General features: G+C 61.6%; 50 protein-coding genes and 1 pseudogene (2 of these 51 cut by a window edge). 33 read left to right on the top strand and 18 right to left on the bottom strand.

Annotated features, from left to right (window positions below):
* The 4 genes from FHX14_RS01835 to FHX14_RS01815 all read left to right on the top strand — a co-directional run.
* Positions 1–2,749, top strand: the end of a protein-coding gene (locus tag FHX14_RS01835; protein ID WP_246713334.1) for a hemagglutinin repeat-containing protein. Its footprint begins 5,636 nt before the window's first position; 2,749 of the gene's 8,385 nt are visible here — the last part of the coding sequence; its start codon lies off the left edge, out of view; its stop codon occupies positions 2,747–2,749.
* Positions 2,733–2,996 carry a hypothetical protein gene (locus FHX14_RS01830; RefSeq protein WP_184375753.1) on the top strand — a complete coding sequence of 88 codons (264 nt, stop codon included), beginning with the start codon at positions 2,733–2,735 and terminating at the stop codon, positions 2,994–2,996. Before FHX14_RS01835 ends, FHX14_RS01830 begins: the two co-directional genes overlap by 17 nt.
* 134 nt (positions 2,997–3,130) lie before the next feature.
* Positions 3,131–3,421: a hypothetical protein gene (locus FHX14_RS01825; RefSeq protein WP_184375751.1), complete on the top strand. Its 291-nt coding sequence runs from the start codon at positions 3,131–3,133 to the stop codon at positions 3,419–3,421.
* A 231-nt stretch (positions 3,422–3,652) separates the two neighbouring features.
* On the top strand, positions 3,653–4,144 hold the full coding sequence (locus FHX14_RS01815; protein ID WP_184375749.1) for a hypothetical protein: 492 nt from the start codon (positions 3,653–3,655) through the stop codon (positions 4,142–4,144).
* Here FHX14_RS01815 and FHX14_RS01810 read toward each other — a convergent pair.
* Positions 4,116–4,700 carry a DUF1349 domain-containing protein gene (locus tag FHX14_RS01810; RefSeq protein ID WP_184375747.1) on the bottom strand — a complete coding sequence of 195 codons (585 nt, stop codon included), beginning with the start codon at positions 4,698–4,700 and terminating at the stop codon, positions 4,116–4,118. The two genes, FHX14_RS01815 and FHX14_RS01810, sit on opposite strands and share 29 nt — an antisense overlap.
* Before the next feature lie 217 nt (positions 4,701–4,917).
* Here FHX14_RS01810 and FHX14_RS01805 point away from each other — a divergent pair, with 217 nt between their 5' ends.
* From FHX14_RS01805 to aspA, 12 genes are all read left to right on the top strand, one after another.
* Positions 4,918–6,444 (top strand): ABC transporter substrate-binding protein, encoded by a 1,527-nt coding sequence (locus tag FHX14_RS01805; RefSeq protein ID WP_184375745.1) that lies wholly within the window; start codon positions 4,918–4,920, stop codon positions 6,442–6,444.
* 81 nt (positions 6,445–6,525) lie between these two features.
* Entirely contained in the window at positions 6,526–7,467 is a 942-nt protein-coding gene (locus FHX14_RS01800; protein ID WP_184375742.1) for an ABC transporter permease, read from the top strand.
* On the top strand, positions 7,467–8,336 hold the full coding sequence (locus FHX14_RS01795; RefSeq protein WP_184375739.1) for an ABC transporter permease: 870 nt from the start codon (positions 7,467–7,469) through the stop codon (positions 8,334–8,336). Before FHX14_RS01800 ends, FHX14_RS01795 begins: the two co-directional genes overlap by 1 nt.
* Before the next feature lie 39 nt (positions 8,337–8,375).
* The gene (locus tag FHX14_RS01790) at positions 8,376–8,888 is read left to right on the top strand and encodes a RidA family protein (protein WP_037074330.1); all 513 of its coding nucleotides are present in this window, start codon (positions 8,376–8,378) and stop codon (positions 8,886–8,888) included.
* 70 nt (positions 8,889–8,958) lie between these two features.
* Positions 8,959–10,155, top strand: coding sequence for an aminotransferase class V-fold PLP-dependent enzyme (locus FHX14_RS01785; protein WP_184375735.1), 1,197 nt, complete (start codon positions 8,959–8,961; stop codon positions 10,153–10,155).
* A gap of 21 nt (positions 10,156–10,176) precedes the next feature.
* Positions 10,177–12,012 carry an ABC transporter ATP-binding protein gene (locus tag FHX14_RS01780; RefSeq protein ID WP_184375732.1) on the top strand — a complete coding sequence of 612 codons (1,836 nt, stop codon included), beginning with the start codon at positions 10,177–10,179 and terminating at the stop codon, positions 12,010–12,012.
* Between the two features lie 84 nt (positions 12,013–12,096).
* Positions 12,097–12,918 (top strand): bifunctional allantoicase/(S)-ureidoglycine aminohydrolase, encoded by an 822-nt coding sequence (locus tag FHX14_RS01775; RefSeq protein WP_184375730.1) that lies wholly within the window; start codon positions 12,097–12,099, stop codon positions 12,916–12,918.
* Positions 12,919–13,003: 85 nt separating this feature from the next.
* Positions 13,004–13,723 (top strand): FadR/GntR family transcriptional regulator, encoded by a 720-nt coding sequence (locus FHX14_RS01770; RefSeq protein ID WP_184375726.1) that lies wholly within the window; start codon positions 13,004–13,006, stop codon positions 13,721–13,723.
* A gap of 52 nt (positions 13,724–13,775) precedes the next feature.
* Entirely contained in the window at positions 13,776–14,483 is a 708-nt protein-coding gene (locus FHX14_RS01765) for a FadR/GntR family transcriptional regulator (RefSeq protein ID WP_184375722.1), read from the top strand.
* Between the two features lie 227 nt (positions 14,484–14,710).
* Positions 14,711–16,183: an amino acid permease gene (locus FHX14_RS01760; protein WP_184375720.1), complete on the top strand. Its 1,473-nt coding sequence runs from the start codon at positions 14,711–14,713 to the stop codon at positions 16,181–16,183.
* Between the two features lie 71 nt (positions 16,184–16,254).
* On the top strand, positions 16,255–17,358 hold the full coding sequence (locus tag FHX14_RS01755; RefSeq protein WP_184375719.1) for an asparaginase: 1,104 nt from the start codon (positions 16,255–16,257) through the stop codon (positions 17,356–17,358).
* 100 nt (positions 17,359–17,458) lie between these two features.
* Positions 17,459–18,886, top strand: coding sequence for an aspartate ammonia-lyase (aspA, locus tag FHX14_RS01750; RefSeq protein WP_184375717.1), 1,428 nt, complete (start codon positions 17,459–17,461; stop codon positions 18,884–18,886).
* Positions 18,887–18,990: 104 nt separating this feature from the next.
* On the opposite strand, the gene FHX14_RS01745 is transcribed toward aspA, so the two are convergent.
* Complete coding sequence (locus tag FHX14_RS01745; protein WP_184375715.1) at positions 18,991–19,920, bottom strand: TauD/TfdA family dioxygenase; 930 nt, start codon at positions 19,918–19,920, stop codon at positions 18,991–18,993.
* 290 nt (positions 19,921–20,210) lie between these two features.
* Here FHX14_RS01745 and FHX14_RS01740 point away from each other — a divergent pair, with 290 nt between their 5' ends.
* The 3 genes and pseudogenes from FHX14_RS01740 (at position 20,211) to FHX14_RS01730 (ending at position 24,245) form a co-directional block, all read left to right on the top strand.
* Positions 20,211–20,618: a carboxymuconolactone decarboxylase family protein gene (locus FHX14_RS01740; protein WP_184375713.1), complete on the top strand. Its 408-nt coding sequence runs from the start codon at positions 20,211–20,213 to the stop codon at positions 20,616–20,618.
* A 283-nt stretch (positions 20,619–20,901) separates the two neighbouring features.
* Positions 20,902–21,723 (top strand): annotated as a pseudogene (locus tag FHX14_RS01735) (DUF1206 domain-containing protein).
* Positions 21,724–21,920: 197 nt separating this feature from the next.
* Positions 21,921–24,245: an EAL domain-containing protein gene (locus tag FHX14_RS01730; protein WP_184375711.1), complete on the top strand. Its 2,325-nt coding sequence runs from the start codon at positions 21,921–21,923 to the stop codon at positions 24,243–24,245.
* Positions 24,246–24,281: 36 nt separating this feature from the next.
* Here FHX14_RS01730 and FHX14_RS01725 read toward each other — a convergent pair whose 3' ends face one another.
* Positions 24,282–25,004 carry a response regulator transcription factor gene (locus tag FHX14_RS01725; protein WP_008536437.1) on the bottom strand — a complete coding sequence of 241 codons (723 nt, stop codon included), beginning with the start codon at positions 25,002–25,004 and terminating at the stop codon, positions 24,282–24,284.
* 13 nt (positions 25,005–25,017) lie between these two features.
* Positions 25,018–26,256 (bottom strand): sensor histidine kinase, encoded by a 1,239-nt coding sequence (locus FHX14_RS01720; RefSeq protein WP_184375709.1) that lies wholly within the window; start codon positions 26,254–26,256, stop codon positions 25,018–25,020.
* Between the two features lie 279 nt (positions 26,257–26,535).
* On the opposite strand from FHX14_RS01720, the gene FHX14_RS01715 reads away from it, so the two are divergent.
* The 9 genes from FHX14_RS01715 to FHX14_RS01675 all read left to right on the top strand — a co-directional run bounded on the left by FHX14_RS01715 (position 26,536) and on the right by FHX14_RS01675 (position 38,278).
* Positions 26,536–27,552: an ABC transporter substrate-binding protein gene (locus FHX14_RS01715; RefSeq protein WP_184375707.1), complete on the top strand. Its 1,017-nt coding sequence runs from the start codon at positions 26,536–26,538 to the stop codon at positions 27,550–27,552.
* Between the two features lie 72 nt (positions 27,553–27,624).
* On the top strand, positions 27,625–29,076 hold the full coding sequence (locus tag FHX14_RS01710) for a sugar ABC transporter ATP-binding protein (RefSeq protein WP_184375705.1): 1,452 nt from the start codon (positions 27,625–27,627) through the stop codon (positions 29,074–29,076).
* Positions 29,073–30,020 (top strand): ABC transporter permease, encoded by a 948-nt coding sequence (locus tag FHX14_RS01705; RefSeq protein ID WP_184375703.1) that lies wholly within the window; start codon positions 29,073–29,075, stop codon positions 30,018–30,020. The genes FHX14_RS01710 and FHX14_RS01705 overlap by 4 nt, the downstream gene beginning before the upstream one ends.
* Entirely contained in the window at positions 30,017–30,967 is a 951-nt protein-coding gene (locus FHX14_RS01700) for an ABC transporter permease (RefSeq protein WP_184375702.1), read from the top strand. Before FHX14_RS01705 ends, FHX14_RS01700 begins: the two co-directional genes overlap by 4 nt.
* A 14-nt stretch (positions 30,968–30,981) precedes the next feature.
* Positions 30,982–31,896: an SMP-30/gluconolactonase/LRE family protein gene (locus FHX14_RS01695; protein ID WP_184375700.1), complete on the top strand. Its 915-nt coding sequence runs from the start codon at positions 30,982–30,984 to the stop codon at positions 31,894–31,896.
* 135 nt (positions 31,897–32,031) lie between these two features.
* Complete coding sequence (locus FHX14_RS01690; RefSeq protein WP_184375698.1) at positions 32,032–33,216, top strand: MFS transporter; 1,185 nt, start codon at positions 32,032–32,034, stop codon at positions 33,214–33,216.
* Positions 33,217–33,419: 203 nt separating this feature from the next.
* On the top strand, positions 33,420–34,625 hold the full coding sequence (locus FHX14_RS01685; protein WP_184375696.1) for an MFS transporter: 1,206 nt from the start codon (positions 33,420–33,422) through the stop codon (positions 34,623–34,625).
* A 132-nt stretch (positions 34,626–34,757) separates the two neighbouring features.
* Positions 34,758–35,810, top strand: a complete 1,053-nt coding sequence (gene ligD, locus FHX14_RS01680) for a non-homologous end-joining DNA ligase (RefSeq protein ID WP_184375694.1) — start codon at positions 34,758–34,760, stop codon at positions 35,808–35,810.
* Between the two features lie 422 nt (positions 35,811–36,232).
* Positions 36,233–38,278: a flotillin family protein gene (locus tag FHX14_RS01675; protein ID WP_184375692.1), complete on the top strand. Its 2,046-nt coding sequence runs from the start codon at positions 36,233–36,235 to the stop codon at positions 38,276–38,278.
* A 42-nt stretch (positions 38,279–38,320) separates the two neighbouring features.
* On the opposite strand, the gene FHX14_RS01670 is transcribed toward FHX14_RS01675, so the two are convergent.
* From FHX14_RS01670 to FHX14_RS01660, 3 genes are all read right to left on the bottom strand, one after another.
* Positions 38,321–38,602: a hypothetical protein gene (locus FHX14_RS01670; RefSeq protein ID WP_184375690.1), complete on the bottom strand. Its 282-nt coding sequence runs from the start codon at positions 38,600–38,602 to the stop codon at positions 38,321–38,323.
* 173 nt (positions 38,603–38,775) lie between these two features.
* Positions 38,776–39,240 carry an NUDIX domain-containing protein gene (locus FHX14_RS01665; protein ID WP_184375688.1) on the bottom strand — a complete coding sequence of 155 codons (465 nt, stop codon included), beginning with the start codon at positions 39,238–39,240 and terminating at the stop codon, positions 38,776–38,778.
* A gap of 326 nt (positions 39,241–39,566) precedes the next feature.
* Complete coding sequence (locus FHX14_RS01660) at positions 39,567–39,965, bottom strand: RidA family protein (RefSeq protein WP_012555096.1); 399 nt, start codon at positions 39,963–39,965, stop codon at positions 39,567–39,569.
* 157 nt (positions 39,966–40,122) lie between these two features.
* Here FHX14_RS01660 and FHX14_RS01655 point away from each other — a divergent pair, with 157 nt between their 5' ends.
* Entirely contained in the window at positions 40,123–40,716 is a 594-nt protein-coding gene (locus FHX14_RS01655; RefSeq protein ID WP_184375686.1) for a TetR/AcrR family transcriptional regulator, read from the top strand.
* A gap of 36 nt (positions 40,717–40,752) precedes the next feature.
* Here FHX14_RS01655 and FHX14_RS01650 read toward each other — a convergent pair whose 3' ends face one another.
* The 8 genes from FHX14_RS01650 to ligD (FHX14_RS01615) form a co-directional block, all read right to left on the bottom strand.
* Positions 40,753–41,433: a redoxin domain-containing protein gene (locus FHX14_RS01650; protein ID WP_184375684.1), complete on the bottom strand. Its 681-nt coding sequence runs from the start codon at positions 41,431–41,433 to the stop codon at positions 40,753–40,755.
* Between the two features lie 123 nt (positions 41,434–41,556).
* A complete protein-coding gene (locus tag FHX14_RS01645; RefSeq protein WP_184375682.1) occupies positions 41,557–42,492 on the bottom strand; it encodes a carbohydrate ABC transporter permease in 936 nt (311 codons plus the stop codon).
* Positions 42,493–42,502: 10 nt separating this feature from the next.
* Complete coding sequence (locus FHX14_RS01640; RefSeq protein ID WP_184375680.1) at positions 42,503–43,435, bottom strand: sugar ABC transporter permease; 933 nt, start codon at positions 43,433–43,435, stop codon at positions 42,503–42,505.
* A 145-nt stretch (positions 43,436–43,580) separates the two neighbouring features.
* Entirely contained in the window at positions 43,581–44,885 is a 1,305-nt protein-coding gene (locus tag FHX14_RS01635) for an ABC transporter substrate-binding protein (RefSeq protein WP_184375678.1), read from the bottom strand.
* Positions 44,886–45,036: 151 nt separating this feature from the next.
* Positions 45,037–46,104, bottom strand: a complete 1,068-nt coding sequence (ugpC, locus tag FHX14_RS01630; RefSeq protein ID WP_184375676.1) for a sn-glycerol-3-phosphate ABC transporter ATP-binding protein UgpC — start codon at positions 46,102–46,104, stop codon at positions 45,037–45,039.
* 148 nt (positions 46,105–46,252) lie between these two features.
* Complete coding sequence (gene denD, locus FHX14_RS01625; RefSeq protein WP_184375674.1) at positions 46,253–47,245, bottom strand: D-erythronate dehydrogenase; 993 nt, start codon at positions 47,243–47,245, stop codon at positions 46,253–46,255.
* Positions 47,246–47,296: 51 nt separating this feature from the next.
* Positions 47,297–48,022, bottom strand: a complete 726-nt coding sequence (locus tag FHX14_RS01620; RefSeq protein WP_184376246.1) for an FCD domain-containing protein — start codon at positions 48,020–48,022, stop codon at positions 47,297–47,299.
* A gap of 195 nt (positions 48,023–48,217) precedes the next feature.
* Positions 48,218–50,863 carry a DNA ligase D gene (gene ligD, locus FHX14_RS01615; RefSeq protein WP_184375671.1) on the bottom strand — a complete coding sequence of 882 codons (2,646 nt, stop codon included), beginning with the start codon at positions 50,861–50,863 and terminating at the stop codon, positions 48,218–48,220.
* Positions 50,864–51,057: 194 nt separating this feature from the next.
* On the opposite strand from ligD (FHX14_RS01615), the gene FHX14_RS01610 reads away from it, so the two are divergent.
* The gene (locus tag FHX14_RS01610; protein ID WP_054184540.1) at positions 51,058–52,824 is read left to right on the top strand and encodes an SLC13 family permease; all 1,767 of its coding nucleotides are present in this window, start codon (positions 51,058–51,060) and stop codon (positions 52,822–52,824) included.
* Positions 52,825–52,888: 64 nt separating this feature from the next.
* Here FHX14_RS01610 and FHX14_RS01605 read toward each other — a convergent pair whose 3' ends face one another.
* Positions 52,889–53,128: a hypothetical protein gene (locus tag FHX14_RS01605; protein ID WP_003594756.1), complete on the bottom strand. Its 240-nt coding sequence runs from the start codon at positions 53,126–53,128 to the stop codon at positions 52,889–52,891.
* Positions 53,129–53,304: 176 nt separating this feature from the next.
* Here FHX14_RS01605 and FHX14_RS01600 point away from each other — a divergent pair, with 176 nt between their 5' ends.
* Positions 53,305–53,790 (top strand): DMT family transporter, encoded by a 486-nt coding sequence (locus FHX14_RS01600; protein ID WP_184375669.1) that lies wholly within the window; start codon positions 53,305–53,307, stop codon positions 53,788–53,790.
* Positions 53,787–54,227, top strand: coding sequence for a DMT family transporter (locus tag FHX14_RS01595; RefSeq protein ID WP_003594759.1), 441 nt, complete (start codon positions 53,787–53,789; stop codon positions 54,225–54,227). The genes FHX14_RS01600 and FHX14_RS01595 overlap by 4 nt, the downstream gene beginning before the upstream one ends.
* A gap of 41 nt (positions 54,228–54,268) precedes the next feature.
* On the opposite strand, the gene FHX14_RS01590 is transcribed toward FHX14_RS01595, so the two are convergent.
* Both FHX14_RS01590 and FHX14_RS01585 read right to left on the bottom strand, forming a co-directional pair.
* Positions 54,269–54,487 (bottom strand): hypothetical protein, encoded by a 219-nt coding sequence (locus tag FHX14_RS01590; protein WP_003594761.1) that lies wholly within the window; start codon positions 54,485–54,487, stop codon positions 54,269–54,271.
* Between the two features lie 395 nt (positions 54,488–54,882).
* The gene (locus FHX14_RS01585; protein ID WP_184375666.1) at positions 54,883–56,643 is read right to left on the bottom strand and encodes an MOSC and FAD-binding oxidoreductase domain-containing protein; all 1,761 of its coding nucleotides are present in this window, start codon (positions 56,641–56,643) and stop codon (positions 54,883–54,885) included.
* Between the two features lie 262 nt (positions 56,644–56,905).
* Between FHX14_RS01585 and FHX14_RS01580 the strand changes: the two genes are divergently transcribed.
* On the top strand, positions 56,906–57,130 hold the 5' portion of the coding sequence (locus tag FHX14_RS01580) for a TetR/AcrR family transcriptional regulator (RefSeq protein ID WP_184375664.1). 390 nt of this gene lie beyond the right edge of the window; only the first 225 of its 615 coding nucleotides appear in the window; it begins with the start codon at positions 56,906–56,908; its stop codon lies beyond the right edge, outside the window.

The raw sequence follows: 57,130 nt of genomic DNA, 5'->3' as shown, positions 1-57,130 counted from the left end.
GCTCAGCGTCTCCAGTCAGGTGAGCCAAGCCGCCAGTAGCATCATGAACTCGGCCGAGCGCCTTGCCGGCGATACCCGCGTCAACGCCGTCACCAACACCACCATTGCCGCTCTCGGTTTCTATCAGGGCTACAAGGGCCTGAAGGAAGCCTATAAGCAACTGACGGACACGTCGCCCACAGCGGAAGGCCTCAGCTTCTCAGTGTCGCTGTCGGCCGGCGTCAACCATCAGGAAAACAGTTCGTCCTCATTATCCTCGACGCCCGTCGTCACCGACATCCGCGCCGGCCGCTCGATCGCGCTGGAGGCTGAGAATGGCTCGATCACCAGCGAGGGCGCACAGATCGTAGCTCGCTACGACAAGTTCGGCCTGCCCACAATCTCCGACGATCCGCTTGCTGGTGACATCTTTCTGTCGGCGGAGAAGGGCAATATTACCCTCAATGCCGCGACCGGCACGTCGAATACATCCACCCAGAACTCGTCGTATAGTGTCGGCGTCGGCGTCGGCTGGAAGTGTGGCACAAAGGTTGGCTGCGGCACGCCCGGCGTCAACATCACAGGCTCCTACGGCAAGGGCAATGACGGCACGTCGGGGCTGACCAATTATAACAGCCATGTCAACGGCACCGGCGACGTCACCATTCTGACCAACGACCTCACTTTGAGGGGCGCTACCGTCACCGGAAACTCGGTGACCGCCGCCGTCCGCAACCTGACGGTCGAGAGCCTGGTGGACACGGCGACTGCCGAGGCCCGCCAGCTCAACCTCTCCGGCTCGATCGGCACGGACGGCTTCAGTGCCTCCGGCTCGACGCAGAAGGCGACGGGTGACGCCGCCATCGTCTCCGAGCAATCCGGCATCCATGCCGGCATTGGCGGTCTTGATTTGACCGTCGACAAGAAGACGGCGCTGGTGGGCGGCCTGCTTACCAGCCAGGCGCCGGCAGATCAGAACCATCTTGAAACCGGCACGCTTGAGGTCTCCGATGTCGACACCCATTCGCGCTGGAAGGCCGACACCTACGGCGCCTCGATCGGCTCCGGCGGCCTGAGTCTCGCAAAGGTCAAAGACGGGGAGAGCGAAACCGGCAAGGCTTATTCAGCCATCGGCGACAATATCGGCATCGCCATCACCGATCCTGAGCACCAGATGCAGGACATCGGCACGATCCGACGCGACACGGATGACACTAACACCTCGTTGCCCGGTCTGCCGGACCTGCAGAATATTCTGCGCGATCAGTATAAGACACAGGCCGATCTGCAGGAAGCGCAGAAAACTATGGCGGGGCTTGCCGGTGATATTGCCAGCGAACTCTACAAGCAAGCTGCTATGAACCAAGACCAGGCAGGGATGGACTACTGGAAGGAAGGCGGCGCAGGCCGTGCGCTGCTGCACGCCATCGGAGGCGGTATTCTCGGTGGCGTTAACGGTTGGGAGGGAGCGATCAAAGCTGCTCTGGGCGGTGCTGTCACGACCTTGATGGCGCCGGCTATCGCCGAACTCGTCAAGGGCATGCTTAAAGGCACAAAATACGAAGGAACGCCGGAAGGTGACGCGCTCGCCAAACTGATCGGCGCAACTCTTGCGGCTGGTGTAGGCGGAGCCGTCGGCGGCGCTGAAGGCGCTGGATACGGTGCTGCAAACTATCAGTATAATTATCTCAAGCACGCCGAAATCGAAATGGGAGATAAGCTGAGAGCGAAATGTGCTGCCGCGGATGCAGATGCTTGCCGCCAGCTGGATCGATTGCAGGAACTCGACGAATCACGCGATGCTCTTCTTGATGCTTGCGAAGGCAGTTCAACGGAAGCCTGCAAATACGCGCGTAGCGAAGTTCGACAAGCGGCTGCCGAAATGTTCGAAGGCATTGCTACGGCCGATGGTCCGATCAGCCTCATCGATCAATTTATGACAATGAGGACGCTGGCGCAGGCTGTTGCGTACTTTGATCCAAATGACCCAAATCAAGGTACAATAAGCGCCGAACAATGGACTATCCTTAAGTCGAAAGATGTCAGCGGTGTAGTCGGCGTATTACTTGCAGCTTTCAAGACGGGTGACATCCAGGCCATGAAGTTCGGCTACGCGGCTATGGCCGCGAGCAAAATGTCAAGTGCGTTTTTGATTGCGCTAGATGCCACGGGTGCTCTGAGTAACACTTCTCCGAAATCAGTTTTTTACGGTGAAACCACTGTATATAAAACGATCGTTACCTCCGATGGGACGACGGTTCTTGTGCCCGAGGGGTACAGCGCCTTTCGATCCAGCGTTGGTGCAGCATCGGCGGATGTTAGCGGCCTTCCAACGGGTTTTTCTCGTGTCCTTGATCCAGAAGGCAACGTTGTTTATGCGGCGCCAAACGGCGCAATCTACGATAACATGGCCGCGGCCCAAAGGGCTGCTATCGCTACAAACAACTCGAGCGGATCGTTTTGGTCTTCGACCGGCTCAAAGACCGCTGTAGAGAATGCATACGGCCATTGGGACAAGCATTTGTCCGAATTTCCCGAGTACCAGAATTCACTTCAGTACGTTCAAGGTGCCAGGGATTTTGTCGCAAATCCGCCGACGGAAACTCTTACTATAACACGCTCCAACGGCGATACGGTGTTGTATAACCCCACGACTAACACATTTGCCGTGAAGAGTTCGGACGGGACGCCGAGAACAATGTTTAGACCCGACCCTGCTGAGCACGGCTATCCGACCAACCTGGATTACTTCAATGCACAGAAAAAATAATTGCTGCCGGGTATGCGGCTACGAATTATCTGCCCCCCCATGGGGTGATGACGGCAATTCTCCTACGTGGGAAATATGCCCATGTTGCGGAACCGAATTCGGTTACGAGGACTGCACACCGGCAAGTGCACGCAATAAACGCCAGCAATGGATATCGGGTGGAATGAAATGGTTTAACCAAAAAGAAAAGCCTGAAAACTGGAGTTTTGAAGAGCAGGTCATGAATGTCTTGGATGAGTTTCTGTAGGTATTCTCACGGGATTATCTAGAAAAAATGTCAAGATATTTCACGGAGCGAAGGCATCTAGCTCCGCTGTCTCCATGTAAAGCGGGGCGATCGATCCATGGAGATATGCCCAATTTCAAATTGAGATATTAACAATGACGAAGGAAGGTTTCGATGTCGATTGGCTTGTCGATCACGGTTTCGCGGCCGATATTGTAAAAATGCTGATTGGCGAAAACGAATTCGCTGACTTAAATGCCTTTGAAGGCCTCGATAGGTATTCACATAGACTTCGGGGGATGGCGCTCCAACACCTTCAGTTCATTATAGATTATGGGAATCGAAAAGATCCGGTGGAAGTCGATGGGAAGATAATTTCTCCCTATCCAAAATATTTGTATGCGTGGAAACTGGCGGGGTGTCCCGGAATCTTTGCATCAACTTGAACGTCTAATTGCAATAAGACGCTCCTCATCTCCTTCTTAGATGCCTGTAGAAGCCGGAGCGCACCGCTCGTTTGGGACGGTGCGTTTTCTGTTTGCAGGAGGTGTCGCCCGTACACACCAAGATGCGGGCTTTCGCCCGCATCAGCGGCGAGCCTAGTATTCTTCGGCCAGCATGATTGTGAGAACCCGTTTGGTGACCTCAGGGTCGGTCGGATCTTCGGAGCCTTAACGATGCTTTCAAAAAGTAAGTTCTTCCGAACCTTTGTGCAAAAATTGGTATCGCTCGGTTACTTTACTAGTGATGATGTCGATTCACTTCTTGGTGAATTCGGCGGACTTCAGCGAGCAATTCGTCTCCGGCATTACATATCGGCAGGTGAGATTTTGGCATGGAGCATGGCCAAGAAGGATTCCGCACAAGAAATGTGCATATTTATCAAGGAAAACAACGAATTATTGGCTGAGCATGGAGATTTCATGTACTATTTCGTGCAAGGGATCGTCGACCAAATGATGGCGATGGGTAGTGATGTACGGCCGGTTATTGAGGCGTCGCCCGTACGACCAAGAGTTTCTAAAGAGAAGATTCTTGGGCCAGTGAACTTCTATAGATCGCGACGGGCAGCGCGGTGGGACGTGGTGCAAAGACGACCGCTAGCGGCCGCCCGGCATTTGACCGCATTCCCGAAGCCCCTTAACTCAAATCATGCAGATCCGTCGTAATCGCCGGCCCGATCGAAAACTCCGAAAACCGCACCACTAGACCACTGCGCTCCGGCGTGCAGGCCGTCGGCCCGACTTCGTATTGGTCGGCGATCGGGAAGGGCGCTAGCCGCAGCAGCGGCCAGCGGCTGCCGTCGCGGGAGGCCTGGATGCGCAGGGCGCCGTTTTTGACGGTGACGCGGATGTGGAAGTCCTCGAGTTGCTTGAAGGGCTGTGAGACCGACCAGTCGGATCGGCCGTCGGTGGCGACGGTGCTGAGGAAGGCTTCGCCGTCGGTGAATTCGACGCCGGTTTTGACCCAGCGGCTTTCGTCGAGGCGCACCATCAGGCCGGCCTGGTCGTAGAGGGTGCGGAATTCGCCCTGGATGCGGATCTGGGCGGTGAAACTCTCGGCCGTGGGAAAGGCGAGGAAGTGGCCGCTGTCGCGGATGAAGCCGTAATGGGTCTCGCGCCAGAAATCGGTTTTCTCGTCGGTCGTTATCGTGAGGCCGGTTGCGTCAGCTTGCCAGCTGGCTGGTTCGTTCAGCCATTTTCCGTCGTTGAAATCGATGTTCATTCCACCCTCCCTCTGCTGAAGCCCCGGCGCCGCTGATTCTCCACCCTGATATAATGCGCAACCCTGGGGCAGGCGGCCAGTGGGAGCGCGCTTCCCGACGTTCTGACCCTCGTCCCACGATATAATCCGCGGCTTCCGCTTGACACCATCGCTTCATCTCTTATTCTGTTACAAAAAGATGAATTACATAATTGTGGAACTAAACGGGAGCCTTCACATGAAAACACTTGTCGCATTCCTGCTCGGCACCGCGCTCGTCGCCCTGCCTTCGACCTTGCTCGCCCAGGAAAAGGGCGGCGTCATCAATGTCGCGACGATCGGCGAGGCGCCGACGCTTGATCCGATGTCGTCGACGGCCGATCTCGTCGGTATCGTCACGCAGCATATTTTCGAAACACTCTACACTTTCGACAAGAGCTGGAACGTCACGCCGCTTTTGGCTGAAAGCCTGCCGGAGATCAGCGCCGACGGCAAAACCTATACGATCAAGCTCAGGACCGGCATCAAGTTCCACGACAATAGCGACATGACTTCGGACGATGTCGTCGCCTCGCTCGGCCGCTGGATGAAGATCGCCTCGCGCGGCAAGCAGGTGGCAGGCTTCATCGACAAGATCACTGCCGCCGATCCTTCGACCGTGACCATCACGCTGAAGCAGCCCTATGCGCCGCTGACGTCGCTGCTTGCGTTCAACAATTCGGCGGCGATCATCATCCCTGCCGAAAAGCAGGATGAGCCGATGAAGGAGTTCATCGGCACCGGTCCCTATATGCTGAAGGAGCGCAAGGCCGACCAGTATATCCAGCTCGTCCGCTTCGACGGCTATAAGTCCCGCGAAGGCGACAGCAATGGGTATGGCGGCGCCCGCCATCAATATCTCGATGAAATCCGCTTCGTGCCGGTGCCGGACCCGAACACCCGCGTCGAGGCCGCCATCTCCGGCCAGTATGATTATATCGACTCGATCGCGGTCGAATCCTACGAGAAGCTGAAAGCCTCCACCGCCTCTCAGCCGGTCATGCTGAAGCCCTTCGGTTATCCGGTCTTCGTCTTCAATACCAAGGAAGGTGTTGCTGCGAATGTCGAGGTTCGCAAGGCGATCCGCCAGGCGCTCAGCATGGAAGACATGCTGGCCGCGGCTTTCGGCAGCAAGGATTTTTATACGCTCGACGGCGCCATCTATCCGAAGACCTTTTCCTGGTCGACGGATGCCGGCGTCGAGGGCGCCTATAACGTTGCCGATCCGGAAGGGGCTGCCGCTGCCGCCAAGAAGGCCGGCTACAACGGCGAGCCGATCCGCATCCTCACCAGCCGCCAGTACGAATTTCACTACAAGATGGCGCAGGTCGCCGCCGAATATCTGAAGCTTGCCGGCTTCACCGTCGATATGCAGGTGGTGGACTGGGCGACGCTGACGCAGCGCCGCACCGATCCGAAGCTCTGGGATATCTACATCACCCACAGCCCCTTCCTGCCGGAGCCGGCGCTGATCGGCTCGCTCTCGACCAGCTCGCCCGGCTGGTGGGATACGCCGGCCCGCAAGGCCGCCGTCGATGCCTTCACCTCCGAGGTCGACCCGACGAAACGCGTGGCACTCTGGGCCGATGTCCAGAAGGCTATCTATACAGACGCGCCCTTCATGAAGATCGGCGATTTCAACGCCGTCGCGGCAAAGTCGGTCAAGCTCGAAGGCGTCGATGCGGCCCCGTGGCCGTATTTCTGGAACGCTTCGATCAAGAAGTAAGCATCGCCGCCGGTGCCGGCCCTGCGGGGCTCGGCGCCGGTCTTTTCTGCTGCATCTGCAAGGGCTTGAAGGCCAGCATTCATGATCCGCTACATCCTCCAGCGCTTCTTTGGCATGATCGTCGTGATGTTTCTCGTCGTCACGATCGTCTTCGTCATCGTGCGCGTGACGCCGGGCGACCCGGCCGCCGTCATGCTCGGGCCGGATTCGACGCCGCAGGATGTTGCCGATCTCCGCGCCCGGCTCGGGCTCGATCAGTCACTCGGCCTGCAATATCTCTATTATATCGGCCAGCTGCTGAAGGGCGATCTCGGCCAGTCGATCTTCCTCAACATGCCGGTGACCTCGGCTCTGCTCGACCGCGCCGAGCCGACCTTCTTCCTGACGCTGTTTTCGCTGGCCATCGCCAGCATCATCGCCTTGCCGATCGGCATCTATGCCGCTTATCGGCGCGGCTCCTTCGTCGACCAGGCGGCAACGACGCTGGCGATGTTTGCCGCCAGCATCCCAAGCTTCTGGCTCGGCCTCATCCTGATGCAGTTCTTCGCCGTCCGGCTCAACCTCTTCCCGGTCTCGGGTTATGGCGGCCCCGGCTCGACCTTCGCGGACCGCATGTATCATCTGACGCTGCCGGCCTTTGCGCTCGGCATCGTCTCCTCGGCGCTGATCCTGCGCTTCACCCGCGCCTCAATGCTGGATGTGCTCGGCGACGATTATATCCGCACGGCGCGCGCCAAGGGGCTGGTCGAGCGCAAGGTCATCCTCAAGCACGCGCTGAAGAATGCGCTGATCCCGATCCTGACCGTGCTCGGCCTGACGGCGGCAGTGCTGATCTCAGGCGCCGTCGTCACCGAAACCGTCTTCGGCCTGCCGGGCGTCGGCAATCTCGTCGTCTCGGCGGTGCTGCGGCGCGATTATCCCGTCATCCAGGGGGCGCTGCTCGTCATCGCCGCCCTCTACGTGCTGATCAATTTTGCGATCGACATGCTCTATCTGCTGGTCGATCCGAGGGTGCGCTACTGATGGCCGATATCGCAATCAAATCAGCTGAGAGCGAAGGCAGCAAATTCGTCCGCCGCCTGCTGAGGCGCAAGACGGTGGCCTTCGGCCTGCTGATCCTGGCGGTCTTCGTGCTGCTGGCGGTCTTCGCGCCTGTCGTCGCGCCCTATTCGCCGTCCAAGCTTTCCATCGTCAACCGGCTGAAGCCGCCGAGCGGCACCTTCTTCTTCGGCACGGACGAGTTCGGCCGCGACGTCTTCTCGCGGACGATCTTTGCCGGCCGCCTGTCGCTGCTCGTTGGCGTTGCCGTCGTCAGCCTGTCGGCAGTGATCGGCGTGACGCTCGGCCTGCTTGCCGGCTTTTTCCAGAAGCTCGATACGCCGATTGCCCGGCTGATCGACGCAATGATGGCCTTCCCGGATATTCTGCTGGCGATCGCCCTCGTCGCCGCTCTCGGCCCGTCCTTGACCACTGTGATCATCGCGCTGTCGATCGTCTACGCGCCGCGCTTGGCGCGCATCGTGCGCGCCTCGACGCTGGTTATTCGCGAGTTGCCCTATGTCGAGGCGGCGAGGGCGCTCGGCATTTCCACCTTCCACATCATGACGCGGCATGTGTTGCGCAACCTGCTCTCGCCGATCCTGGTGCAGGCGACGTTCCTCTTTGCCAGCGCCATGCTTGCCGAAGCCGGCCTCTCTTTCCTCGGCCTCGGTGTCAGCCCGGAAATTCCGACCTGGGGAACGATGATTGCCGCCGGCCGCCAATATATCGGCCAGGCCGATTGGATGACGCTGTTTCCCGGTGTCGCCATCATCCTCTCGGTGCTGTCGCTGCAGATGGTCGGCGACGGCCTCAGGGACATGCTCGACCCAAGACTTCGCAAGGACCTTTAATCCGCCGACTTAAATCGGCCATTCCAAATCAAAATTCGCATGACAGGAGTTTGCGTGAATCAGTTTCCCAACGCCGCCGGCAAGGTCGAGAATTCGCCTTACCAACGGTTAGCCGCCCTCGGCATCAAGCTGCCCCCGCCGCCGCCGCCGATCGCCAATTTCGTGACGCATGTGGTGGAGGGCAATATGCTCTACCTCTCCGGCCAGGGGCCGCGCGAGGCCGACGGCTTCCTGCACGCCGGCAAGGTCGGCGCCAATGTCGGTGTCGAGGAGGCTTATCGGCATGCGCGGCTGACTGGCATCAATCTGCTCGCCGTCATGCATGATGCGCTCGGCGATCTCTCTCGCGTCAAGCGGGTGGTCAAGCTGCTTGGTATGGTCAATGCCGTGCCTGAGTTCGAGGATCATCCGAGTGTCATCAACGGCTGCTCGGATCTGCTGATCGCCGTCTTCGGCGCGGCCGGCGAACATGCCCGCTCGGCCGTCGGCTTCGGTTCGCTGCCTGGCAACATCACCGTCGAAATCGAGGCGATCGTCGCCTTGAATGGCTGACGAGAGCTTTCATATTTGGAGCAGCGCCCACCCATGGCCTGTTCCTCGACTGAGACTTCTGGAGACCTTCATGCCCAATGACATCAGACCTTCGCTCGGCCTTCGCCCCGTCATCAACGTATCCGGCACGATGACCAGCCTCGGCGCTTCGATCGTCGTGCCGGAGGCGATCGAGGCGATGGCGTCGATCCTGCCGCATTTCGTCGAGATCAACGACCTGCAGCGCAAGGCAAGCGCCGTCATCGCCCGGCTGACCGGCGGCGAGGCCGGCTTCGTCACCGCTTCCTGCTCGGCCGGCATTTCGCTGGCCGTCGCCGGCGCCATCACCGCCGACAATCTGCTGGCGATCGAGAAGCTGCCGGATGCCGTGTCCGAGAAGAACGAAGTGCTGGTGCAGATGGGCCATGTGGTGAGCTATGGCGCGCCCGTCGACCAGGCGATCCGGCTTGCTGGCGGCAAGGTCGTGCTTGTGGGACAGGCGACCTCGACGCATCGCTTTCACATGGAAAAGGCGATCACCGACAAGACCGCCGCGGCCGTCTATGTCGTCTCCCACCATGTCGTCGATTACGGCCTGCTGAACTTCAAGGAATTCGTCGAGATCGCCCATGCCAGGGGTGTGCCCGTCATCGTCGATGCGGCCTCGGAATACGACCTCAGGATTTTCCTGGAGCAGGGGGCCGATATCGCCCTTTACTCCGGCCACAAGTTCCTCGGCGGCCCGACCTCGGGCATCGTTGCCGGCCGGAAGGAGCTGGTGCGTCATGCCTTCCTGCAGAACATGGGCATCGGCCGCGGCATGAAGGTCGGCAAGGAGAGCATCTTCGGCGTCATGGCCGCACTCGAAGCCTGGGAAAAGCGCGATCATGCCGGCATCCGCGAACGCGAGACCGGCTCGCTCAACCTGTGGAAGCGCACACTCGACGGCCGTCCCGGCGTTACCGCGCTGATCGAGCCCGATCCGACCAACAATCCGCTCGACCGGCTGCGTCTTATCGTCGATGCCGAGCAGGCCCATATCACCGCCTGGGATCTGGCCGATGCGCTGGCGAGGGGCAACCCGCCAATCATCGTGCGCGACCACGAGGTGGAGCACCGCTATTTCTACCTCGACCCGTGCAACCTGCATCCGGGCCAGGACGTCATCGTCGCAAACCGCCTGGCCGAGGAACTCGACAAGGCGCGCGCCTCCAACGAGATCATCGCAACCCCGATCGAAAACCGCAGCCGGCACCGCTTCGACGGCGTGCTGCGCTGGCCGGATTAAGCCGCAAAGGAACCGACCGACATGGCCAGCGTCCAAGCACAATCGATCGCGACAGCCAGCACCGTTCTTTCCGTCGAGGGGCTGACGACGTCCTTTCTGGTCGACGGCGCCTGGAAACCGGTGGTGCGCGATGTCTCCTTCACCGTCGCACCTGGTGAAACCGTGGCGATCGTCGGTGAATCCGGCTCGGGCAAGAGCGTCACCTCGCTCTCGATCATGCGGCTGCTGCAGGCGGACATGAGCCGCATCGAAGGCCGCGTCATGCTCGGTGGGCGGGACCTCCTGGCCTTGCCGGAACCTGCGATGCGGCAGGTGCGCGGCAACGAGGTGGCGATGATCTTCCAGGAGCCGATGACCTCGCTCAATCCGCTCTTCACCATCGGCGATCAGATTTCCGAAGCGCTGCTCTGCCATTCCGCTATGAGCCGCGCCGACGCCCGGGCCGAGACGATCAGGCTGCTGGAAAAAGTCCGCATCCCCTCAGCCGCCTCGCGCTTCGACGAATATCCGCATCGTTTTTCCGGCGGCATGCGCCAGCGGGTGATGATCGCCATGGCGCTTGCCAGCCGGCCGAAGCTCCTGATCGCCGACGAGCCGACGACGGCGCTCGACGTGACGATCCAGGGCCAGATCCTCGATCTCATCAAGATGCTGCAGGAGGAGGAGGGGACTTCGGTTCTGTTCATCACCCATGACATGGGCGTCGTCGCCGAGATCGCCGATCGGACCGTGGTGATGTATCGCGGCGAACAGGTCGAAAGCGGCGCCACCGCCGATATTTTTCATCGTGGCAAGCATCCTTACACGAGGGCGCTGCTATCGGCCGTGCCGGTGCTCGGCTCGATGCAGGGCCGCCAGCGGCCGCTGCGCTTCCCGGTGGTCAACACGGCGACGGGGCAATCGGATAGTCCGGCCGAGGCCGCCGATACCGTTGCGCCCACGCCGGTCCTTGAGGTGAAGAACCTCACCAAGCGTTTCGACATCCACTCCGGCCTGTTCAATCGGTTGACCAGCCGGGTGCACGCGGTCGAAAACGTCTCCTTCGATCTTCATGCCGGCGAGACGCTGTCGCTGGTCGGCGAATCCGGCTGCGGCAAATCGACGACGGGCCGCGCCATCATGCGTCTCATCGAGCCGCAGGCCGGTTCCGTTCTCGTCGAGGGCAGGGAGGTGCTCGGCCTCGACAGGAAGGATCTGCGCGAGATGCGCAAATCCGTGCAGATGATCTTCCAGGATCCCTTCGCCAGCCTCAATCCGCGCATGACGGTGGGTGCGGCGATTGCCGAACCCTATCTCGAACACAGGATGGGCAGCGCGAGAGAGGCGAGGGAAGTCGTTGCCGATCTGCTGGTCAAGGTCGGTCTCTCCCCGGATATGGCGGCGCGTTATCCGCATGAATTTTCCGGCGGCCAGCGCCAGCGCATCTGCATCGCCCGGGCGCTGGCCCTGCAGCCGAAGGTCATCGTCGCCGATGAAAGCGTCTCGGCGCTCGACGTGTCGATCAAGGCGCAGGTTATCAACCTGATGCTCGACCTGCAGCAGAGCCTCAACCTCGCCTTCCTGTTCATCTCGCACGACATGGCGGTGGTCGAGCGCGTCAGCCACCGCGCGGCGGTGATGTATCTCGGCGAGATCGTCGAGATCGGCCCGCGCGCCGCCGTCTTCGAAAATCCGCAGCATGCCTATACCAAGAAGCTCATCGCCGCCGTGCCGGTGCCCGATCCCGACCGCCGTCATGAGAAGCGGATGGTGGCGAATGACGAGATCAAGAGCCCGATGCGATCAGTCGACTACCAGCCTCCGTCCACCCTCTATCGTGAAGTCGGGCCGGGCCATCTGGTGATGGCCGATCGGTAGGCTGGCTTCGCCCAATGGCAGTTGCCTAACGCGCCGACGGCGCATAAAGCAGATGTAGTGACACCTGCCTGGAAAGCCGCATCAATGGACAAGACAGAGTATTATTCGAAGCTTGGCGGCCTGCCGCCGCAGACCCAATTGCTTTCCGGCAAAGCCGTCTTCACCACGGCTTACGCGGTCATCCCCCGCGGCGTCATGAGCGATATCGTCACGAGCCTCCTTCCGCATTGGACGGGAACGCGGGCATGGGTTCTCTCCCGGCCGCTTTCGGGCTTCTCCGAAACCTTTTCGCAATATGTGATGGAGGTTCAGCCGGGCGGCGGAAGCGACCGGCCGGAGCCGGACAAGCGGGCCGAGGCGGTTCTGTTCGTCGTCGAAGGCGGCATGACGGTGGAACACGACGGCGTCAGCCACACGCTGCGCGCCGGCTCCTTCGCTTATCTTCCGGCGGGTTCGGTCTGGCGCCTGAAAAATGACGGTTCGGCCCCGGCGATATTCCACTGGATCCGCAAGGCGTTTCAGGAAGTCGAGGGGCTGGAGCCGCCGCCGGCGATCTTCACGCACGAGGATGAGCATCCCGCAGCAGCAATGCCCGACACGGACGGACGCTGGGGAACGACGCGGTTCATCGATCCTGCCGACGTCCGCTACGACATGCATGTCACTATTGTGACCTTGGAGCCGGGCGCCGTAATCCCCTTCATGGAAACCCATGTCATGGAGCATGGTCTCTATGTGCTTGAGGGAAAGGCGGTCTATCGCCTGAACGAGGATTGGGTCGAGGTCGAGGCCGGCGACTTCATGTGGCTGCGGGCCTTTTGCCCGCAGGCCTGTTATGCCGGCGGTCCCGGCCGCTTCCGCTACCTGCTCTACAAGGACGTCAACCGGCACATGAAGCTCTGGTAGGCAGCTTCGCATGCCGCGCCGCCCGGTTTCGGGCGTGCCTGTCCGGTTGCTTGACAGCTCTCTCGATTGCCCGCATCGTCCTTCGATGCGAGATATGGATTCATGGCTGTCGGAGAAGCAAGAGATACACCGGAGAAACGCTGCTGAAGCGGTCTTCGAAGATGTCCGCACGGCCATTGTCGATCGGAGGCTGGCTCTTGGCACCCGTCTTCCCTCGGAAGTGCAGCTCGCCGAACGGTATGGCATCAGCCGGGCGATCGTGCGCGAGGCACTTCGCTCGCTGCAGACGCTGGGGTTCACGCAAACGAGGACCGGCCGAGGCACCTTCGTCGTTTCGGAAAGCCCGGCGCGGCAGCTCGGCGGCGGCGCCTATTCCGCCCGCGATCTGATGGAGGCGCGCCCCTGTATCGAGATACCGGCTGCGGGTTGGGCGGCATTGCGGCGCTCGAACGAGCATCTGGCTTCGCTGGCATCCTTGTGCGACCGGATGGATGACGAGGAAGACGTCCAGACATGGGTGCGGATGGACGCGGAGTTTCATGGAGAAATCGCCGAAGCTTCGGGCAATGCGATCTTCAGGAAAGTCGTCGCCGACGTGCGCGGCGCCCTGTCGACGCAATCGGAACTGGTGGAACATGTTCGCGGACGGCGCAAAGCCTCCAACGCCGAGCACCGCCGGATTCTGGAAGCGGTCGCAGCAGGCAGCGAGGGGGATGCGCGCGCCGCCATGGCGGAGCACCTGCTGGAGGTTAAGCGGTCCATCATCGGCATTGCCGATGAAGAGAGAACGCGGCTGAAGGTATGATTTCACATTTGGCGCCCCGACATCCGGGTCGCTGCCGATTGAATGCAAAGCGATGAACGATCTAGAAAGCTGGCTTTCCGACTCCGCGATCCTCAGTCGAAAAAGCGCCTCAGAACTGGTGTTCGAGGAGTTGCGCAATCTCATTCTTTCCGGACGGTTTGCCACAGGTTCCAAGCTGCCGTCGGAAGCGAAGCTGGCGGCAAAATACGGCGTCAGCCGCCCGATCGTGCGGGAAGCGCTGCGCTCGCTGCAGATTTTGGGGCTGACGGAGACGCGGACCGGAAGCGGGACCTATGTGCTCACCGCCGCAAGCGACGGGAATATCCGTTACGGCGATTATTCGGCGCGTGATCTGATGGAGGCGCGGCCCTTCGTCGAGGTGTCCGCCGCCGGTTGGGCGGCGTTGCGCCGAAACGACGATGAACTGTCCCGGCTGCTTGGACTTTGCGACCGGATGGAGCAGGAGGGAGATACCGAGGCCTGGGTCCGGTTGGATTCGGATTTTCATGGGCTGATCGCTGAGGCATCGAAGAATACGGTCTTCCGCGACATCGTCGATGACGTTCGCGAGGCGATGGCGCAGCAATCCGGGCTGCTGACCGCGTTGGGACCGCGGCGTCAGGAATCGAACGAAGAGCATCGCGCGATCGTCGACGCCATCCGCCAGGGGTCGGAGGCCAAGGCCCAGGCGGCGATGGAGATTCATCTCAAGAAGGTCGAGGCGGCGGTCAGCCGCATCATCGGCGCCGAGCCGCGCTGAAGTCTGCCGCGCTTTCAAGCGAAAAGCGGAATCGACGTTATCCGGCCGCACTGTTTTCCACAGATCGTCGTTTATGCATCCGTGCACAGAAGAAGGAAAATCCTTGACTGGAGCGGAGTTTTCCTTTTTATCACTAAACCTGTCAGACCGCATAGCAGATTGACACCTTTATGCATCTGCGCGGAGGGGCGGCCGGAGGTTGCCGAACCCATCGATAGGGAGGAGAAATGACAGTCATGGAATCCAACAGGACCGAGGCCGAAGGCCAAGTCTTTGCCGAGGAGGATCTCGGCTACCACAAGGCGCTGAAGCCGCGGCAGATCCAGATGATCGCCATCGGCGGCGCCATCGGCACCGGGCTGTTTCTCGGCGCCGGCGGCCGGCTTGCCGTTGCCGGTCCGGCACTTGTGCTGGTCTATGCCTTGTGCGGCTTTTTCGCGTTCCTCGTTCTGAGGGCGCTCGGCGAATTGATCGTCCATCGTCCGACCTCGGGCTCGTTCGTCTCCTATGCCCGGGAATTTTATGGTGAAAAGCTCGCCTTCGCGGTCGGCTGGCTCTATTGGCTGACTTGGGCGATGACGGCGGTCGCCGACGTCACCGCGGTCGCCCTCTACATGAATTTTTTCAAGGCCTATGTCCCTTGGATCGCCATGATCGATCAATGGGTGTTTGCGCTGGCGGCGCTGGTCCTCGTCCTCTCGATGAACCTTCTGTCGGTGAAGGTCTTCGGTGAACTGGAATTCTGGTTCAGTCTGGTCAAGGTCCTCGCCCTCGTCGTCTTCCTGGTCGTCGGCGTCTACTTCGTGGTCACCGGCACGCCGATCGACGGCCATGTTCCCGGTCTCAACACGATTGCCGATTTCGGCGGCATGTTCCCGAACAGCGTCCTGCCGGCCCTGGTGGTGATACAGGGCGTGGTTTTCGCCTATGCTTCGATCGAGCTGATCGGCACCGCCGCCGGTGAAACCGAAAATGCGCGCAAGGTCATGCCGCGGGCGATCCGCACGGTCGTATTGCGTCTGGTGGTCTTCTACGTGGGCTCGGTCCTGCTGCTGTCGCTGCTGCTGCCCTATACCGCCTATAAGGGCGGCGAGAGCCCGTTCGTCACCTTCTTCGGCAAGATCGGCATTCAGGGCGCTGACGTCGTCATGAACCTCGTCGTGCTGACCGCCGTCCTGTCGTCGCTCAATGCCGGCCTCTATTCCACAGGCCGCATCCTGCATTCCATGGCGATTTCCGGCTCGGCGCCGGCTGCGCTGGCGAAGATGAACCGATCCGGCGTGCCCTATGGCGGCATTGCGGTGACGGCTGTCGTGACCGCCTTCGGCGTCGTGCTGAACGCCCTTGTCCCGGCAGAAGCCTTCGAGATCGGCCTGAACGTCGCTGCTCTTGGTATCATCGCGGCGTGGGGCGTGATCGTCCTGTGCCAGCTCAAGCTGTGGCAGCTGTCGCGGCAGGGCAAGATGGTGCGGCCGGAATTCCGCATGTTCGGCGCGCCCTATACCGGCTTGCTGACGCTGGGCTTCCTGGCGGTCGTCGTGATCCTGATGGCGCTCGACTATCCCGTCGGGACCTACACGGTCGCCTCTCTGGCTCTGATCATTCCGGCCCTGGTGGTTGGCTGGCTGCTGATGCGCGAGCGCATCTACACGATTGCAGCCGAACAGGGTGAGGATCGCGGCGGTTTCGATCTGGCCTGACATCGCTCGATAGCCGAGCTTGCTCCGGCGGCGCATGTCGCCGCCGGGGCGCGGCATGAATGGAGAGAGACATGACCCCGAGTGAGGATTTCGTCGTCACCGATCGTGGCGGCATCGTCGAGAACAGTCATCGCGTCCACGCGGCTGTCGTCGATGCAAAGGGCAGGCGGCTTTACGCACTGGGAAATCCCGAGCGTATGACGCTTGCCCGCTCCGCCGCCAAGCCGGCCCAGGCGCTTGCCATCCTGGAGACGGAGGGTTTCGCGGGTTACGGCTTCGACGATGCGGATATTGCGCTGATGTGCGCGTCCCACAGCAGCGAAGAGCGGCATATTGCGCGCACGCGAACCATGCTGTCGAAGATCAAGGCCGAGGAGGCCGACCTTCGCTGTGGCGGCCATCCTTCGCTGTCGGAAACGGTCAATCGCTCCTGGATCAAGCAGGACTTTGTCCCGACAGCCGTTTGCAGCAATTGTTCGGGAAAGCACGTCGGCATGCTTGCCGGCGCCCGGGCGATCGGGGCCGGCATGGAAGGTTACCACCTGCCGGATCATCCGATGCAGGGGAGGGTCAAGCGCACCGTCGCCGAACTGTGCGATCTGGACGTCCGGGAGGTCGAATGGGGGATCGACGGATGCAATCTGCCGACCCCGGCCTTTCCTCTGGACCGCCTGGCCCGCATCTTTGCCAAACTTGCGGCGGCAGCGGATGGCGACGGGGCGGGCGAGGGGCCGTCGACGCGCGGGGCGGCACTGGCCCGCATCTTCCATGCAATGGCACACCACCCTGACATGGTCGCGGGCGAGGGGCGCTACTGCACGGCGCTGATGCGCGCATTCAACGGCGCCGTTATCGGCAAGCTCGGGGCCGATGCCAGCTACGCGATCGGCGTGCGGGCCTCGGATGAAACCCGGCGATTGGGGACGGACGGTGCGCTCGGCATCTCGGTCAAGATCGAGGACGGCAATCTCGAAATTCTCTACGCCGTCGTGATGGAGATCCTCGAACGGCTCGGGATCGGTTCGCCTGAGATCCGCAGCCAGCTCGCGCCGTTCCACCATCCTCAGCGTGTCAATACGATGGGTGTTACGACGGGCGGCGTGTCTTTTCCATTCAAAATGCGCGGATCGAAGGCGGACGGGGACGATCCCCGCCTTGCCGCCCTTGCCCGATGACGTCTGCGGACGCGGCCATTCTGCCGCGTCACCAGCCATTCTCGTCTTCAGCCTGCCGCCGCAATGCGTGCCCGCAGCGCTCCACTCGAAAGCTCCTGCCATGACGAAATCCGAGATCACGACAATCCGCGTTGAGCACGACCTGATCGGCGATCGCGACGTGCCGGCCACGGCCTATTACGGCGTGCATACGCTGCGCGCGGTCGAGAATTTTCCGATTACCGGTCAGACGCTGAAGGAATCGGCGGATCTGATCGCGTCGCTCGCGGCGATCAAGCAGGCGGCGGCTCAGGCCAATGCGAGCCTCGGCCTTCTGGATCAGGAGCGCGCCGATGCGATCATTGCGGCCTGCGTCGAAATCCGCGACGGTGCACTGCACGACCACTTCGTCGTCGATCTGATCCAGGGCGGTGCGGGAACCTCGACCAACATGAACGCCAATGAGGTGATTGCCAACCGGGCGCTCGAAATCATGGGGTATGGTCGCGGCGAGTACCAGCACCTGCATCCGAACGAGCACGTCAATCTCTCGCAATCCACCAACGACGTCTATCCGACAGCGCTGAAGCTTGCCGCATGGATCGGCGTTCACCGCCTGGTTGACGCCATGGCGATCCTGCGCCGGGCGTTCGAGGCCAAGGCGGTCGAGTTCGCCGACGTCCTGAAGATGGGCCGCACCCAGTTGCAGGACGCCGTGCCGATGACGCTGGGGCAGGAATTCGGAACCTACGCGCTGATGCTGGCGGAGGACGAGGCGCGGCTCTCCGAAGCGGTCTCGCTGATCCGCGAGATCAATCTCGGCGCAACGGCGATCGGCACCGGCATCACCGCCCATCCCCGCTATGCCGCGCTGGTGCGCGAGCGCCTGTCCGAAATCGTCGGCGTCGATCTGGTGACGTCACCTGACCTGGTGGAGGCGACGCAGGATTGCGGATCCTTCGTCCAGCTTTCGGGTGTTCTCAAGCGCGTGGCGGTCAAGCTTTCCAAGACCTGCAACGACCTGCGGCTGCTGTCCTCGGGGCCGCGGGCCGGCTTCAACGAGATCAATCTGCCGGCACGCCAGGCCGGCTCCTCGATCATGCCCGGCAAGGTGAACCCTGTTATCCCGGAGGTCGTCAACCAGGTCGCTTTCGAAGTGATCGGCAACGACGTGACGATCACCATGGCCGCCGAGGCCGGCCAGCTGCAGTTGAACGCTTTCGAGCCGGTGATGTTCTACAGCCTCTACCGCAGCCTGAGCCACCTGACCAATGCCTGCCTGACGCTCGAGGCGAATTGCATTCAAGGCATCACCGCCAACCGCGACCGTCTGCGGCAGACGGTCGAGCAATCGATCGGCATCGTCACGGCGCTCAACCCCTATATCGGCTACCGCAACGCCACTGAGGTTGCGCTGGAAGCGCATCATTCGGGACGGGGGGTCTATGAAATCCTTCTCGAACGCGGCCTGATGCAGAAGGAGCATCTGGATGCGGTGCTGCGCCCGGAAACGCTGACCCGGCCGAGCGAGAAGCTTTCCTTCTCGTAAGGCGCGGACTTCTTGCGAAAGGCGGCCCCGGCCACTGCAGGGATGTCACCCAGCCCATAAAGCTCGGTCGCTTCATGGGCCGGGCGACATCCGCGCGTCCGTGATCACGCCGCCTTTGCCTGCGGCTTGGCAGTTTTGACGTGGGTTACGCTGCGGCGGCCGTCGATGCTGACGGGGACGTCGCCGTCAACGGTGGCGCGGCGGACAATCCGGTGCTGGTCGCCATAATCGTTGACGGCATAGTGCTGGGTGGCGCGGTTGTCCCAGATCGCCACATCTCCTGCTCTCCAGCGCCAGCGCACGGTATTTTCCGGGGCAGTGACGTAGGACTGGAACACCTCGTAGAGTTTTGCGGAGTCGCTCTTCGACAGGCCGACGAGGCGCTGAACGAAATTCCCGAGCAGCAGCGATCTCTCGCCGGTTTCCGGATGGACACGCACGACCGGATGCTCGGTCTCGTAGACGGTCGAGGTGAAAACCTCCTCGAAATGCTTCTTCTCTTCAGCGGTGGCGCGAGGGCGCACGGCGGCATAGTCATAGGCATTGCTGTGAATGGCCCACAGATTATCCGCCAGCAATTTCAGCGGCGCCGGCAGACTTTCGTATGCCGCATGAGTGTTGGACCAGATCGTGTCACCGCCGGCCGCCGGAATGACGACGCCGCGCAGGACGGAGAATTTGGGATAGGCGTCGACGAAAGTGACGTCGGTGTGCCACTGGTCCGCCCGGCCGCCGCCGCGGCTGGAATCGAGATTGAGGATGGAAGCCGTGCCGGCGACCGGTCCCTGGGTTGGATGCGGCACGAGGTCGCCGAGGCGGCGCGCGAAGGCTTCCTGTTCGGAATCCTCAAGATGTCCCTGATCGCGGAAGAAGATCACCTTGTGCTTCAGGAGAAGCTGGTTGATGGCTGCCACCGTTGCATCCGAAAGGTCTCCGCCAAGGCGGATACCCGTGATTTCGGCTCCGACACGGCCGGTCAGCGGGATGACATCGGACTCGGGAATGATCTGATTGACGAGAACTGGATTGCTCATGGAAATCTCCTGTTGATCTTGGAAGAAGTCGGCAGTTCACACGCACCCAAGGATGCATCCATTTGGGCGTTCGAAATCTCATCGCTGAAGTCGACAGGGCTATGAAATCTGATAATCTATAAAATCTGTAGACAATAATTTCTATTCTTGGCTGTTTTTCTGAAACAGCCGTCTTCGATTTCCTCGCCGGCGGGAAGTCTGGCGGCCGCTGTCATTTCTTCGTATCTTCCTTCGCTGCGCGGGATCGCCGCGCAAAAATCATGCTTGAGGCGCCCGGAAAGGAACTTTCGATGGCAACAGTCAAACTCCTGTCGGACCAAGAGGCCGCGGCCATTCCGGCCGTGCAAGCGGTGTTCGATGACATCAGGGCGACACGCAAGACCGATTTCATCAACAATTTCTGGCGTGCTCTCGCAAACGATCCGGCAAATCTCAAGCGCGTGTGGGAGACGCTGAAATCGGTCATGACGGTCGAAGGCGCACTCGATCCGGTGACGCGCGAGATGATCTACATCGCGGTGTCGACGGCCAATGCCTGCCAGTACTGCGTCCAATCGCATACCGCCGCCGCCCGCGCGCGCGGGATGACCGATGCCCAACATGGCGAACTCCTGACGATTATCGGGCTTGCCGCCCAGACAAATCATCTCGCTCTCGCCATGCAGGTTCCGCCCGATCCGGAATTCGAGGTGCGATAGGAGACGGGGGACTTGGCGAGCTCATCAAGGGTATTGCACAGCCGTCGCCATGCACACAAATCCGCCTGCAGTCTTCGCCTTGAGTGCAGGGCCTCAACGAGTTTAGAAAAGTAATCAACAACTTTAAGTTGTGCAATGTGGCGTAATCTATCTTATGGAACTTGTGACTGGTAGCCATTCCTAACGGCTGATCACGCCGCCGCCCCGTTGCGAGCCCTCTCAGCAAACTTTCGGAAGGCTGGTGCGTTAATCTCGCGCAGCGGCGACGCAGAGGAAAATGCTGATGAGTAAAGGCTTTCGATTTGAGGTGCTCGCCAAGGGCGGCTACACGGCGCGCGGTGTCGTTTTTCTGCTGATAGCGGGGCTCGCGCTCTTCTCCGGCGTCGCCGGCGGCCGGCCGGAAACGAAGTCGGCGCTCTCGACGCTGCTTTCGCAGCCGTTCGGCCGGATCTGGGTCGGAATGATCGGTCTTGGACTTCTCGGATTTGTCGCCTGGAGGCTGGCCCAGTCCTTGGCGGATAGCGACGGCCACGGCCGAAACGGAAAGGCTTTGGCGATCCGGGCGGCACTCCTCGGCAGCGCCGTCACCTATCTTGGGCTTGCCGGATATGCACTCAGTCGTGCCATCTTCCTCGGCGGCGGCAGCGAAGGCTCGGGTGAAAAGGGGCTGGCGTGATGGATCATGTCGCAGCCGTTCGGCTCCTACCTTGCGATAGCCGTTGGGGCCGGCTTTGTCATCGGCGGCATCGTGACGGTCGCAAAAGGCGTCACCCGAAAGTTCGAGCGCTACGTCAGGATACCGGACAGCAAAGGCATCGTGACCTTGATATGCGTTTATGGTCTCGTCGCCCGCGGCGTAGTGTTCGCGATCACCGGGATACTGTTCGCCTATGCGGGCTTCCGGGTGGATCCGCAACAGGCCGGCAGCATGGGCGATGCCCTGGAATGGGTCCGCCAGCTTCCGTTCGGATCCTTCCTCTACATCGCCGTTGCCGCCGGATTGGCAGCCTTCGGAATATACAACCTTGTCGAGGCTCGCTACCGCGTCATTTCCAAGCCGTCATTGGCAGGCTCCAAGCGTTCGATCCCGCTGGCAGGTTCTTAATACGCTTGTCAGAAGCGGGCTTTCTTCGGTTGAAGCCGCGCAACTGCGGTCGCAGCCCTCCATTCGCGCTTAGTCGGGCGATATTTTATTTTCGTCTTTTCGTTGTGGTTTTTGCCTGGATGACTGGTATTTTAACGAAGCCCGTATGATTTCGTTAGGTCCGCTTTGGCACCCTCCCCGCACCTTCGGGAGATGCCATGTTCACTGTGCTTTCATGTATCGCCGACCAGCATGACTGGACGCTGCTTTTCGTCGCCCTGTCCATCTGCTGCTTCGGCAGCCTGACGGCCGTCTTCATGCTGACACGTGCGCAGGAGTGCGTGCAGCAGCATCACCACTATTGGCTCATCGCCGCTGCCGTCGTTCTCGGCGCCAGCACCTGGGCAACCCATTTTATCGCGATGCTGGCCTATGCCGGTCCGGTGCCGATCGGCTACGACGGTCCTCTGATCATCCTGTCGATTATCACCGCCATCGTCCTGTTTACAGGAGCGGTTGAAATCGTTTTTATGAATGGCGGCCAGCTTGTCCAGGCGTCCGGCGGGGTCCTGTTCGGCGTTGCCATTGCGGCAATGCATTTCGTGGGGATGCTCGCCATCACGCCATTCAGCATGGTCTCGCTCGCTCTCGACAAATCGATCGTCGCCTGTGCGTTGGCAATCGGCTTCGGCATCGTTGCGGTTGCCGCCCTGCGGCATTGCGCCAGCAGGCGTTTTCATATTTTCGCCGGCGCGGCGTGCATCGTCCTGGCGATCTGCAGCCTCCACACGGTGTCGATGAGCGGCGTCCAGATCACCCCTTCCGCCGAGCCCGTGCATGCCGATCTCTCCTCCGTCGATCGGATCGCCATCGCCATCGCCGTCTCGATCATCTCCACCTTGATCCTGCTCGGCGCCGCCGCAGCGCTGTTCCTCGATCGTCATCTGACCGATCTGCGCGGGTTGGCGAATGCCTCGTTCGAGGGGCTCGTCATCGCCCAGGAGAATGTCGTCATCGATCTCAACGAGAGATTCGCTGCGATGGCCGGCAAAGCAGCCGCGCTTCTGAAGGGCCAACCGGTCGAGGCGGTGCTTGCGATCGAAAGACGCCTTGGCATCGACACCTGCCAGGGAGCGGTGTTGTGCGACGGCCAGGATAGGATTCCAGTCGAGATCCTTGCTCGGACGATCGAATATCGCGGGCGCGAGTGCCAGGTGATCGCCGTGCGCGATCTGACGGAGCGTCATGAGGCGAGCCGCAGGATCGAGCATATGGCACGCCACGACCCGCTGACCGGCCTCGCGAACCGCCGCGAGTTCGACCAGCGTTTCGAGATGGCGATGGCCCGCGCTGCCGAAACGCCAAGCGGCCTGGCGCTGCTTGCCCTCGATCTCGACCGGTTCAAACTCGTCAACGACACATTCGGCCACGCCGAGGGGGACGCGGTCCTGCAGCGTGTGGCCCAGGTCCTAATCCGCACCTTGCCGGCCGATGTTACGATCGCCCGCATGGGAGGCGACGAATTCTGCATCATCCTGGAAAACGCGTCCCGCCAACAGACGGAAGCGTTGGCGGCCGATCTGCAGAAGGCCTTCGCGCAGGAGTTCGCAGATCTCGCCACCTCTTCGGGATTCGGCGCCAGCATCGGCATCGCGTTGTATCCGGAGCACGGCGTTACCGATCGGCGCCTGCGAAACAACGCCGATATGGCTCTCTACCGGGCCAAGAGCGGCGGCCGCGGCAGAGCCTGCACATTCGAGGCGGCGATGGACATCGAACTGCATGCCAAGCGGCAGCTCGAGCACGATCTGCGGCACGCAGTCGCGAAAGGAGAGCTGTTCCTGGTCTATCAGAGGATCGTCGATACCTCCTCGCAAGAACCGTGCGGCTACGAGGCGCTGCTGCGCTGGCGCCATGCAAGCAGAGGCGTCCTCGCACCGGCGGACTTCATCGCTGCCGCCGAAGAAACCGGCTGCATCATTCCCATCGGCATCTGGGTCCTGGAAGAAGCCTGCAGCGAGGCAGCCTCGTGGAAGGCCCCGCTGACGATCGCGGTCAACATCTCGCCGGTTCAGTTCCTGATGCCGAACCTGGTGGAGCAGTTCTCGCACATTCTTGCGAGGACGGGGCTGCAGCCTGACCGTCTGGAGCTTGAGATCACCGAGACGGCGCTGTTTCACGATCGGGCTGCCGTCCTTTCCACGCTCGGTCAGCTGCGCGCAATGGGCATCCGGGTGGTCCTCGACGATTTCGGGACCGGTTATTCCTCGCTCGCCAACCTCCGGGATTTTCCGTTCGACAAGCTGAAGATCGATCGACGTTTCCTTGCCGGCATCGGCGCCGATCCAACCATCAGGGCGCTGTTTGAGAATGTCATCGAGATGGCGTCGACGCTCAACCTGCCGGTGATTGCCGAAGGAGTCGAGACGCAGGAGCAGCTTGCGATCCTTCATGCAAGCCATCCGGCCCAGATGCAGGGCTTCCTGTTCGGCAAGCCTGAGGCAGCGCCGAGCAGCCGGACTCCGTTGAAAGCCATTGCCTGACCCTTGCGGGCGGAATTGTCACCGTTCCAGCAGCGACTACTTTCCGTCGAGCCATTCCTGCAGCTCGGCCTCGGCCCGCTCCAGGGCGCTATAGTTCAGGAGCTTGCGCAGGAAAGCGACGGTGACGGCGCGGGCGCGGAGGTTGAAGCGGCCGTCCTCATGGTCGTCGCCGGCGCTCTGGTAGACGTCGAGCTTGTCGTAGAGCTGCTGCAGGCGGTTCTGCACGCTGCGCAGCGACAGGCCCCGGCGTTTGGCGATAGCCCTGTCCGTCAGACCGAGCGCGATATCGACAAGGATCTCGTATTCGGAATCGGTAAAGCCGTTGGTCTGGCCGAGGCTTTTCTGCTGCAGGCCGCGCACCTCGCGGTCGATGACGCACTGGCTCTCGATGAAGATCGAGCGCAGCGCAAGCTTCAGCCGCTCGTCGGAGGCGGATTTCAGCACATAGCCGTAGGCGGCGCCATCCGGCACGATGCGCGAGACGCCGCGCACATAGGCCTCGTCGGAATAATTCGACCAGAACAGGATGCGGGTCTCTGGCCGCTCCTTCCAGATGGTGCGTGCCGCCTCGATGCCGTTGCGGTTTGCCATCTGCAGGTCCATGACGATATGCGCCGACTTGTGGTCTCGGGCGAGCTTTTCGCCGACCGTTCCGTTTTCGGCCTCGATCACTGTGTCGCATTCCGGCAGGGCGGCGTTAACAGCCTCGTGCAGATAGGAGCGGTGCAGCGGGTCGTCCTCGACGATCAGAACCTTCATTGCGCGTTTCTCCTCAGTCCGGCCCGCTTGCCGGGTCGTGCGGGGTCAGCGGCAGCACGACGCGCACCACGGTCCCGCGATTGTTGTGGCCAGGCCCGGTGGTGAAGCGCGCCGAGATCAGCCGCGCCCGGGTCTTCATATTGTCGATGCCGCCGCCGATCCGTCCCCGCGCCTTGGCAAGCCCCGTCCCGTCGTCGGAAATTTCGATCGACAGCCGTTCCTCGTCGGCGTCGAGCCGCACCGTCACGGCGAGGGGCGCGGCATGGCGCACCGCATTGTTGATCGCCTCCTGCGCAATCCGGAACAGCGCGACGCTGACGGTCGGTTCCAGCCGCTCCAATGCGCCGTGCGTTTCGTCGACCAGACCCCATTCGATGGCCGATCCCGTGTCGCGGGTCGATCGGTCGAGATGATGCTCGATCGCCTGCGCGAGACCGAAGAGCTGGAGCACAGATGGTTTTGCCTGTTCGATGATCTGCCGCAGATCCTGCATGCAATGCTGCAGCGAACGCGAGACCGGCTCCAGCGCCTCCGGCGTCACCTCGCCATTGCGCGACAGCCGATCGATCCGCCGGGCGAGCCGTGTCAGGTCGGCGAGCGTCTGGTCGTGCAGGTCCATGCCGATCCGCTGGCGTTCCTGCTCCAGTGCCTCGGTCAGCTTCAGCGCGCCCTGCCGTAGCCCCTCTTCGCGGGCGCGGGCCTCGGCCTCGACGATCGCCGAGCGTTGCGCCTGTTCGGCAGCCTGCAGCGCGAAGAAATAGGGCGTCAGCAGGTCGGCGATGATGCGGGCGCGTTCGATATCCTCCATCGTATAGACGCCTGCCGTTCGCGATGAACAGGAGAGCGCCGCGATGATCGTGCCCTGCACCTTCATCGGCACATGCAGGCGGCTCCTCAGCGACTCCTCGACGATCGGCCGCTTGAACGCGCCCTCGAAATGGAAACGCGGGTCCGTCATGGCGTCTTCCGCCAGCAGAAACTCCACCTCGCCCCAGAGCAGCGAACGGATCGGGCTGTTGACCACCGGCGCGCCGGCCAGATCGCCCCAGGCGGTTTCGATGCCCGTCTCGTAGGCCGTGTGGTAGTTGCCGCCCTCCAGGAGCACGCAGACGTCGAGATGGTCGTGCGGGATGATATGGGCGACCTCGGCCGCAACCGAACGGATGGCCGAGCGGAAGTCGAGCTGGCCCGCGAGCAGCCGGGAAATACCGAGATAGTGGTCGAACATCGCTGCCGGTGTGAGTTGCAGCATTGTGGTTCCTCCCCGAGACGGCACAGGCTCCTCAACCCGCCGCGATCCCTTCCCAGTAAGCGCCCGCGGAAGCGCCGCCGTCTTGCGTAAACCCGCAGCTAATTGCGCAAAACCCGCAAACGACTTGCTGCCTTGCCCCTGTACAGGCCGGTCGATCTCCCGCATCCTGCCCTTACTGAGAGGAGGAAGCTCAGTGCAAGAACAATTTTCACTCGGCCCCGATTGGGTCGGCAGGAGTGAAGCGATCCGCCGACCAGCGCGATCATCAGGGAGGAAGACATGACAATCCGCAAGATGCTTCTGGCATCGGCCGCTATTGCTTGCGCCGCGATGCCCGTTTCCGCCTTTGCCGACACGTCGGCCAAGAAAATCGCCCTTTCCAACAACTATGCCGGCAACTCATGGCGCCAGGCCATGCTGACGAGCTGGGCAAAGGTTACAGGTGAAGCCGTGAAGGCTGGCGTCGTTGCCGCAGCCGATCCTTTCACCACCGCCGAGAACCAGGCGACGGAGCAGGCCGCGCAGATCCAGAACATGATCCTGCAGGGTTATGACGCGATCGTGCTGGACGCTGCCTCGCCGACAGCGCTGAACGGTGCGGTCAAGGAAGCCTGCGATGCCGGCATCACCGTGGTGTCCTTCGATGGCATCGTCACCGAACCCTGCGCCTGGCGAATCGCCGTCAACTTCAAGGAAATGGGCCGCAGCGAGGTCGAATACCTGTCGAAGAAGCTCCCTGAGGGCGGCAACCTGCTCGAAATCCGCGGCCTTGCCGGTGTCTTCGTCGATGACGAAATCTCGGCAGGCATCCACGACGGCGTCAAGCAGTACCCGCAGTTCAAGGTCGTCGGCTCCGTTCACGGCGACTGGGCGCAGGACGTGGCGCAAAAGGCGGTTGCCGGCATCCTGCCGAGCCTGCCCGATATCGTCGGCGTGGTGACGCAGGGCGGTGACGGTTATGGCGCCGCACAGGCGATTGCCGCGACCGACCGGAAGATGCCGGTTATCGTCATGGGCAACCGCGAAGATGAACTGAAATGGTGGAAGGAACAGAAGGACGCCAAGGGATACGAGACCATGTCGGTCTCCATCGCCCCTGGCGTTTCGACGCTCGCCTTCTGGGTCGCTCAGCAGATCCTCGACGGCAAAGAGGTCAAGAAGGACCTCGTCGTGCCCTTCCTGCGCATCGACCAGGACAATCTTGAAACGAACCTCGCCAATACCCAGGCCGGCGGCGTCGCCAACGTGGAATACACGCAGGCAGACGCCATCAAGGTCATCGAGTCGGCAAAGTAAGTCTCCTGGCGACTGCCGCGCGGCCACCCATGGCCGCGCGGCATTCTTTGTGAAGCGGATCTGGCGGGCAGGATGGATGAGGTTTTGAAGGCGGTGATCGCCGTCGATGGCGCCAAGGTGAGCTTCGGCGCCGTCAGGGCGCTCGACGGCGTCACGCTCCGCGTCATGCCGGGCGAATGCGTCGGGCTCGTCGGCCACAATGGCGCCGGGAAATCGACGATTGTCAGTGTGATCAATGGCGGCCTCACCCCGCACGAAGGAAGTGTGGCAAGCGACGGCGAGCGGCTGGAGCGTTATGGCATCAACGCCGCGCGGGCCCGCGGCGTGCGCTGCGTCTTCCAGGAGCTGTCGCTCTGCCCCAACCTGTCCATCGTCGAGAACACCCGCATCATGCATCGTCATCTCGGCGGCTTCGGCTGGCGCAGGCGTGCGGCCGGGGTCATCGAGAAGAGCCTCGATGCCGTCTTTCCCGGCCACGGCATCGACAGCGGCCGGGCTGTGGGCGATCTCTCGATCGCCGAGCGGCAGATGGTCGAGATTTCAATGGCCTTTTCCGACGCCGGCGTTGCGCCGCGCCTGGTGATCCTCGACGAGCCGACCTCGTCGCTCGATGCAAGCCTTGCCCGGCAGATGCTCGATCATGTCCGCCGCTTCGTCGCCGCCGGCGGCTCGGTCATCTTCATCTCGCATATCCTGCACGAGATCCTCGAAACCTCCGACCGCATCGTCGTCATGAAGGACGGCCGCGTCGTTGCCGAGCGTCCGGCTGATGGATTCGACCATCACGGTCTCGTCAAAGCGATGGGCACCGTTGCGAAGGAGGAGACGGCGCAGCGCTCGACGCGCGAACAATCCGCCGCTCCGCTCATTCTGTCCCATCAGACGAGAGGCCTTCCCTTCAGCGCCCGCAAGGGCGAGATCATCGCGCTGGCGGGACTGGCCGGCCACGGGCAGACCGAATTGCTGCTCGCCCTGCATGCCGCCCAGTCCGGCAACTGGCTGCCCGAGCGGGACCCCCTCGTTACCTTCGTCGCCGGCGACCGCCGCCTTAACGGCGTCTTCGAACTCTGGAGCGTCCTGCGCAACTTCTCGATCGCTTCGCTCGGTGATCTTACCCGGCGCGGCCTGATCCTCGCCGGCGAAGAGGAGACGAAGGGCGCCGACTGGAAGCGGCGGATCGAAATCCGCACGCCGGATATGGCCAATCGCATCCTGTCGCTTTCCGGCGGCAACCAGCAGAAGGTGCTCTTTGCCCGCGCGCTTTCAACGCGCGCGCCGATCGTTCTGATGGACGATCCGATGCGCGGCGTCGACGTCGGGACCAAGCAGGAGGTCTACGCTATTATCCGCGAGGAAGCGGCGCGCGGCCGCACCTTCATCTGGTATTCCACCGAAATGGACGAAGTCCGCCTCTGCGACCGCGTCTACGTCTTTCGCGAAGGCCGCATCACCGCCGAACTCGCCGGCGACGCCGTCAACGAGACGAATATCATCGCTGCCTCCTTCGAAGGGGTCGTCGCATGACGTTCCGACTGTCGTCCGATGCCTTGCGTCTTGCTATCCCCGCTCTGTCGTTGACGCTGCTGCTTGCCGCCGTCTTCTGGCTGCAGCCGCGCGCCATGAGCTATGTCGGGCTCAACCTGCTGTTCAACCTGGCTGTTCCCATCGCGCTTGCGACGATCGCCCAGATGCTGGTGATGGCGGTCAACGATCTCGATCTGTCGATGGGCACCTTCGTCAGCTTCGTCGCCTGCGTCACCGCAACCTTTCTGCGGGATACTCCCCTGATCGGCATCCTTATCCTTGCCGGCGCAATCGCCATCTATGCGGGCCTTGGCGTCGTCATCCATCTGCGCAACCTGCCCTCCATCGTCGTCACCCTCGGCATGAGCTTCGTCTGGGGCGGCCTTGCCGTGCTGCTGCTGCCGGCACCGGGCGGCCAGGCGCCGGATTGGGTGCGCTGGCTGATGACCGTCAAGCCGCCGCTGGCGCCGATGGCGATCGTCGCCAGCATCGCCATCGCCGCCGTCGCCCATCTCCTCGTCATGCGCTCTTCGCTCGGCGTGCTGATCCGCGGCATCGGCGGCAACCAGCGCTCGGTCGAGCGCGCCGGCTGGTCGATTGTCGCGGCGCGCGCCAGCGCCTACGGCCTGGCCGGCTTGTTTGCGGTGCTTGCCGGCATCGCCCTCGTCGGCCTGACGACCTCGGCCGATGCTAATATTGCGCTACGCTACACACTGCTGTCGATCGCCGGCGTCATCCTCGGCGGCGGCGAGTTCATCGGCGGCCGCGTCTCCCCTGTCGGCGCCGTCATCGGCGCGCTGACACTGACGCTTGCCGGCTCATTCCTGTCCTTCCTGCGCATCTCGCCCGATTGGCAGATCGGCGCGCAAGGCGCGATCCTGATCATCGTGCTTGCGCTTCGCCTGATGTTGAATCGCTTGGAGAAGCGGGAGAAACGCCGATGACCCCACTCCTCAGCCTCTTCGGCAAACCCTGGATCTGGTCGTGGCTCGCCGCCTTCATCGTCTGGTTCCTGACGATCATGGTGACGCTCGGCGCCAGCACGCTCGGCCTGTCGCAGGCAGCTCTCACCTTCGCTGCCTTCTCGGTCATCGTCGGTATCGGCCAGATGTTCGTCATCACGCTCGGTCCCGGCAACATCGATCTCTCGGTTCCCGCCACCATGACGCTTGCCGGCACGGTGGCGCTGAAGCTGATGAATGTCGAAAACGGCCTGATCCTGCCAGGTCTTCTCATTGCCGTCGTCATCGGCCTTGTCGTCGGCCTCGGCAATTATGCGCTGATCAAGGCGCTGCGTATTCCGCCGATCATCGCGACGCTGTCGATGAGCTTCATCGTCCAGTCCGCCGCGATCTGGACGAACCGGGGATTACGTATCAAGCCTCCGAGCATGCTTGCGGAGTTCACCACCTCGAACACGCTCGGCGTGCCGAATGTGGCGATCGTCGCGCTCTTCATCTCGCTGCTTGCCTGGTTCCTGCTCGACAAGACGATCTACGGGCGCTGGATCTCGGCGATCGGCCAGAGCATGCCGGCGGCGCGCATGGCGGGCATACCGGTCGACGGCACGCGTTTCGTCACTTACCTGTTCTGCGCCGTGCTCGCCTCGCTCGCAGGCTATCTGCTCGCCTGTTTCTCCGGTGGCGCGGCGCTCAACATGGGCTCGGAATATCTCTTGATGTCGATCGCCGTCGTCGTGATCGGCGGCACGGCGGTCGCCGGTGGCGATTCCAACGTGCCGGGCATCTGGGGCGCATCGCTCTTCATGTTCCTGGTCGTCTCGATGCTCAACACTTACGGGGTCGGCGCGGGCATCCGCCTCATCATGACTGGCCTCATCATCATCAGCGTCATCATGCTCGCCGGCGGTCGCCGGGCCGGCATGCGATAATTGGGAAGACCGCCATGGCCGAGGCCAGCATTTACGAAATCCACGACCCGCGCTTCCGGCAGTTGATCGTAACTAGTGCCGGCCTCGATGAACTCTATTCCGGCTGCCGCTGGGCGGAGGGTCCCGTCTGGTTCAACGATGCGAACCAGCTGCTCTGGAGCGACATTCCCAATCAGCGCATGCTGCGATGGACGCCGGAGAGCGGCGTCTCCGTCTATCGGCAACCCTCGAACTTCGCCAATGGCCACACGCGCGACCGGCAGGGACGGCTGATCTCCTGCGAACACGGGATGCGCCGCGTCACACGCACCGAGATCGACGGCTCGATCACTGTGCTCGCCGATCGTTTCGAAGGCGTCAGGCTCAATTCGCCGAACGACGTGGTGGTGAAATCCGACGGCACGATCTGGTTCACCGATCCCACCTACGGCATCATGTCGGATTATGAAGGCTATCGCGCCGTGCCGGAGCAGCCGACCCGCAACGTCTACCGGCTCGATCCGGCGACCGGGGGGCTTGCGGCTGTCGTCACCGATTTCATCCAGCCGAATGGCTTGGCCTTCTCCCCCGACGAGAGCATTCTTTACGTGGCGGATTCGGCGGCAAGCCATGATGAAAGCCTGCCGCGCCATATAAGAGCTTTCGACGTGGTCGACGGCCTCAGGCTTGAAAACGGCCGCGTCTTCTGCGTGATCGACAGCGGCATTCCGGACGGCATCCGCACCGACGTGAACGGAAACCTCTGGTCGAGCGCTGGTGATGGCGTGCATTGCTTCGATCCGGCCGGCAAACTGATCGGCAAGATCCGCGTGCCGCAAACCGTCGCCAACCTCACCTTCGGCGGTCCCAAGCGCAACCGGCTATTCATTGCGGCGACGTGTTCGATCTATTCAGTCTATCTCGCCGTCAGCGGGGCTCAGATGCCGTGAGAGCGTGATTCTGCTCGGCGTCTCGCTCCGTCGCATCTCCTCAGAAAAATGTTTTGATCTCCGGCCCTGTGGGTTAGACATCACAAATCCAAAAGCGCGCGTTCGGCTTCGAGCGTCAATTCCCGGAGTTGCATCATGAAAATCGCGCCGCAGCAGCGGATCTATGTCTGCTTCTTTCTCTTCGCCGTGTCGCTGGGGGCGCTGTTGTCGAGGATGCCGGATTTGCAGGTTGCGCTTGGCGTCGACAAGTCGGAGCTTGGGTTGACGTTGATCGGGGCTGCGATCGGCGCCTTGATTTCGTTGACTTTGTCTTCGCCCGTGATCGCCCGCCTTGGCGCGCGGACAACGGCATTCATTACTGTTCTCGGCACGTCTGCGCTGCTGTCGCTGGTGCCGTGGATTGGTGCGGCGCCGGTCGTGTTCTGTGTGCTTTTCGTCGAGGGGATGCTCGCGGGGGCGCTGGAGATCAATCTCAATGTCGAGATTGATCGCATCGAAGCACAGTTAGGACGCGGCGTGATGAACAGGGCGCATGGTTTCTGGAGCCTCGGCTTCTTCGTCACGGCGCTTGTCTCCTCAGTCGTCCGCCAAGCCGGTATTTCGATGCAACTCCATCTTGCCGTGACCTTTGCCGTGGTGCTTGTGCTCGGCGTCTGGGCAATTTCAGGCATGCGCAATGCGCCCGCGCGGACCCCGTTGAATGAAGGCAAGGCGCCACTGGTGGCGCTTCCCACCCGGAGCCTCATGCCGCTCTGTGTGATCGGCATCGCGGCCTTTCTCGTCGAAGGTGCCGGGATCGACTGGTCGGCGATCTATATGCGCGACGTGTTTTCAGTCGAGCCCTTTATTGGCGGACTAGGATTGACGCTCTTTACTTTCTGCATGGCACTGGCGCGCCTGTTCGTCGACCCGCTGGTCGATCGGTTTGGCCCGCGGGCCGTCGCCACGATGCTGCTTGTCCTTTCGGCGATCGGCATTTGCGCCGTCTGGGGCGCTCCGCATGCCTATGTGGCACTGGCGGGCTTTGCCTTGATGGGCGCCGGCTGCAGCGCGGTCTATCCTCTCGCCGTCTCGGCGGCGGCCCAGCGCACAGATCGCGCGGCGCATCTCAACGTCGCCGCCCTTGGCCAGATGACCTTCGTCGTCTTCTTCCTGGCGCCGCCGCTGCTCGGTTTCATTGCCGAACATGCGGGGATCAGGACATCCTATCTCGTCTGCCTTCCGTTGATCATCTACGCGCTCTTTTCGGTCAAGGTGCTTGCTCAGCGCCGGGCGGCCTGCGACGGCAGCGTTGCGAGCGTTCGGAGCGTCAACGGGTGATCGATCAAGCTGGCTGTTTCGGCGGCTCGATCGGTTCGGCGAAAAGCATAGCCGAGCACGCCGTAGCGCGTGCTCGCCGCTCCTTAACTTGTATAGGTTTTAGGCAGCCGGCGTCGCAGATCCGACAGTCCGCCGGCTGCCCATGCTAGATGATCATCGCGTAGAGCGGGGGCGCGAACGGTTGCCAACAGAGGTCGATCATCATGACTAGCGTGCGTATCCAGGATAACGTCCTCATAGCCGTCATGATCGCCTGCGTCGGCACGTGTTACGGATTCGGCCTCAGCCTTTTTCCTCAGATCATCCCCGACATGCGGAAAGATCTTGCCTTCGACTATGCCTTCGTCGGCACGGTCACCGGCCTGGTGCAGTTTTCCACAGTGGCATTCGCCGTGCTCGGTACCTGGCTCGTCCATCGCATCGGCGCCGCACGGACGGTGGTGGCGTCCGTGTCGCTCTGCGGGCTCTGTCTGTCGAGCATCCCCATCAGCGACAATCTCTATGTGGTTGCCGGCTTGCTGATGGTCGCCGGCGCGACTGGCGCATCGACTTTCGTGCCGATGATTAATCTTGCCTCGCGGGTGGTAAGAGCAGAACAGCGCGGCTTTGCCATGAGCCTGATCTCCAGCGCCCCGGCCTTTGGCGTCCTCATCAACAGCGCACTCGTGGCGGCATACGCCGGAAGCGGTCACTGGCAGATGGTCTGGTTTCTCACAGGCGCGGCCACGATCGCACTGGCCGTTGTCACCCACATTCTCTTCGGGCGGGCCGGCCTCTTCGACAGCGGGACAAGCCACGAAACGCTGGCGCCAACTGCCGGCGGTTCAGCAAGCCTGCGCTCCATCATGCCATGGGTGACGCTGATCTTCGCGCTCGGCTTCATCAACGGCCTGATGCCCTATCCCTATCTCACCTATCTCTCGCCGTTCCTGCGCGAGGAACTCGGCTACTCCGTCGGCTTTGCCTCATGGCTCTGGGCAACGATCGGGGCGGTGGGGATCGGCGCAGGCTTCGCCATTGGCACAATATCGTCGCGTCTCGGATCGCGCTATGCCATGCTTACCTGCTACTCAAGCTTCCTCGCCGCCGGCGCCCTCGTCGTCCTCGAACCCTCGATGGAACTCTCGATCCTGTCCGGCGTCTTCTTTTCGCTGGGCTTTTATCCGATCTATGGCTTGCTGCCGGCCTACGTCTCACATCGCGCCACGCCCCGCATCGCGGTGACTGTCTTAGGCATCTGCACCGTGTTCCAAGGCATCGGCGGCACGACAGGGAACTTCTTTGGCGGCGTGATCAAGATATCGACTGAAAGTTTCAGCGGCATCTATCTCGCCGTTGCAGTTACGGCCGCCGTCGCCGCGGCGATGACGATTTCGCTGCCGAAGGACCAGCGTGTGCAGGCCGCGTAGCGTCTGCGGCGCCGGGCTGCGGTTCTTGCCGAAATACTCGCCGGACCTAAATCCGATTGAGCAGAGTGGGAAAGGCGACATCGTGTTTGGAGAAGAGCCTGAAAACCAGTCCGGGAAGGACAGACAACGATCATGACGCGCTCGCGCCGCCCCTCATTGCCATTCCTCAACGAGTCCAATGCAACGCTGCAGTCTCGTCCGATCCGCAAGCGCGATCCCGACCAGCCAAGCCTTCCGTTCGATCCAATGCCGGCTAGGGTCGAGCCGTGCCTCGCACTGCTGAAGCCCAAGGTGCCGATAGGGCCGGATTGGCTCTACGAGGCGAAGTGGGATGGCTACCGGCTTGCGATCCACATCGAGCCGAAGGGCGTTCGTGTCATCACCCGCGGCGGCCATGACTGGACGCATCGTTTTCCCACCATCGCCGCGGCCGCCAAAGAACTTGGCGTGACTACCGGCATACTGGATGGAGAAGCGGTGGTTTTGGACGACCACGGCCGGTCGAATTTCGGCGCGTTGCAACGTTCGCTCGGCGGTCGCGGCGGCAAGCGGGCCTCGAGCGAGTCCATTCTCTACGCCTTCGACCTTTTGTATCTTGACGGGCATGACCTCACCGGCACCGAACTTGCCGTACGCCGGCACCTTCTTGAAGACCTGATACCGGAAGGCAATCGAACGATCCGCTTTTCCGAAGAAATAGACCTGCCGGCCGAGGATCTCCTCGAGCACGCCTGCCACCATCATATGGAAGGCATCATCGCCAAACATCGCGACCGGCCCTATGGCAGTGGCCGCACGGGCGACTGGCTGAAAATCAAGTGCGTTGAGAGCGAGAGCTTCATGATCGTCGGTTACGAACAATCGGCAGCCGCCCGCGGCGGCATCGGCAGTCTGCTGCTCGCCGGCAGGAAGGGTTTCGACTGGATTTCCGTGGGCTCGGTCGGAACTGGTTTCAGCGCCAGCGAAGCCGAGCACCTGAAAAAGACGCTCGACCGGTTGAAGACCACCCGGCCGGTCGTTCCCCTGAGAGGCAAGCGCTACGTCTTCGTGCAGCCGACCCTCATCGCCGAGATCGAGTTTCGCGGCTGGACCGATGACGGCAGTCTGCGCCACGCCTCGTACAAAGGGCTGCGCGAGGTCCAGGACAACGCTGCCGTGTTCGATATGACCGGCTTCGACCGTTGAGGATTGGAGGCAATCGCCAATGGCCTCAAACTTTGCGGGCGTCTGGCAAGGGAAAATGCCGGCCGAAACGAACAGGCTAACGCAGCATAATTCAGTAGAATTGAATGCTCGAAATATTGAAATCGTTGGAATTACTTGCCTAATTTCCGCGTCGAGCATCTTTAAACCTGTAGGCGTAATCCCTACGTCCTCCATCGTCATGTCTATCAAGGCGACACCGATGTGAGATCACTCACGACCACGCCGCCCCTCATCGGGGACTCGGGACGCGCGGTCGTTTTTCCCAGACAATGAGCAGCCCAGGCGTTCGATACACATTTAGTGCGTCGAACGAACAGGCGCGCCATCTCCCCGTCTTATCAACCAACACCAACCGGCGGCCATCGGGTGGAACGAACCCGTGCGCCCATGCGAGAGAAAAGATGGAAACCCTGCAATATCTGAGCCCGATGGGATGGAAGGCGATCGAAATCGCCGTCACGCTCATCGTGCTGGCAATCCTGTTCCGGTGGAGCGGCGTGATCCGCTATATCCCCAACGACAGGCTCGGCATTCTCGAAAAGCTCTGGAGCTTTCGCGGCTCCGTGGACAATGGCTTCATTGCGCTCTACGGCGAGGCCGGCTTCCAGCCGGAAGTCGTGCGTGGCGGCCTGCATTTCTTCATGCCGTTCCAGTATGCAATGCATCGCGCCAATCTCGTGACCATTCCACAGGGCCAGATCGGTTATGTCTTCGCCCGTGACGGCGAGCCGCTGCCGCCGACCCAGACGCTTGCCTCGAATGTCGACGCCGATGATTTTCAGGATGTGCGCGGCTTTCTGACAAAGGGCGGCCAGACGGGGCCGCAGCGCAAGATCCTGCGCGAAGGCACCTATGCCATCAATCTGGCGCAGTTCATCGTGCTGACCGCACAATCCACCTATGCCGTCAACCTGAATGCGTCGGAACAAGGACTGTTTGCCGACATGTCGACGCTGATCAGCGAGCGGAGCGGCTTCGAGCCGGTCGTCATTCATGACGCGGAGGACCTGATCGGCGTCGTCACCATCCATGACGGTCCGGCGCTGCCGGATGGCGAGATCATCGCGCCGACCGTTGCCAACAACCCCAAAGACCCGAACTTCCACAATAATTTCCAGGATCCGGAGAAATTTCTCAACGCAGGCGGTTATCGCGGCCGGCAATTGCAGGTGCTTGCCGACGGCAGTTATTTCCTCAACCGTATCTTCGCGACCGTCGAACTCGTGGAGAAGACGATCATCGAGGTCGGCACGGTGGGTGTCGTCGTTTCCTATACCGGCCGGCGAAGCGCTGATATCTCAGGCCAGTCCTATCGCCATGGCGAACTGGTCGAGACCGGCGCACGCGGTGTCTGGTCGACGCCGCTTCTGCCGGGCAAATATGCGTTCAACACCTATGCCGGCAACATCATCATCGTGCCGACCACCAACTTCGTGCTCAAATGGACGAAGGAACAGTTCGGCGAGCACAGGCTAGACGAGAATCTGTCTGAAGTGTCGCTGATCACCAAGGATGCGTTCGAACCGGTGCTGCCGCTCTCGGTCGTCGTGCATATCGACTATATGAAGGCTCCCCTCGTCGTGCAGCGTTTCGGCGATATCAAACGGCTGGTCGAACAGACGCTCGATCCGATGGTCTCGGCCTATTTCAAGAATATCGCCCAGACCAAGACCCTGATCGAACTGCTGCAGGAACGCAGCGAAATCCAGCGCAAATCCGGCGACGAAATGCGCGAGAAGTTCAACTCCTACAGCCTCGAATTGCAGGAAGTGCTGATCGGTACACCGCGCGCCAACAATGGCCAGAACAGCATCGAGCAGATCCTGATCCAGCTGCGCGAGCGTCAGATCGCCGTTGAAAAGGTCGAGACCTATAAATTGCAGGAGGCCGCGGCGGTCCAGGAGCGCACATTGCGCGAGAAGCAAGCACTGGCCGAACAGCAGGCCAAGATCACCACATCGGCACTCACCATCGAGATCAGCGAGAACGAAGGAAAAGCGCAGCTCGCTCGCACCCGCCAGCAGGCAGAAACCATTCAGGTCACCGCCAAGGCAGAGGCCGAGAAGGTGCGTCTCGCCGGCCTCGGTGAGGCCGACCGGATCAAGGCCGTCGCGCTTGCGGATGCCGAACGCATCAAGGCGACCGGTCTTGCGGATGCCCAGAAGGTGCGCGCCATCGGTTTGGCAGAAGCCGAGGCGACCGAGAAGAAGGTCGCGGCCTTCGGTGGACCGGACTATCAGCTCCACTCGCAGGTGCTCATGCGCTTCGCCGAGGCGATCGAAAATGGCAGGCTGCCGCTCGTGCCGCAGATCCAGGTCGGCGGCGCCGGCGGCGAAAAGGGCGCCGCCAATGGCCTCGTGGAAATGATGCTGTCGATGCTGGTCGCTGATCGGCTTGGACGGCCGGTGTCGCCGGCTGCGGTGCCGGCGCCGATCGAGCAGCAGTGATGACGGACGGGCCGGCTTTGCCGGCCCGATTTGCGCTCTGCGTTAATGCTTCATTCTGCCTGGTTTTACCCTACTGGAGAATTGGTGGACGAGCATGATACCCTGCTCGAGGAGCAGCTCGGCTGCTCGCAGATCGCGCGGTGCAAGCTCCCCGGATAGTCCTCGGATCGTATTGGCGATACAGATGGAATTGGCGACGAAGCGGGCGTCGCCCTCCCCTTCGGCCTCCTCGGCGGTTGCCTCCAGGGCGTCGGCGACGGTGTCGAGCAGGCTCGACCGCTCGACCAGCGTCATGTCGTTCAGGGTTTTCGATATGCCGTTCATGATTGTCTCCTCGCGCGTGCCCAAGACGGGTCGCAGCGCCGGTTGTCTCGATTGAGTGAGGCGGCTGTGACTGTCAAATGGAGATGGAAGTCTGCAGAAGCAACGCATGGCTGCCGCGCGCTTCACGCATGCGTGCAGCGAAACGGGCGGCTCAAGCAATCATTTCGCGCCGATCATTCCTGACGCTTCAGGAGGTCGGCAAGCATCGGTCGCTGCCCTTTCAACAGCTTCGTTCCCGCCTCGGCCAGGGAAAACCATCCCGCGCGGTCAACCTCCGGAAAGCTCTTCATCTGGCCTGATCTCGGCGGCCATTCCATTTGAAATTCAGAGCTTCGTATTGCGTTCACGTCCAATGCCGGATCGGCTTCGATCGACCACGCGACGACGATCTTGCCGCCAGGCTGCCGATATTCGCCGAGCGGCGTCACTCTGCCGTCGATGGCGACTCCAAGCTCTTCGGCTGTCTCCCTCATCGCCGCTGCGAGTTCATCCTCATCAGGCTCGACCAATCCCTTCGGGATCGACCAGGCAGCCTCGTCTTTCCCAGCCCAGAAGGGGCCGCCCGGATGAACGAGAAGGACTTCGAGGTCGTTGGACACGCGCCGATAGATGAGAAGTCCGGCGCTCCGGAGTGCCATCGCGCTACGCCCTTGCTGCGTTCATCATGAGGCCAGACATTCCTCGCAGATGCCGCAGCCGTCATCGTCCATCCATCGACACCGGCGTTTGCAGCAAAGGCAGACACGGCCATCGGGCTGGTCTTCTCTGTCTTCCGGAGGAATGATCTCGATCGTCGTATCGAAGAGAGTGTCAACCACAAGTTCCACCATCTCGTCGCTCCATCAAGTCTGTTCGACATGAGATAGGGGCGGCTAGCGATGTCGGCAAGTTCTTGACAAGACCGGCGGCGCAAGTTGCGTGTTTTCACCTTGAGGGCGTTTCCCGTGCCGCCGGGTGTGGCGCTTCATGTGCTTGCCGGAATGCGGGCGATAACCTTTATCTCGAAGTCGAAGCCGGCGAGCCAGTTGACGCCGAGTGCAGTCCAATTCGGGTAAGGTGGCTTGCTGAAAATCTGCTGCTTGACGGCCATGATGGTTGCGAATTGATTTTCAGGGTCGGTGTGAAAGGTCGTGACATCGACGATGTCATCGATCGTGCAGCCCGCAGCGCTGAGCGTCGCCTGCAGGTTTTCGAAGGCCAGCCGGACCTGGCGTTCGAAATCGGGCTCGGCTGTTCCATCCGGACGGCTCCCGACCTGTCCGGACACAAACAGCAGATCCCCGGAGCGGATCGCGGCGGAATAGCCGTGCTCCTCGTAAAGAGCGTGCCTGTCGGCAGGAAAGATTGCTTCGCGTTCAGTCATCCTCATCTCTCTTTATCGTTGGCAACGACCGATCAGCGCGAGGTGGCGCTTCACAGGCGTATGCAATATTTGATATACGGTACGTATGTGTAATATCCTGCGTGCGTGGCGTATGTCAATCTAATATACGTGGCGTATGTGAGTTTAGGAGGGGCGGATGGCGAGAACACGCAGCGAAACGATGCAGGAAAACCGTGGCAAGTTGATCGCGGCTGCACGAAAGGCTTTCGCGGAAAAGGGGTACACCGCAGCATCGATGGACGAGCTGACGGCGGACGCCGGTCTGACGCGGGGCGCGCTTTACCACAATTTCGGCGACAAGCGCGGGCTGCTGGCAGCGGTTGTCGATCAGATCGACATGGAAATGGCGGCTCGCGCCAAAGATATCGGGGCTCGGGCGGGTAACGATTGGCACGGCCTGCTCGCCGAGGGTGCGGCCTATATCGAGATGGCGCTCAATCCTGAAGTCCAACGCATCGTTCTGCTCGACGGGCCTGCGGTTCTTGGCGATCCCTCGCAATGGCCGAGCCAGAACACCTGTCTGCAGGTGACCAAGAGCACCGTCGAGCGCCTGATCGCACAAGGCATCCTGAAGCCGCTTGACGCGGAGGCGACGGCCCGATTGCTGAGCGGCGCGGCGCTCAATGCGGCTCTCTGGATCGCCGCCAGCGAAAATCCGCAGGGCGTGCTGCCGAAAGCGGTCGAGGCCTTTCATGCCTTGGCGGCAGGTCTGCTTTTGCAGCCTCCGTGATCAGCCGGCTGCGCTGGCGACAGGGTTTGCTGCAGGTCAGCGTCCAAGGCTGCCGGCGGCGGCGATGATCTCCGCCGTGGTGGGGAAGATGGAGAGGCTGTTCGGTCCGTCGAGCGCCTCGATCCGTGCCCAGCCGATCGTGCCGTTCGCCTTCACCAGGTAGTGCCCGACGAGCTGGGTCGCATGGTTCTCGAAGATCGTATGATCGGCTTCGACAAGCTCGAAGCCGTCCTTGGCATTGAGTATCGTGTTGGCTTCCATCGGGTGCATCGGTTCCGGCAGTTCGCCGGTGGGGTTGATGCGTGCCGTCTGGAACTGCGCCATCGTTGTCCTATAGGGCCATTCGGGCTGCTCGCGGCTCCCATCGGGCAGGAACTCGGCATGTGGCACACCGTAGGCTCGGTGCGTGCGGCAATCCGGGTCACATAGAAGCGTTATCGGCGTCGGCCGGTGGCGGAAATAAAGACGGGCGCGTTCCGCCGGCGTGTTGATAACGGCGACGGTCTCCAGCCCGGCGGCGTAGAGGGTCGGCTGTACCGCGGCAAGCTGTTCCAGCTGGCGCCGGCAGAATGGGCAGTGCAGCCCGCGAAAGAAGCCGATCAGGAACGGGCGACCGCTCAAGTCGGCGAAAGAGACCATTCCGTCGAAGTTGGCCGCGGCCAGTGCGAATCCTGGCGCGGCTTCTCCAGGTTGCAGCGGGTGTTTCTGGTCTCCCATGGAATAGTTCCTTTGTCGTATCGTCCGGAGGACGACCGAAATTTAACTATACCACGTGTCGCAAGAAGGCCCAGTGCTCGACGTCGGGACGCTGAACGCGGTTCGGCATGCCGTTTGCGGCTGTCACTCCTTCACCGCCCCGGTCATCGAAGACACGTAGTAATCCACGAAGAACGAGTAGAGGATGACCACCGGCAGCGAGCCGAACAGGGCGCCGGCCATCAGTGCCCCCCATTCGAAAACATCGCCGCGCACCAGTTCGGTCAGCACGCCGACGGGAATGGTTTTATTCTCCGATGACTGAATGAAAGTAAGGGCATAGATGAATTCGTTCCAGGACAGCGTGAAGGCGAAGATCCCGGCCGAAATCAGCCCCGGCACGGCGAGCGGCAGGATGATCTTGGTGAGAATCTGCCACCTGTTGGCGCCATCCACCAGCGCGCTTTCCTCCAGCTCGAACGGGATCGAGCGGAAATAACCCATCAGCAGCCAGGTGCAGAAAGGAATGAGGAAGGTCGGGTAGGTGAAGATCAGCGCCAGCCGGGAGTCGTAGATCCCCAGCTTGAAGACGATGAAGGCAAGCGGGATGAAGAGGATCGACGGCGGCACGAGATAGGCAAGGAAGATTACCAGGCCGACCGAACGCGAGCCGGTGAAGCGGACGCGCTCGATGGCATAGGCGCCCAGCACCGAAGCCACCAGTGAGAGGAAGGTGGAGCAGACCGCCACCAGCATCGTATTCCACAGCCAGCCCGGATAGGATGTCTCGAGGAACAGGTATTTGATATGCGCCAGCGTCGGCCCGACCACCCAGAACGGGCTGTAATTGCTATAGTCGGTCAGCTGCTCGTTGGGTTTCACCGCGGTGATCGCCATCCAGTAGAACGGGAAGAGCAGAACGAAGACGAAGACGGCCATCGGCAAATAGAGCATCACGATCCGCCGCGGCAGGCGGTTCAGATAGCTCATGCCTTCGGCATTGTCGGTCACGACCTGATTGGCGGTGTTGGCCCGATCGGCTGTGTTTGCCCGATCGACTGTGTTTGAACGTGTCGACATCGTCATTCTCCTAATCCTGGCCGCCCTGCTGCCATTTGCGCCGCTGCAGGCCGAAGAAGCTGAACATGATCGCACCGAGCAGGAAGGGCACCATGGCGACCGCGATGGCCGCACCCTCGCCAAGCTGGCCGCCGGGAATGCCGCGCTGGAACGACAGCGTCGCCATCAGATGCGTCGCGTTGACGGGGCCACCCTTGGTCAGCACGTAGATGAGCTGGAAATCGGTAAAGGTGAAAAGCACCGAGAAGGTCATCACAACGGCGATGATCGGCGTCAGCATTGGCAGCGTTACATAGCGGAAACGCTGCCAGCTCGTGGCGCCGTCGAGCGAGGCTGCCTCCTGCAGCGACGCCGGGATCGTCTGCAGCCCCGCAAGCAGCGAGATCGCCACGAAGGGAATGCCGCGCCAGACATTGGCGACGATGACGGATATGCGCGCATTGATCGGATCGCCGAGGAAATTGATCGGCCCGCTGATCAGCCCCAGCTTCATCAGCGACCAGGAGATGATCGAGAACTGGGAATCGTAGATCCACCAGAAGGCCAGCGCCGAAAGCACCGTCGGCACCACCCAGGGCAGCAGAACGATGGCCCGGAAGAAGGATTTGTAGGGCAGATGCTGGTTGAGCAGCATTGCCAGCCAGAGGCCCAGCGCGAATTTCAGCAGCGAGGCGACGGAGGTATAGAGAATGGTGTTGAAGACCGACAGCCAGAAGACGGAATCGTCCATCAGGAACTGGTAGTTCTCCAGTCCGATGAAGATGCCGTCACGGCCGATCCGGCTATCGGTGAAGCCGAGCCAGACGCCGAGTCCCAGCGGATAGGTGAGAAAGCAGACAAGGAACACCGCCGCCGGCAGCATGAACAGGAAGCCGAGCACATTGTTGTTCTGCAGGAGCGAAGAGACCGGCCCACGCCTATCCCCCGAATTTGCCATCGACATTGCTTATCTCCAGATCGCGTTTTGGATCTCCCGGAGGAGCTTGCGGCATGCCGAAAGGCCGGCATGCCGCGCACTTTTTTGTTTCCATGCATGTCGTTGTCCTGGAACCGCTACCCACTTCCGGGCGACATGCATTAAGCGGGGCTCAGACGCGATAGTAGCGGTTGGCCCGGCGTTCGGCTTCCTTCATCGCATCCTCCGGCGACATCTGGCCGGTAACGGCGGCGGCATACATGTCGACGAGAACATAGTCGGCCATGGTCGCTGCCGAGGCGTAGCCGAGCGGGCCGGCATAACCGTTCGGGCGCAGTTTTTCAGAAGCGCGCGCATAAGGCGCGTGGACCGGATCGGCCGTCCAGATCGGGTTCTTGGCGAAGGCCTTCAGCGGCTGGCAGCAATAGGCGCTGGAGCCCTGGATCCAGGCGTTCATCTGGTCGGCCTCCATCATGAACTTGATGTAGGCCTTTGCGGCTTCCGGATATTTTGTGTGCTTGAAGAGAAGCAGCGAACTCGTCTGGCAAAGCTCGACGCTCTTACCGACAGGGCCGATCGGGAAGTTCGTCGTGCGGATGTCTTTGGCGATCTCGGCGAGCTTCGGATCGTTCTTGGCCGTGTAATAGACCGAGACGCCGTTGGCGATCAGCGAGACCTGGCCGGCCAGGAAGGCGCGGTTGTTGTTGACGTCCTGCCAGCTCTCCGTGCCCGCAATGAAGGTCGCGTAGAGCTCCTTGGCATAGTTGATCGAAGCCAGCGTCTCAGGGCTGTTGATCGTCACCTTGCCGCTTTCGTCGACCATCATGCCGTTATGGCTCCAGAGCAGCCAGTGGGCGTAGTTGTTGCCGTCGCCAACCGCCTTGCCGTGCGGGAAGCCGGCGGGCGTGCCCTTTGCCTTCATCGCCTTGCAAAGCTCGAGGAAGCCTGCCGTATCGTTCGGGAATTCGTTGAAACCGGCGGCCTTTACGTGGCTGTCGCGGTAGACGACGGCATTGCCGATCGCCGTCAGCGGCATGGCGATGAAGGTGTCGCCGCGGGTGGCATAACCCTTCACGCCGTCGTACCAGCCCTCATACTTGTTGCCGAGATAATTGCCGAGTTCGGTGAGATCGACCAGCTTGTCCGGATACTGGTGGGCGTCGTCGAACCAGCACATGATGAGATCAGGGCCGGAGCCGACATTGGCAGCCACCGCAGCCTTCGGGCGGATGTCTTCCCAGCTTTCCTTGTCGATGCGCACCTCGACGCCGGTTGCTTCGGTGAATTTCTTGGTGTTGGCAAGCCAGGCCTCCTCGTCGCCCTTGACGAAGGGCGTCCAGCGCAGCAGGCGAAGGCTGGCGCCGCTTTCCGGCGTGTAGGTCGGCTCGGCCTGGGCCAGGGATGGCCGGATGCCCAGGCCGGCGGCGCCGGCGACGGCAGCCGAGGCGGCAAGAAAGTCACGTCTTCTGATCCTCATGAGATTCCTCCTCATCAAAAAGCGGGTGCGATTTCCCCGGCGTTCACCTCCCGCTTGGCGAACGACGATCCTTGCATCCCTGAGAGGGAATGCGGCTGGCCGGCAGGCGACGAGAGGGCTCCTCCACCCTCGACCCGCCCGCCGGACGGCGTCAGTCGGTCAATCTCCGGCCGCTCTCGGCATCGAAGAGATGAACATGCGCGGCGTCGATGCCGACGCGCAGGATTTCGCCCGGCCGCGCATTGACGCGTTCGCGGAACACGCAGCTGACATCGCTGCCCCCGAGCTTGAGGGTGAGATGCGTCTCGTAGCCGGTCGGCTCGATCACCACGATTTCGCCGGGCAGGCCGTTGGCGTCGAGCAGGATGTATTCGGGGCGAAGCCCGTAAACGAGGTCGCGGCCGATGGCTTCGGCCGGCGGCTTGGCGACCGGCAGCGCCGTGCCGTCGTAGGCCCTGAACTGCGTCGGCTTTTCCGGATCGAGCCTGCCCTTGATCATATTCATCGCCGGCGAACCGATGAAGCCGCCGACGAAGAGATTGGCGGGCTTGTCGTAAAGTTCGAGCGGCGAACCGATCTGCTCGACGATGCCGTCATGCATTACCACGATCTTGTCGGCCATGGTCATGGCCTCGATCTGGTCGTGGGTGACGTAAACCGTGGTGGTCTTCAGCCGCTGGTGCAGTTCCTTGATCTCGGCGCGCATGGCGACGCGCAGCTTCGCATCGAGGTTGGACAGCGGCTCGTCGAACAGGAAGACCTCCGGATCGCGCACGATCGCCCGGCCCATGGCGACACGCTGGCGCTGGCCGCCGGAAAGCTGGCGCGGATAACGGTCGAGCAATTTGTCGAGGCCGAGGATGCCGGCGGCATATTTCACCCGCTTTTCGGCCTCCGCCTTCGGCGCCTTGTTCAGCATCAGCGAGAAGCCCATGTTCTGCTCCACCGTCATATGCGGATAGAGCGCATAGTTCTGAAACACCATGGCGATGTCCCGGTCCTTCGGCGGCAGCGTGTTGACGACGCGCCCACCGATCTTGATCTCGCCGCCGGAAATGTTTTCGAGCCCTGCCAGCATCCGCAGAAGGGTCGACTTGCCGCAGCCCGAGGGGCCGACCAGGATGACGAATTCCCCATCGGCAATGTCGATATCCACCCCCCTGATGACAGGATGCACACCGAACGATTTCCGCACATCCGCGAATTGAACGCCTGCCATACTCACTCCTCCCAGAAATCGAGCGCTACATGCCTATGTATTCGTATCTCACTCTGTCTTCGGCGGCTGTCATCTCTCCCAAGTCCTTCAGCCACCGCAATCCCGCATCTGTGGGGGTGCCCGGGCGGGACCTCCCGCCGCCCTCTCCTCAATCTCCTCGCGGCGCACCCGGAGCGTCTTCGGCGAGGTAGACCTCGATCAGCTCGTCGACGCTGGTTTCGGCGGTGAAACCCAGTTGCGTCGCGCGGTCAGGCGCAAAGGATTTCGGCCATCCGGCGACGATCCCTTCGATGACCTCGTCGCGGCGGCGGTCTATCAACTCGACCGCCTCGGGGCCGGCCGCCCGGCGCAAGGCGGCGATCTGATCGGCAACGGTCGCGGCAACGCCGGGCATGGTGAGAGTGCGCCGCGCACCCAGCGACGATGTGTCGAGCGTTGCGGCGTGGATCAGAAATTTGACGGCGGAACGCGGGCTTGCCAGCCAGTGTTTGACCGTTTCCTCCACCGGAAGAACCGCCCGCTGGCCCGCCAGCGGTTCCCGCAGAATGCCGGAAAAGAAGCCGGATGCGGCGGCGTTCGGCGCACCCGGCCGGATCACGATGGTCGGCAATCGAATTCCCACGCCCTCGATGAAGCCGCGGCGCGAATAGTCGGCGAGCAGAAGCTCGGATATCGCCTTCTGCACGCCGTAGCTGGTGAGCGGCGCCTGGACGTAATCGTCGGGGATCGGATCGGGAAACGGCGCGCCGTAGACCGCAATCGACGAGGAGAAGACGAAGCGGGGAACATAGGCTTCCCCGCTTCCCTCATGACGGATTGCCTCCAGCAACGCACGCGTGCCGTCAAGATTGACCCGGTAGCCGAGTTCGAAATTGCGCTCGGCCTCGCCTGAAACGATCGCGGCAAGATGGAAGATCACGTCGGCCCGGCGGGCCGCCAGCGCTTGCGCCGCATCGCCTTCGGAAATATCGGCAGCCAGGGCTTCGACCGAGGCAACGACGCCTGATGGCACCGGCGGCGGGGCGATATCCACAAGCGTCATGCGGGCGATCGTTTCAGCGCCGAGCGAACCGCTGCGCGCCAAGCTGGCGGCGAGCTTGCGGCCGATCATTCCTCCCGCCCCGATAATGAGAATATTCATCCTATTCCCCCTGTCTTCGATGTCTCGTCTCTGCCGCTCTTTGCCTGTGAACTACGCGAGGAGCAGCTTGGTTGTCGTATAAATGCGGGTCTCATGGATCGCGAAAGCCGCGCATGCGGCGTCCGGATCTCGCGTCTCCAGACCGGCGAGGATCAACCGGTGATCGGCGATGCTGGTGGCGATCGTCCCGGGCTGCGATACGACGCGCCTGCGGTGGCTGAGAAGATAGGAATAGAGGTCGGCGGCCATGTCGGCGAGCACCGCATTGCCGCTGGAACGGTAGATGGCGGTGTGAAACTCCCGGTCGCAGATCAAGAAACGGACGGGATCGTCACAGGCGGCTTCCTGTGCCGCGATCGACTTGCGGAGATAATCAAGCGTCGCCTCTTTCATCTTGACCGCGGCAGCCCTGACCACCTGTGCTTCGATCAGCAGCCGCGCCTCATGAACATTGTCGAGACTGTAGGCCGCAATGTCGCGATAGCGCGCCGCCTGGACAGCCAATTCGCCAACATCCTCAGATGCCACCACCGTGCGTGTTCCCTGCGTAACCGAGAGAATTCCATGCGTGGAGAGGATGAGGATCGCGCCGCGGACCGTCTCGCGGCTGACCGAGAGCGCGCTAGCCAGTTCACGTTCGCCAGGCAGCGTGTCGCCGGTTTTGAGGATGCCGGTGGCGATGAAGGTCACAATCTTCTGGACGACGAAGTCTTTGATCGACTTCTTCGGCGCTCCCCCAAACGTAGCAACCTCTTCAAGCATGGCTCGTACATCCATCGCCATGCCCTCCCTGAGGTCTGCTGGTCCGGTAAGTGGGCCAGTAGACCTCAGGCGCGAGGGATTGTCAAACGCTTGAGGTAAACAATCCACCCCGCTAATTTGGAGCAGTTTTATGAAGGGCAAGATCGGCACGCGGAGAAAGTTCATCCCGGCTAAAACCAGTTCGCCACGGACAAGCGCCGTTCGCGATGCTCAAGCCGCGCTTAAGACTTTGCCCAGCCGTTTGATCGCCTGTTCCAGCGGCCGCTGGCCGTCGCAATAATCCTCCCAGGCTGACGATTTCGACAGCAGTGCCGGCACAGTGCGGATGGTGAAGCGTTTCGGGTCGAGATCGGATTTGACCTGGGTCCAGGTCAGCGGCATCGAGACGGTGGCGCCCGGCCGAGCCCGGGGCGACAATGGTGCCACAGCCGTCGCCATCCGATCGTTGCGGAGATAGTCGAGGAAGATGCGGCCGTTCCGCAGGCTCTTGGTCATCTTGATCAGATAGAGATCGGGATTGTCGCGCGCCATCTGCTGGCAAACGTCGTGCGCGAAGCCCTTCGCTTCTGCCCAGGAAAGCGGCTTGCGCTTATTGATCGCAAGCGGCGTGACGACGTGCACACCCTTGCCGCCTGTGGTCTTGCAGAAACTGACGAGACCCAGCGCGTCGAGACGGTCGCGCATTTCTCGGGCGGCGGAAACGACCGTCGAGAACGGCACGTCGGGTCCGGGGTCGAGGTCGAACACCAGCCGGCCCGGTACCTCCGGCTTATGCGGTTCGCAATTCCAGGGGTGCAGCTCGACGGCGCCGATCTGCGCGACAGCCGCCAGGCCCTCGACCCGGTCGATCTGCAGATAGGGCTTTTTGTCGCCGAAGACCTTGACCAGTTCGAGAAGGTTGGAGGTGCCGGGCATTGCATGGCGCTGGAAGAATTGCTCGCCTCCAAGCCCATCGGGCGTACGGATTATCGAACAGGGGCGCCCCTCGATATGCGCGATCATCCAGCTGCCGACGGCTTCATAATAGCGGGCCAGTTCTTCCTTGGTAACCGGCCTGCCGTCATTGGCATCCGGCCATAGCGGTTTGTCCGGATTGGAGATCATCACGCCCATCACCTCGGCTTTGGCGCCTTTGCGGCGGATTGGCTTCGCCATCACCTCGGCCAACGGCTCCGGCACGTCGGTCTCTGCTGGTTTGGCCGGCCGTTCGGCCTTGACCTCCCTGGCCGGTTTGTCCTCGCGCAGGCCCTTGAAGGCCGCCTGGCGGACGATACCGTCGGCGGTCCAGCCGGCGAACTCGATTTCCGCCACGAGCTTGGGCTTCACCCAGGTGACCTCGGCCTCCTTCTTCGGCGCGCCGATGCCGGTGAAGGGCGATTTCGCCGCTTCGAGCGCCTGTAGCTTCGGAAGCAGCGTTTCCACTTTCTTCGCGCCATATCCCGTGCCGACGCGGCCGACATAGACGAAGTGGTCGCCGCGGTAGACGCCGACCAGCAGCGACCGGAATCTGCCGTTGGTCTTGGCATAGGCGCCGATCACCACTTCGTGGCCGGCGCGGCATTTCGACTTCGCCCAGCTTTCGGTGCGGCCGGATTGATAGGGTGCATCGCTTCGTTTGGATACGATGCCTTCCAGAGAGAGCTTGCAGGCGGAGCGGAGGACCGCATCGCCGCCGGTCTCGAAATGCTCGACGAAACGGAGCCGAGGGTCATCGGCGGCATCCGACAGCAGGCTTTGAAGCCGCCCCTTGCGCTCGACGACAGGCAGGGATCGTAGGTCCTCGCCACCCTCGTAAAGAAGGTCGAAGGCGAAATAGACGAGATCGCCGGTCTTGCCTTCCGAAATGGCCGCCTGCAGGGCTGCGAAATCCGGCGCACCATGGTCGTCGAGAGCGCAGATTTCGCCGTCGATGATGGCGTCGGGCAGCGCGGATGCCGCCTCGGCGATCTCCGGATATTTGCCGGTCCAGTCAAGCCCTTTGCGGGTCTTCAGCGTCACCTCGCCGTCGAGTATGCGCATCTGGATACGGTAGCCGTCGAACTTGATCTCGTGAATCCAGCCCTCGCCGGCCGGCGGCCGCTCCAGGGTCTGGCAAAGCTGCGGTGCGATGAAATCCGGGAGGTCGACACTTCCAGCCGTTTTCGGCGTCCTGTCGGCTCGCGCCTCCACCTTCCTCTCTTCTGCGGCCAGCCCGTGATTGCTGTCCCAGACGGCATCCGACTTGATATCGCCGCCCTTGATCATGAACGGCTTCGGCTTGCGGCCCTTGCCGGCGGCAATCGCATCCATCGTCCGGCCGGAGGCGACGGAGGTGTCGTTCTCTTCCAGGACGGCTGCGCCATCCGCCTCGACCGAGAACGGGTCGTGGTGCTTGATCAGCAGCCAGTTGGTTCGCTTGCCGCCATCGCGATCATTGCGCATGCGCACCAGAACGAAGCTGCCGTGCAGCCTTTCACCTTCCAGCGTGAACTTGAAATCGCCCATGGCAAGCGCCTGCTCCGGGCTCTTCTTTCCCTCGGGCTCCCAATAGCCGCGGTCCCACAACATCACCGTGCCGCCGCCATATTGTCCTTTCGGGATCGTGCCTTCAAAGTCGCCATAATCGAGCGGGTGATCTTCGACCTCGACGGCCAGCCGCTTGTCGTGGGGATCGAGCGATGGGCCTTTGGTGACAGCCCAGGATTTGAACACGCCGTCGAGCTCGAGCCGCAGGTCGTAATGCAGCCGCGTGGCGTCATGTTTCTGGATGACGAAGCGACGGCGGTTGCTGCGTGCGATCTGCTTCTCGCCGCTCGGCTCCGCCGTTTTTTGAAAGTCGCGCTTCGATCGATAGGTCGATAGGTTGTCATTGGCCATGGTCGTTTCCGAATCAGCATCCCCAAAGCACGAAATGCCGCCTGGCGGCTGGAAGTTCCATGAGGGCAGCATCGCAGCGGACGGCTGTTCAGCTCATCCGATTTGCCGGCGACCGGAGGCGATGAAAAAATTTCGCCGTCGCGTCGTATCGATCTCCTGCTTCAAACGTTAATTTCTACCACCGGGATGCAAACATGCGCATTGACCAATGGCTCTCTCTTCTCATCATCGCGCTCATGATGGGCGCCTTCGTCTGGGGTCGTTATCGATACGACCTCGTCGCCGTGAGTTCCCTTCTGGTCGCCGTCACTGCCGGCATCGTGCCTGCCAAAATCGCTTTTTCCGGTTTTTCAGATGACATTGTCATCATCGTCGGCAGTGCGCTGATCGTCAGTGCGGCGATATCGAGATCGGGGATCATGGATCTGGCGCTGCGCCGATTTTCTCCCGAAAGACGCGGGCCGCGGATGCAGCTGATCATCCTGGTTGCCATCGTCGCGGCGCTCTCGGCTTTCGTCAAAAATATCGGTGCGCTGGCGATCATGATCCCGGTTGCCGTGCAGATGGCCCGGAAATCACGCGTATCACCGTCGATGTTCCTGATGCCGATGTCTTTCGCCTCGCTGCTCGGAGGGCTTATGACGCAGATCGGCACATCGCCGAATATCATCGTTTCCCGGGTGCGCGAGGAGATTACCGGGCAGCCGTTCACGATGTTCGATTATACGCCCGTCGGCCTGGCGCTCTCGGTCGCCGGCGTTGTCTTTCTGGGGCTGTTCTACAAGCTGCTTCCTGAAAGATCGCGGGTGGAAACCTCGATGGACGAGGCGGTAGCGATCAAGAACTATACGACCGAGGCCAAGGTCATCATGCCCTCGGGGGCGATTGGCCGGTCCGTCAGCTGGCTGCAGAAGCCGGCCGGCGGCGATGCGATGGTGACCGCGATTATCGGCGGCGGCGGCCAAAGACGAACGCCCCTTCCCGACACTGTGCTCAAGGATGGCGACCTTCTTATTATCGAGGGCGAGCAAAGCGCCCTCGATAAGATCGTCAGTGAAGCCAAGCTTCAACTGTCCGATCGTAAACACGAGGCCGAGACGCGCCAGGACATCAGTTCCGTCGAAGCCATCGTCGGCGAACATTCCCGCCTGATTGGCGTCAGCGCAAAAGACGTCGCTCTCTTCCACAATACCGGCCTCAATCTTCTTGCCGTCAGCCGCCGGGACAGGCGCTTCACCGAGCGTCTGGGCGAGATCAAGATCCGCAACGGCGACGTCGTGGTCTTGCAGGGCGACTTGCAGAAGCTGCCGGATCTTTTACGCGAATGGGGATGTTTGCCGCTGGTCGCACGCGATCTGAAGCTCGGCAATGCCCGCAACGGCATGATCCCCGTCATGATCCTGCTGGCGACGATGGGGGCGACGGCCTTCGGCGGCATTCCCGTGGCGACGGCATTTTTTGCCGCCGCCTTTCTGATGGTGGTGACCGGATCCGTTCCCCTGCGCGAAGTCTATCATCATCTCGATGCGCCCATTCTGATCATGCTGGCCGCTCTCATTCCGATCAGCGATTCGCTCAGAACCACCGGAACCACCGAAATCATCGCCGATCTGCTGTCGCGGACCGCCGAAATGCTGCCGCCATTCGGCGCCCTGACGCTCATCCTGGTTGCGGCCATGGCGGTGACGCCGTTCTTGAACAACGCCGCGACCGTTCTGGTCATGGCGCCGATCGCCGCGACCTTTGCCGCCAAGCTGGGCTTTCGGCCCGATGCGTTTCTGATGGCGGTGGCCATCGGCGCCGGTTGTGATTTCCTGACGCCGATCGGCCACCAGTGCAACACGCTGGTCATGGGGCCGGGCGGATATCGATTTGGCGATTATGCCCGATTGGGCCTGCCACTCTCGCTCATTGTCGTGCTCGTCAGTGTGCCTGCCCTGCTGGCAGTCTGGCCGATCTGACACGGCATTCAGCCCATACCGCAAGGCAATTCAGGCTGCGCCGGCGGCGCAGCCTTGCAGCGTTTTACTTCCACTGCGTCGCGTCGGCGGCAGCGCAGCCCAAAGGCGGCAGGGAACCGGCAAAGGTGGTTTTCAGCTTGGCGCAGCCCCAGCTGTTGATCGGGCCGGGCATGGCATTGTTGAGGGTGATGCCGATCTCATCATAGGGGCTGTCAGTGTTGCTGACATAGCGATACCAGCGGAAACCGGTAAAGACGACGACGGCCAGAGCGACCACCAGCAGCAGGCGAAACAATTTTCTCATTATATTTCCTTTAAATGCAGACGCCGCCGTTTAGCACTCCGATGCCGAAGCGAAAAGCTCCGGCCGGATGCAAGAGGCGACAGTTCTGCCGCGTCTTTTGCGCCTCCTGAAAAGCTGCGCGCTGTGGTAGCAATCTGAAAATACCGGGCGCAATCGATTCTTTGACGGGATCTGCAATGACCATCGAAACGGCACGCAATCCGCATCCCATCTATTTCATCGGCGCTTTTGCGACCGGTGGGCTCCTGACCTTCATGGTGCATCTGAATGGGGAACTGGCACGATACGCCAATCCGCTGTTCTCATCCTGGACCGCGCACGGCGCAGGCATGGTCGCCGCCGTCATCCTTCTTTTGGCGCTTTACCGCCGGCGCACTCCAACGGCGGGCAAAACCGCCAGGGCGCCCTTGTGGGCCTATCTCGGGGGTGTATCCGGCGCCGCAACGGTCATTTTGACCTCGACTGCGGTCAACTCGCCGCTCGGGCTCTCCGGTACCTTGGCTTTGGGTTTGGCAGGCCAGGTCGCTTTCAGCCTGGCGGCCGACAATTGGGGACTGTTCGGTCTGCCGAAGCGGCGCCCGGATATGCGGGACATCGCCGCGCTCGGCCTGGTCGTCACCGGCGGCGCACTCATCATCCTGTTTGGGCGAGGTGGGGCGTGACGGTGTTCATTCTCATTGCCTGCCTCGGCGGCGTGCTCGTCGGCCTCAGCCGTCAGCTCAATGGGCGGTTGAGCATCTCGACCACGCCGCTCATCGCATCCTTCTGGAACCATGCCGTAGGCTTTATTGTGCTGACCTGTCTTGGTCTCGCTGTCGGAGGCCTGCTTCCGGCCGGCGCTGCGGAGGCCCCTTGGTATATCTATCTCGGTGGTCCGATCGGCGTCGTTTTCGTGGCGGCCGGCAGTTGGGCGATTGCGCGCATCGGCGCGGTCAATACGGCTCTGCTGATCATTGGCGGCCAGATGGTCACCAGCGTGGCGCTGGAATATGCGCGCGCCGCTCCGACCTCGTTCTGGGCGAACGCGACCGGAATTGTTCTGATCGTCGGCGGAATGATGGTCAGCCGGAGGCGACGCAAAAGCGGCGGCTCGCAATAGCCGCCGGCATTCTGCCGAAGCTGTCAGCGACGGAATATCGGCTAATTCGTGCGTCCAAGGGTGAAAAGGGCGTCCTGCAGTCTGAGTGCCGCAAGCGCCTCCGTCGCCTCATCCGGAGACCATCCCGCCTCCAGCGCCGCAGCCAGCACCAGCGATTCCGTTTGAAGCTCGAGCTTCTCGTAAAGCGGCTCAAGGGCTTCGCGCGCTGTGACAAGATGCTGGTCCGGGGGAGTGATGGATGTCGCGGCAACCGTAGGCATGAAATGCTCCTCCTATTGAACGCTAAGGTTCGAAACCCGTTAGGGGCATTCTTGTTCCGTGCAGATCACATTTTGGCCTAATCATTCATGACAGAACGTATTCTGAAATCCCGACGTCGGTACTTCGCCGTTTGAGGCCTTCTTTAGCGCCGAGCGAAAACCTTTTAAGGCCATCAGGTAAGCTACCGCATAAATGCGTAAATCGGAAGCGACTTGAGGATTGTGCCGCGATTCGGGACATTACAGCGTTGTTGGGGCGTCGTGAAAGAAGCGCCGAAGCGCCCATGTCCCACACCATCAATACTCGTTTGCCCTTGAGCAGCATGGCATCCTCGATGTTTGCAAGGCAATGACGACACCGGGCATCCCGGAAAGACAAGCAAGATACCCTGCCTTTACAAATCGATCACGATGTCGCCCTGAGGCTTTGAGCAGCAGATCAGCACGTTGCCATCCGCCGGCGCATCGACCGGGTCCGGCCGGTAGCCGACGCTCCCTGCGACAAGCCCCGTCTCGCATGTGTGACAGACGCCGGTTCGGCACGACCATCGCACCGGCACATCACAGGCCTCCGCCAGTTCGAGCAGGTTCTGGAATGTCGACTCCCAGTGCACCTCGAGACCGGTGCGCGCAAATGACACCATCGGCCCGGAGCCTGGAGACCCTGCCGGTAAGTGTGGCGGACGAGGCGGCGATGCAGACATTCCTGGGGTTATCGACGGACCGGCGCCGAACATCTCGCTGTGGATGCGATCCGGGGCGATGCCCAGGGCAGTCAGCCCGTCGGTCAAATCGCTCATGAACGTCGAGGGGCCGCAGATATAGACATCACAATAGTGTGGTAGCTTGAGCGCTCTTAGCGCCGGCACATCCAGACGGCCGGAAGCGTTGAAATCCAGCTCAGGACGATCCGCGGGATCGGGCGAACTGTAGCAAATGTGGCTGCGATGGTGGGCAAGCCTCCCAAGCAGCCCGCGCGCCTCTTCGGCAAACGGATGTTCGCGGCCGTTGCGGGTCGCGTACAGCCACCAGACTTGCCGCGTCGATGCTTCGGCCGCCAGAACGTGAAGCATCGCCAGCACCGGCGTTACGCCGATACCCGCACTCAAGAGAACAACCGGCGAGGCGCCCGGCCGCAACGTGAAACCGCCGCGTGCGGCACTTGCCTGCACGATGTCTCCAACCTGCAGTTCATCGTCGATGTAAGCGCCGGCAAGGCCGTGGGCCTCCCGTTTGACGCTGACGCGATAATGACTGGCGCTGGGTTCGCCTGACAGCGAATAGCTACGCATCATCGCCGGTGGAGAAGCTGGTTCGAGCCGCAACACCACGAACTGCCCGGGCAATGCCGCGGCAACGGGTTGGCCATCCGTCGGTTCGAGCAAGAGCGAGGTCACATTGCCGCTTTCCCGCACCTTGCGCGACACACGCATAGGGCGGAAACCGCGCCATGCGGGCGGCGGACCGGACGCGGCGGCAAGCCCGGCATTTCCTGTCGCCTCTCCCTCCTCCCGTTTCTGCTTGAGCAGCGCCTCGAATGAACCACGCCAGCCGCTGCTCAGAGCCGGGATGCGCAGCGCGCGCTCCAACTGGTCACGAGGGTGGCCGGGCATATAAAGCAGCGCGTTGATCGTAAAGATATTCATGCCCTCGGGGCCGGACGCAACCTTTGTGATCTCGTTGCCTGCCTGCACCTCCCCTTCTTCGAGCACACGCAAGTAGAAACCGGGACGGCCATGTTTGACCAGCAGTGCGGCCATCTCAGGCTCGTCCATGCGTATGCCAAGCCGGTAGCAGGTGACGCGCGGCTGCGTCACCTCGAACAACGCGGCGCCGATCCGATAACGGTCTCCAACGCAGACTTCTGTGTCCGGCAAACCATCGATGGTAAAATTCTCTCCAAACTGCCCGTGGACAAAGTCGGCTCGGCGCAACTGCTCCTGCCAGTACCGGTAGGAATCGATCTGATAGACAAAGACCGCGCGGCCTTCACCGCCATGGCCGGCGAGGTCCGCTTGTCCATCGCCATCCACGTTCAGTCGCCGCACCATGCGCGGGCCGTCGACCGGCGTTTTCCAAATGGCGGTGTTGACGATCTTGCCTTGCCAAGTGATGTCGCGCGGCAGGCCCACATTGACCGAAAGCAAGCGTATCATGACATATTTCCCGAATGATGATCACCGTAATTTCGAGATGGATAGAGGATGGCTGCATGATGAGCCCGTCTCTTCGCGAGGGTGCTCCAGTAACATCCTCCGGTGGCTCTCGCGATCATAGGCTTGCCTATAGAACCACAGAAGGGCCTTTCGATCGATCATACCATGGTGTCGCCGCCGGGGTCCCTTCCAGTCCTCGGCCGGCGAGCAAAGCCACCGTTTCGCTGTTGATCCCGATTGGGGCGTGCGCTAGGCCTTTTGAATGACAACGAAGCCGAAGCCCCTGCCCGTCAGGAAACGGACGTCCATCGGATCTCGCCGCAACCCGGAAGCCGAGGCCGCCGTTCTTGCCGCGGCCAGAGAATTGATCAAAGAAAAGGGCTATGCCGGCTTTTCGGTCGATGAGGTCGCGCGCCGGGCCGGCGCGGGAAAGACGACAATCTATCGCTGGTACCCTGCGAAAGCGGACTTGTTCATCGCGATTTAC

The sequence above is a fragment of the Rhizobium sp. BK619 genome (genome assembly GCF_014195245.1).
GTDB lineage: Bacteria > Pseudomonadota > Alphaproteobacteria > Rhizobiales > Rhizobiaceae > Rhizobium > Rhizobium acidisoli.
The sequence above is the reverse complement of the archived record's forward strand: the minus strand, read 5'-3'. Positions and strand labels throughout refer to the sequence as shown.

What these genes read in the sequence shown, in the direction of transcription:
- FHX14_RS01715 (WP_184375707.1), top strand. Translation starts at nt 26,536, where the DNA reads ATGACAATCCGCAAGATGCTTCTGGCATCGGCCGCTATTGCTTGCGCC.
- FHX14_RS01765 (WP_184375722.1), top strand. Translation starts at nt 13,776, where the DNA reads ATGAACGATCTAGAAAGCTGGCTTTCCGACTCCGCGATCCTCAGTCGA.
- FHX14_RS01585 (WP_184375666.1), bottom strand. Translation starts at nt 56,643, where the DNA reads ATGATACGCTTGCTTTCGGTCAATGTGGGCCTGCCGCGCGACATCACT.
- FHX14_RS01690 (WP_184375698.1), top strand. Translation starts at nt 32,032, where the DNA reads ATGAAAATCGCGCCGCAGCAGCGGATCTATGTCTGCTTCTTTCTCTTC.
- FHX14_RS01760 (WP_184375720.1), top strand. Translation starts at nt 14,711, where the DNA reads ATGACAGTCATGGAATCCAACAGGACCGAGGCCGAAGGCCAAGTCTTT.
- FHX14_RS01665 (WP_184375688.1), bottom strand. Translation starts at nt 39,240, where the DNA reads ATGGCACTCCGGAGCGCCGGACTTCTCATCTATCGGCGCGTGTCCAAC.
- FHX14_RS01790 (WP_037074330.1), top strand. Translation starts at nt 8,376, where the DNA reads ATGACAGGAGTTTGCGTGAATCAGTTTCCCAACGCCGCCGGCAAGGTC.
- FHX14_RS01785 (WP_184375735.1), top strand. Translation starts at nt 8,959, where the DNA reads ATGCCCAATGACATCAGACCTTCGCTCGGCCTTCGCCCCGTCATCAAC.
- FHX14_RS01600 (WP_184375669.1), top strand. Translation starts at nt 53,305, where the DNA reads ATGACCATCGAAACGGCACGCAATCCGCATCCCATCTATTTCATCGGC.
- FHX14_RS01620 (WP_184376246.1), bottom strand. Translation starts at nt 48,022, where the DNA reads ATGGATGTACGAGCCATGCTTGAAGAGGTTGCTACGTTTGGGGGAGCG.
- FHX14_RS01755 (WP_184375719.1), top strand. Translation starts at nt 16,255, where the DNA reads ATGACCCCGAGTGAGGATTTCGTCGTCACCGATCGTGGCGGCATCGTC.
- FHX14_RS01645 (WP_184375682.1), bottom strand. Translation starts at nt 42,492, where the DNA reads ATGTCGACACGTTCAAACACAGTCGATCGGGCAAACACAGCCGATCGG.
- FHX14_RS01605 (WP_003594756.1), bottom strand. Translation starts at nt 53,128, where the DNA reads ATGAGAAAATTGTTTCGCCTGCTGCTGGTGGTCGCTCTGGCCGTCGTC.
- FHX14_RS01810 (WP_184375747.1), bottom strand. Translation starts at nt 4,700, where the DNA reads ATGAACATCGATTTCAACGACGGAAAATGGCTGAACGAACCAGCCAGC.
- FHX14_RS01675 (WP_184375692.1), top strand. Translation starts at nt 36,233, where the DNA reads ATGGAAACCCTGCAATATCTGAGCCCGATGGGATGGAAGGCGATCGAA.
- denD (WP_184375674.1), bottom strand. Translation starts at nt 47,245, where the DNA reads ATGAATATTCTCATTATCGGGGCGGGAGGAATGATCGGCCGCAAGCTC.
- FHX14_RS01770 (WP_184375726.1), top strand. Translation starts at nt 13,004, where the DNA reads ATGCGAGATATGGATTCATGGCTGTCGGAGAAGCAAGAGATACACCGG.
- FHX14_RS01640 (WP_184375680.1), bottom strand. Translation starts at nt 43,435, where the DNA reads ATGTCGATGGCAAATTCGGGGGATAGGCGTGGGCCGGTCTCTTCGCTC.
- FHX14_RS01795 (WP_184375739.1), top strand. Translation starts at nt 7,467, where the DNA reads ATGGCCGATATCGCAATCAAATCAGCTGAGAGCGAAGGCAGCAAATTC.
- FHX14_RS01635 (WP_184375678.1), bottom strand. Translation starts at nt 44,885, where the DNA reads ATGAGGATCAGAAGACGTGACTTTCTTGCCGCCTCGGCTGCCGTCGCC.
- FHX14_RS01780 (WP_184375732.1), top strand. Translation starts at nt 10,177, where the DNA reads ATGGCCAGCGTCCAAGCACAATCGATCGCGACAGCCAGCACCGTTCTT.
- FHX14_RS01705 (WP_184375703.1), top strand. Translation starts at nt 29,073, where the DNA reads ATGACGTTCCGACTGTCGTCCGATGCCTTGCGTCTTGCTATCCCCGCT.
- FHX14_RS01695 (WP_184375700.1), top strand. Translation starts at nt 30,982, where the DNA reads ATGGCCGAGGCCAGCATTTACGAAATCCACGACCCGCGCTTCCGGCAG.
- ugpC (WP_184375676.1), bottom strand. Translation starts at nt 46,104, where the DNA reads ATGGCAGGCGTTCAATTCGCGGATGTGCGGAAATCGTTCGGTGTGCAT.
- FHX14_RS01710 (WP_184375705.1), top strand. Translation starts at nt 27,625, where the DNA reads ATGGATGAGGTTTTGAAGGCGGTGATCGCCGTCGATGGCGCCAAGGTG.
- FHX14_RS01800 (WP_184375742.1), top strand. Translation starts at nt 6,526, where the DNA reads ATGATCCGCTACATCCTCCAGCGCTTCTTTGGCATGATCGTCGTGATG.
- FHX14_RS01815 (WP_184375749.1), top strand. Translation starts at nt 3,653, where the DNA reads ATGCTTTCAAAAAGTAAGTTCTTCCGAACCTTTGTGCAAAAATTGGTA.
- ligD (WP_184375671.1), bottom strand. Translation starts at nt 50,863, where the DNA reads ATGGCCAATGACAACCTATCGACCTATCGATCGAAGCGCGACTTTCAA.
- FHX14_RS01805 (WP_184375745.1), top strand. Translation starts at nt 4,918, where the DNA reads ATGAAAACACTTGTCGCATTCCTGCTCGGCACCGCGCTCGTCGCCCTG.
- FHX14_RS01685 (WP_184375696.1), top strand. Translation starts at nt 33,420, where the DNA reads ATGACTAGCGTGCGTATCCAGGATAACGTCCTCATAGCCGTCATGATC.
- FHX14_RS01700 (WP_184375702.1), top strand. Translation starts at nt 30,017, where the DNA reads ATGACCCCACTCCTCAGCCTCTTCGGCAAACCCTGGATCTGGTCGTGG.
- FHX14_RS01730 (WP_184375711.1), top strand. Translation starts at nt 21,921, where the DNA reads ATGTTCACTGTGCTTTCATGTATCGCCGACCAGCATGACTGGACGCTG.
- FHX14_RS01610 (WP_054184540.1), top strand. Translation starts at nt 51,058, where the DNA reads ATGCGCATTGACCAATGGCTCTCTCTTCTCATCATCGCGCTCATGATG.
- FHX14_RS01830 (WP_184375753.1), top strand. Translation starts at nt 2,733, where the DNA reads ATGCACAGAAAAAATAATTGCTGCCGGGTATGCGGCTACGAATTATCT.
- FHX14_RS01660 (WP_012555096.1), bottom strand. Translation starts at nt 39,965, where the DNA reads ATGACTGAACGCGAAGCAATCTTTCCTGCCGACAGGCACGCTCTTTAC.
- FHX14_RS01670 (WP_184375690.1), bottom strand. Translation starts at nt 38,602, where the DNA reads ATGAACGGCATATCGAAAACCCTGAACGACATGACGCTGGTCGAGCGG.
- FHX14_RS01590 (WP_003594761.1), bottom strand. Translation starts at nt 54,487, where the DNA reads ATGCCTACGGTTGCCGCGACATCCATCACTCCCCCGGACCAGCATCTT.
- FHX14_RS01745 (WP_184375715.1), bottom strand. Translation starts at nt 19,920, where the DNA reads ATGAGCAATCCAGTTCTCGTCAATCAGATCATTCCCGAGTCCGATGTC.
- FHX14_RS01740 (WP_184375713.1), top strand. Translation starts at nt 20,211, where the DNA reads ATGGCAACAGTCAAACTCCTGTCGGACCAAGAGGCCGCGGCCATTCCG.
- FHX14_RS01725 (WP_008536437.1), bottom strand. Translation starts at nt 25,004, where the DNA reads ATGAAGGTTCTGATCGTCGAGGACGACCCGCTGCACCGCTCCTATCTG.
- FHX14_RS01825 (WP_184375751.1), top strand. Translation starts at nt 3,131, where the DNA reads ATGACGAAGGAAGGTTTCGATGTCGATTGGCTTGTCGATCACGGTTTC.
- FHX14_RS01775 (WP_184375730.1), top strand. Translation starts at nt 12,097, where the DNA reads ATGGACAAGACAGAGTATTATTCGAAGCTTGGCGGCCTGCCGCCGCAG.
- FHX14_RS01720 (WP_184375709.1), bottom strand. Translation starts at nt 26,256, where the DNA reads ATGCTGCAACTCACACCGGCAGCGATGTTCGACCACTATCTCGGTATT.
- FHX14_RS01655 (WP_184375686.1), top strand. Translation starts at nt 40,123, where the DNA reads ATGGCGAGAACACGCAGCGAAACGATGCAGGAAAACCGTGGCAAGTTG.
- ligD (WP_184375694.1), top strand. Translation starts at nt 34,758, where the DNA reads ATGACGCGCTCGCGCCGCCCCTCATTGCCATTCCTCAACGAGTCCAAT.
- FHX14_RS01650 (WP_184375684.1), bottom strand. Translation starts at nt 41,433, where the DNA reads ATGGGAGACCAGAAACACCCGCTGCAACCTGGAGAAGCCGCGCCAGGA.
- aspA (WP_184375717.1), top strand. Translation starts at nt 17,459, where the DNA reads ATGACGAAATCCGAGATCACGACAATCCGCGTTGAGCACGACCTGATC.